The following is a 57671-nucleotide window of genomic DNA, read 5'->3' on the forward strand; positions in this document are numbered from 1 at the left end:
TACTGGCTACCGGAATGATGGTTGGATATGCTTATGCAATGGAATTCTTTATTGCATGGTACAGCGGTAATCAGACTGAAGCTTTTGTATTTGTTAACAGAGCTTTTGGACCATACGCCTGGGCTTACTGGATTATGGTGAGCTGCAATGTAATATTCCCGCAGTTTTTCTGGGTTAGAAAACTCAGGAGATCAATTCCTGTCATGTTTATAATAGTAATTTTTGTAAATGTTGGTATGTGGTTCGAGCGTTTTGTAATTACGGTTACCTCGTTGCACAGAGATTTTCTCCCATCAAGCTGGGGTTATTATACTCCGACCATGTATGACTTTGGAATTCTGTTAGGCAGTTTCGGTCTTTTCTTTACACTTGTAATTTTATTTACGAAGGCACTTCCGGTTGTATCGATTGCAGAAATTAAAGCGGTTGCTGATGATGCACAACCAAGCCATCACGGAGATCATTAATGGAACGAACTAATAAATTATTCGCGGTTACTGCGTTATTTAATACTCCAAATGAAATCATTTCAGCAGCAGCTAAAACTGCTGAAAAAGGTTACACTAAGTTTGATGTTCATACACCATATCCGGTACACGGAATGGACAGAGCTATGCAATTAGAACCATCAAAATTAGGATTTATAACACTTGCATTCGGTTTATCAGGTACTGGTCTTGCATTAATGCTGGCATATTGGACCATGAATGTGGATTATCCAATGAATATTGGAGGAAAGCCGCTTTTTGCGTTTCCGGCTTATGTGCCTGTTTTATTTGAAGTTACGGTTCTTCTTGCTACGCTTGCCACCGTAATTGGCATGCTTACATTCTTCTTTAAGTTTCCGTCAAACTCGCATCCAGTTCATGATACTGACTTTATGAAGGCAGTCTCACTGGATAAGTTTGGTGTAATTATCGAAAGTGAAGATCCTCTTTTTAACGAAGAAGATGCTGTTTCATTTTTGTCCAGTATCGGCGGAACGCACATTGAGAGAATTTATTATCCTGTAAAAGAAACATATCCTGTTCTCGATAAAAAGTTTATCGGACTTCAGTTTACCATCGCTTTAGTGGTTTCCGGATTAACATATGTGACACTTAATAAGGTTGTATATCTTGAACCATTTACCTGGATGAGTGCACAGTTTAAGAGTAATGTTCAGTCTTCAAGCACGTTTTTTGCCGATGGCAGGACAATGAGAACTCCTGTAAGCGGAACAGTAGCACGCGGGTATATGCCCTATGAATTTGCTGGATTAACGACCCAGCCTGAGAATCCACTCAGCAATCCTTTTTCACCCTCAAAAGCTTTTTTGGAAAAGGGGAAGAAGAAATATGAAACATTCTGCTCTCCATGCCATGGTAATTATGGAGACGGTGACAGCCGTCTGAGAGAGCAGTTCCCGAATCCTCCAAGTCTGCATTCTGAAAAAATACGCACTTGGAAAGACGGAAATATCTACCATGTGATAGTGAATGGCCAGAATGTTATGCCATCCTATTCTGCACAATTAAATGACGAGGAACGCTGGGCCATTACATCATACATCCGTGTTCTGCAGAAAGCTAAAAATTCAACTGAAGATGATGTAAAACTGGTAAGAAAGGAGATCTCCTCTAATGTCGCACAATGATCATATGTGGGTGAAAAAAGATTTACCAGTCCGGGTACAGAATCTAGGGTTTATTCTGTTTGGAGTAGGCCTGGCAGCAGGAATTGCCGGTTTGCTTATTGATTCACATAGATTCATGATGAGCTATGTTATTGGTTTTATGCTGCTGTTGAGTATTGGAGCAGGAAGTTTATTCATGGTTGCTCTTGAGTATATAGCAGGAGCTGACTGGAGCGTTCCAATCAGAAGAATAAATGAATTTTATGCTGCTTCTGTTTTGTTTATTATCGTTCTTGCAGTTCCGGTACTTCTTAATTTGGAAAGTGTCTTTCACTGGGCACAGCCTGAAGCCGTAAATCAGGATAAAATTCTTAAGTGGAAAGCCCCATATCTCGATACTACTTTCTTCATTGTAAGAATTTTGGTGGCGGGCGGCCTATGGAGTTTATTTTATGGACTGTTAAGCAGGAATTCGAAAACTCAGGATCTTACGAAAGACCAAAATCTTACCCGTAAGAATATTGTTATCAGTGCGGTTTTTGTTCCTTTATTCGCAATAACCGTTTCGGTAGTTTCAATTGACTGGCTGATGAGTGTTGAGCCTCACTGGTTCTCAACAATTTTTGGTGTCTATTTCTTCTCCGGAAGTGTTCTGGCATCTCTTGCAATTGTGACTTACACAACGGTCTGGCTAAAGGAGCACGGCTATCTGCATCCCAAAATGACCAATGATCATCTATACTCACTTGGCGCTCTGTTGTTTGCCTTTATAAACTTTTGGGCTTACATTGCATTTTCACAATACCTTCTCATATGGTACGCCAATCTTCCGGAAGAAAATTTCTGGTTTATTCAGCGTTGGGAAGGCGGCTGGATGGTAATGTCGCTATTGCTGATTATCATTCATTTTCTGGTCCCTTATTCTGTTCTTTTATCGCAGCCGGCAAAGATGGATCCAAAACGTCTTAAATTTGCGAGTCTCTGGATTTTATTTGCACATGTCCTTGATTTATACTGGCTTGTAATGCCAAGCTATCATGGAGAGCAAAAAGCAGGTTTCCTGACTTATGCTCTTGAGTTTGGATTTCCATTAGCTGCATTGGGTCTGGTTATTCTGATTTTCTATTTTAAGACAAAGAAGAATAATCTTATACCAATCGGTGATCCAAAACTGGATAAAAGTCTCAACTTCAGATTATAAACATTAGTATTTAAGATGAATATTTTCAATAAGCTTTTTGAGAAACCGGTCGGTTTGATATCCGCTTTCTATCTGATTGTTTTCCTTTCTGTTCTGGGATTGGGTCTTTTTTACATATCCCACAATAATTCAGTCGTTCAAAATACGTTTCCGCCTAAGATGACAGATACACTGGGAGTCGTAAAAGAGCTGGATATTCTTGAGCCGATGATCAGCGCAGCTGTTGATATGAGCCTGATAAATAATGCAGATCAGGCAACTCTTGATAAAGGCAAGCAATTATATACTACAATCTGTGCTTCTTGTCATGGTAATGACGGCAAGGGAGACGGACCAGCGGGTGCTGCTCTGAATCCCAAGCCCAGAAATTTTCATGAAACCGAAGGCTGGAAAAACGGAAGAAAGTTTACGGAACTTTATAATACACTTCAGAAAGGTATCCTTACCAGCGGAATGCCTGCTTATGATTATATGCCTGCAATGGACAGGGTAGCTATCATTAGTTATGTTCAGACCTTTATGCCGGAGCCGCCGGTGGACACACCTGATGAACTGGCAAAACTGGATCAGACTTATGGACTCTCAGCAGGAACAAAGCAACCTGGTCAGATTCCGCTTGCTTCAGCAATCTCCCTGGTAGTAAATCAGAACTCTTCCGTTGAAACTAAAATTTTAAATGTACTCGATAAGGTTAGTGATCCGTCACTTGAGAGTCAGTTTACTTTATTCAAATCAGTCACTGATAACTATCGTACAGCGTTAACCTCGGTATTAAATACACCAGAGGCATTAGCAAGTGTTGATAGTTTTAAGTCGCTGATTTTTTCTAACGCAGGAAGAAACGGTTTTAGTGCTTCGGTACTCCGTCTTTCTAATAATGAAATAACATCACTTTACACGCTCTTAAAGACTGTGTTAGCATAATGAAAAGATATTTTTTTCTATTGGTTTTTCTCCTAAGTTCAGGTGTTCTTACGCCTGAGTCTATGGATGACTTTATAGGCATTAATGAACAGTTAGGCAAGAAGATTCCCCTTAATCTTACTTTTAAGGATGAGCAGGGAATAGATGTTTCACTTGCCAAACTTGTTGATAAGCCGACTATATTCATGTTCGTTTATTATGAGTGCCCCGGAATTTGCTCTCCTCTTATGTCAGAAGTTGCTGCAGAGATTGAGCAGGTTGATTTAGTGGCCGGTAAAGATTATCAGTTAGTGGCTATTTCCTTTGATCAAACCGAAGGTCCGGCACTTGCTTATGCAAAAAAAGTTAATTACATGGATATCTTCAAGAAGCCGATTCCTGAAGATGCCTGGAGGTTTCTGACCGGAGACAGTGCAAGCATAGCTGCTATTACCGGTTCGGTTGGCTTTGGTTTTAAGAAGGAAGGCGAAGATTTCGTCCATCCTGGCGGTCTGGTAATAGTCTCGAAGGATGGTATTATCACCAGATATTTACTCGGAACTGATTTTATGCCATTTGATTTAAAGATGGCTGTTATCGAAGCGTCTGAAGGAAGGGTAACACCAACCATCGCGAAGATGCTGAAATTTTGTTATAGTTATGACAGAGAAGGCAAGAGATATGCACTTAATATTACCCGTATTGCCGGTATAGTAACGCTGCTGGCTGTTGGAGTATTTGTATTAGTGTTCATCAGGAAGCCAAAGAAACAAACTACTGAAAAAGGATCTCAATAGTATGTCAACACACTCCTCAATGGTAGATAATTCAGTTAGCTATCTTGAGTATCAAGGTAAACACAAGGGATTGAAGTCCTGGATATTCTCGACCGATCATAAGAGAATAGGCCTGCTTTATCTCATTTCAATGATGTTCTTTTTCTCAATCGGAGTAACCTTCGGTTTTCTGATGAGGCTGGAACTGTTAACACCCGGCAAGACCATCATTGATCCGCAGACGTATAATTCATTTTTTACGCTGCATGGCATTATCATGATATTTCTTTTCATTATTCCCGGATTACCGGCAGTTTTTGGAAACTTTTTTCTGCCTATAATGATAGGAGCGAAAGACGTTTCCTTCCCGAGAATTAACCTGCTGAGCTGGTGGTTATTTGTCATCGGCGGTATTCTCGCGATTATATCTGTTATAATGCCGGGCGGTGCAGTTGACACAGGATGGACCTTTTATGTTCCATACAGCGTAAGAACCGGAACTAATGTGTGGCCTGCTCTTATGGCTGCTTTTATTCTTGGATTTTCTTCAATTCTGACAGGATTAAATTTCGTGACGACGGTTCACCGGCTTAAAGCCCCGGGAATGACCTGGTTCAGACTTCCGCTGTTTATCTGGTCACTGTATTCAACTGCATGGATTCAGATTCTTGCAACTCCGATTATCGGAATCACACTTTTGATGGTGTTCTTTGAAAGAGTTCTCGGCTTTGGTGTGTTTGATCCAACGCTGGGCGGTGACCCGGTACTGTATCAGCATCTTTTCTGGATATATTCACATCCTGCCGTATATATTATGATTCTTCCGGCAATGGGTGTAATCTCAGAAATTATTCCGGTCTTTTCACGCAGAACAATATTTGGTTATAAATTTATCGCATTTTCAAGCGTAGCGATTGCATTGTTCGGCTCACTCGTCTGGGCACATCATATGTTCACCGCCGGAATGAGCTCACCAGCAATGTTTATCTTCTCCTTTTTGACTTTTATCGTCGCAATACCGAGCGCTATAAAAGTTTTCAACTGGGTTTCCACATTGTATAAGGGTTCAATTCAGACAGATCCGCCTCTGTTGTATGCTCTTGCATTCATCTTTTTATTCTCAATCGGCGGTTTTACCGGACTGATTCAGGGTGCGCTTTCGGTGAATATGCACATTCATGATACTTCATTTATTGTTGCACATTTTCACTATGTAATGTTTGGCGGTACCGGTTTTGGAATTTTTGCTGCTTTGCATTATTGGTTCCCGAAAATGTTCGGAAGAAAATATAATATAAAAACGGCAAAAGCAGGTTTCTGGACTTTATTTGTCGGCTTCAATGTTCTTTATTTCCCGATGTTTATCATGGGCTGGCTTGGAATGCCCCGCAGATATTATGACTATCTGCCTGAGTTCCATATTTATCACAGCATATCTACCTATGGTTCCTGGATTCTGATAACCGGACTGATCATTATGTTTGGTAATCTCTATCTAGGATACAAGAGGGGAGAAGTAACTACGGAAGAGAACCCATGGGGAGGAGAAACTTTAGAGTGGCAGACTATGACACCTCCGCCTCTTGAGAATTTTGAGGTGATTCCAGAAGTGTCAGGTGATCCTTATGGATACAAACAGAATGATGAAAATGAACCAGTTAAACTAAAGGAGGCGCATTGAGTTCCACTGAACACACCGCTGCAGCAGCCCACGTACACCGTGATGATGAAGGTGCACGCCTTGGGATGTGGCTATTCCTTTTTACCGAATTACTCTTATTCGGAGGTTTGTTTCTTTTATATTCTGTATACCGGTACCTGAATCAGGATGCTTTTCATCTGGCTGCTAAAGAGTTAAACACTCTTTTCGGTACCTTTAATACGGTCATACTGCTTACGTCGAGTCTTACCATGGCTCTTGCAATAGCTGCAATTCAGAGAGGGAAGAAAACCCTGTCAATAATTCTGCAGTTTGCAACACTTTTTATGGCTCTGGGATTTCTTGTAAATAAGTATTTTGAATGGTCTGCTAAAATTCATCACGGCATTTTCCCTGGGTCGGAAATTCTTCTTGAAAAATCATCAGGAGAAATTCTCTTCTTTGGATTATACTATTCAATGACCGGACTTCACGGATTGCACGTTATCATAGGCATGGCTCTGATCGGTTACATGACCCGTCTTACGATGAACGGAGTAATCAACAAGGACAGTTTTGTAAAACTTGAATCAGCCGGCCTTTACTGGCATCTGGTAGATTTAATCTGGATTTTCCTTTTCCCGTTATTTTATTTAATAACCTGAGTTTATAATGAGTGGCGATCACAATTCACATCATCATGAAGAAAAGCACGTAACCAGCTATTCGACCTATTTTTTCGTCTGGTTCGCGCTACTTATGCTTACAGTAATTACTGTTGCGGTTGCTGGAATAAATTTTGGCAATCTGACTGTAGCAACCGCGCTTTTTGTTGCTTCAGTTAAGTCATATCTGGTGCTGACGATATTCATGCATCTTAAAGCAGAAAGCAAAATCTTTAAGGGTTTTGTGGGCGTTGCCATGTTCTTTCTGCTAATATCACTTATTCTTTTGTTTTCAGATTACTCTTTTTTATAAAAAGGCAAACAGCAGATGTTTTCAGCTAGTAATTATGTTGATAAAGTAGATTTTGCATTTTTCTTTATCACAGCAATATCTTTCGCATTGCTGATTTTAATAACCATTCTGATGATATACTTTGTATTTAAGTATAACAGAAAGAAGGGTGTAAAACCGGTTAATATACACGGCAATACGACTCTTGAAATTGTGTGGACGGCTATACCGGTTCTGCTGGTTATTCCAATGTTTTATTATGGCTGGGTCGGCTTCGTCGAGGGAAATAATCCTCCTAAGGATGCTATCCCGGTTAAAGCCACAGCACAGATGTGGAAATGGACCTTTGAATATCCTAACGGAGTTAAAACTGACACAATGTATGTGCCTCAGAACAGACCGGTTAAGGTAGATCTTGTTTCCATAGATGTAAATCACGCTTTTTTTGTACCGGCATTCAGAATTAAAAGAGACGTAGTTCCTAACAGGACAAATATGGTATGGTTCACTTCAGAAAATACCGGTTCTTTTGATGTAGCCTGCGCTGAATACTGCGGGTTGAACCATGCTTATATGTACACAAAGGTTGTGGTTCTTAAAGAATCCGATTACGCAGACTGGCTTAAAGTGCAGACTGATAAAATGAATGCCGCGGCAGTAACTCAATAGAAGCGACTGAATTGAAAAAGAAGATTTCAGCAATACTCGAATTATTCAAAATCCGGATAACCCTTTTTGTGGCTATTACGACCGGTTTTGGATATCTGCTCTTTAAAGGGAGCTTCGACAGCGGTATGGCTGTTTCTTCTATTGGTATTCTGCTTCTTGCATTCTCTTCTGCAGCCCTGAATCATATTCAGGAACGGAAGACAGATGCTCTGATGAATCGTACGAAATCGAGGCCCTTGCCGTCAGGGAGACTAAAGACCTGGGAAGCGCTGATATATTCATCAGCTGCATTTATCGCGGGTACGGTTTTGCTGCTGCTATATTTTAATCCGCTTGCGTATATAGCCGGGCTTACCTGTCTGATCTGGTATAATCTTATTTATACACCTATGAAAAAGTTAAATTCGCTGGCAATCATACCAGGGTCAGTTATTGGTGCTTTGCCGCCGGTGGCAGGCTGGCTTGCGGCAGGGGGCGGAATTCTTGATCCGCAGGTTCTGCTGATCGCATTTTTCTTTTTCATCTGGCAGATTCCTCATTTCTGGCTTCTGCTGCTGATTTTTAATAATGATTATGAACAGGCTGGATTTCCAACACTTATAGGAATGTTTAATGATAAACAGCTTGCCAGAATTACATTTATCTGGACAGCAGTTACTGCATTGACCCTGTTGTTGTTTCCAGTCTTTAAGGTTACGGCAATTTCATTTTTTTCATTCACACTGCCTGCACTCGCCATCTGGCTTTTGGTTAGTGCAAGTGCCTTGCTGAAGAATGATCTGAGCCGTCTTTCCTTTAATCTGATTTTCCGGAGAATAAATTATTTTGCTCTTCTGGCAATCGTATTTATTTCTATAGATAAAATTTTATTAAGTTAATTTGAACAGAGGATAGTCGTAAATGAATTTTTTCGACAATTTAGTATTACCGCAGTCAACAGAGCATATCATACTTCTGCATTATCTGGCGATTATGCTTCAGTTTTTATTCCTCCCATTCTTCAGTCTTTTGATTGCTGGTACAGTTCTTTCAATTTATCATAAGAACAAGGCCCGTAAAACAGGAGATGCACGGTATCTCCGTTTTGCCTCTGAAATAATTGAAATTGCAGCAATGAATAAAAGTATGGGTATTATTCTCGGAATAGTACCTGTTGCCGCATTAATCATGATCTATGCTCAGCTGCTTCATACAATGGAGGTTGGCACTGTTACATACCTGCTCATTTCTCTGGTTTTTCTGACCTGTGCAGTGATTGCGATTTACTCATATCGTTACGCATTCAAGTACTCAAATCTCTTTGCAAAGCTTTCTGAATCAGGTGTAAGCGGTGAAGCATCTGATAAACTGAAGGAAGCTGACAGTAATGTAAAAAAACTTAACTCTCAGGCAGGCAAATGGGGTGTGCTCCTGCTTTTGGCTGGAACTTATTTCCTTACAGCAGCTTTATACATCGCTGGTCATCCTGACTACTGGAATGAAAACAGTAACTGGGTAGCAATTATTTCTTCAACCGGAATTTATCTGAAATGGCTGCAGCTTTTAAGTTTTGCTTTTACCATAACTGCAGCTGTCATGTTGTTTGTCTATTTCTTTTGGGAGGGAGGAAGACTTAAGAATGATGCTGAATATGGTGATTTTGTAAAAGGGAAGCTTTTCAGAATTCTTTTTATCTCCGGCATTTTACAGCCTTTGTTTATTACCGGTGTTTTTGTTTCATATCCCGCAAGCGCTCTTTCTAATCTTGTATTTCTGTTTGTGATAATAATGCTTTTTGCATTTTTTGCCGCGTTTCATCTTCTTTACGATATGTATAAGAACGGACATCTGAAACATACCGTTTCCCTGATGGCTCTGCTCTTTGTATCGCTCTATTCAGGAGCAATTGCTGAACAGTTCTCAGTAAAAAATTCTACCGTAAAAAACTCAGTTCTGATGAATGTTGTGTTTGAAGAATCAGTAAAAAATCTTGAAAAGCTTACTGCTTCGGCAGCAGGACTGACAGGTGAAGAGATTTTTACGCAAAAATGCAGCGCCTGCCACAAGTACGATCAGAAAGTAGTGGGACCGGCATATAATGATGTACTGCCAAAATATGAGGGAAAAATGGCAGAACTGGTTGAATTTGTAAAGAACCCGGTTAAGGTTGACCCTGCGTATCCGCCAATGCCCAACCAGGGTTTGAAGCCGCAGGAGGCAAAAGCCATAGCCAAATACATCATGGAAAATTATAAAAAGTAATCAAAAAGCCGTCGAAAGACGGCTTTTTTGCAGCTGCTTATGGAGAAAATGTTGGGAGAATCTTGATAAAATCCCCCGGATTAGGTATATTTAAAGTCTTAAATTTTCAGCTAACGGAGAGATGGGTGAGTGGCTGAAACCAACGGTTTGCTAAACCGTCGTAGGGTGTAAAGCTCTACCGAGGGTTCGAATCCCTCTCTCTCCGCACAAATTAACCCTGCCTGATCGGCAGGGTTTTTTGTTTTAAATTAATGAACTGACGGCCTAAAAATAAAGTCTGTATATAAATTTAAGATTAACACCACTCTCCGGTAAAATTACTTTAATTCTTGAGAGGTGATTTCTGTACTCTTTATTGAAGATGTTTTCGACATTCAGACTTACATTATGAATAAAATATTCCGAAATCAACGAGTATTGGGTAAAAACATTATGCACACCATAGCCTGCAGTCGGTTGTTCAAAATTGTCAGTTCTCTTCTGCGCGGTACCAAATTCACTCTGCCATCCGAGAGTAAAATTATTAATTGAGTAATTGACACTCGTTATATTTCTTAACGGGGGAATAGCCGGTAATGGCGAACCATCAGAAAATTCACCACGGGTATAACTGAAAGAAGAAGAGATCCTTATGTTCTCACTTATATCCAAATCAATTTCAGATTCAATTCCGGTTAATAGTGCTTTGGCTCCAGTAGTTTCATAGACGGGAAGGAGAGTTGCAAAATTTAATCTTCCGCTGTTCCGGGGAATGATAAAGTTATCATAAGGATTGTAAAAGAGATTCAGACTGAATGAAAATCCGGATAATTTCAGGATTCCAAATAATTCTGCTCCATAACCTAATTCAGCAGTGAGAGCCGGATTTCCGGTTTCGTAGGAATACGCAGCCAGATGAGGGCCTGCTGAATAAAGTTCTTCAGTTGAAGGGAGACGGGTTGTGCGGCTGAGATTTACACCGAGAGAAACTTTATTTGTTAATTCTCTTAATAACGAAACTGAAAAACTATATAGATTGAAATTACGGTTTACAATATACCGGTTGTTAAAACTTTGTGTTGATTTTCTTGGGAAAAAATCACCATAGGTATATCTTAATGATGCCTCTAAGAAATACTTTCCAAAATCCTTACTTTGATAAAAATACAAAGCAGCATTCCGGGAAACGGTGTGCGGAGTAAATACAAACCCACCGATATTAAAGTCTCTGTACTCAAACGATATTCCGGCAGATCCATTATCAAAAAAAGAAAAATGATTCATAAGCAGATCAAGAGAACCTGTATAATGAAATATGCCAAATTCTGCTCCGGTTAGACCATTTGACTCTTTTTCTGTCTGTGAAAAGTAGTTTCTGCTCAGGCGGAGGGTCACTGAAGGGAAATGATGTGACGGGAGATCTACATGCAAGAGTCCGGTGTATTCTCTCTTGAACATTCTGATATTTACGCCGTTAGGATGTGCCCCTGTGAAACCACCTGGTACACCATAATCAAGTGAAAAATTTCTTACGGCAGCACCTGTATATCCATTAGAAAAACGGTAGGAGAGCGAGCCGCTGAGATTTGATAGTCCCAGTCCGGAATTCTTAAGAACTCCCGTTCGGGTAGAAACGTCACTTGAACTTCTTCTTCCAAACTCGAAGCGCCCTAGAAAATTGCCATAGGGAATCTTCAAAACTCCGGCTCCTAAAGCTCCATTATTTACGGTTTCATAATACGATCCCAGAAGACCGCTGATGCTGGAAGGGAAATTATCAGTGATTTCATTCCTGACGGCATTAACCACTCCTCCGGTTGCTGATGAACTATGAATTAATACAGATGGTCCTCTTGTTACTTCAATCCTGTCCACAGTAAACGGATCAAGTGATACCGCATGATCAGCTGAAGTTGCTGAAAGGTCGATCGTGGAAAAGCCGTCAGCTTTGATTACCACTCTGTCACCGCCAAGCCCTCTGATAACCGGACGGGAAGGAGCAGGACCCATAGAACGCATTGAAAGTCCCGTTTCATTTTTTAGCGTTGATGCTATGGTTGAACCCATCATTCTTTCTAGCTCTTTGCCTCGCAAGACTTCAGAGAATGAATGTAGGTCTTCATGAGTTGAATTTTTATGCTGACCGGATACAATAATCGTTTCTGTGTTAAAGGCTGCGGGTGTCAGATGAATAATTACATTCTTCCTGATACTGTCCGAATGAGCGAAATGCATTTTAACAGGTTTATAACCAATGTGATATACTTCAAACTCACATCCCGGACTGGGGAAAACAACTATTGAAAAATGACCATTTTTGTCAGATGTGGTATAAGAATCAGTTGCACTTGCTTTAACGATTGCGTAGGGCACCGGGTAATCATTCGTTATATCAAGAATGATTCCGTTTATGGTATCTCTCTGCACCTCAGCCGGGTGCAGAGAGTAAACCGAAATAATTAAGAGACAAAAGAGGAACAATTAGTTGACCACAGTCACGGGTAAAGCAGGTGATATATATTCTTCTTCCGAGCCTACGAGTACTTTAAGCCTGAACGAAGTTGCTCCGGCATTTTTTCCGCGGATTTTTATAACCCATGGCTCACCAGCTTCGGGAAGTACTTCTATTATGTTCCCATCAGTTACGCTTATTCCTAATGTATGTAATGGATGCTCCGGCTGAAAATACCTTCCGTTTTCATCAACAAATTCAATTTTTATATGTTCGGAAAGAGAATCCTTTCTTATCTCAAACGAACCTGTAACAGCAGCACCTGATGCTGAGAAAATGATGCCTGATCCATCCTCATAAGAAAGCCTGAGGCCGACCGGTTCTCCATGAGCAGATGTATCCTCAACAACTACAACAGGAATTTTGGGAGTTTTAACATCAGCATGATTACTGTGCACTACCTGAAGTTCAACGGTAGTAGCGCTGAGTTTTTTACCCTTCAGGTGAAAGGCCCAGTCTGTAGGAGAATCCTTAACATAACCGGCAACAGAGGTATCAGTTATCACAACTCCTAAAGAATAACCTGTGCCGGACGGCTGATTGATAATCTCCTTATTAGCATTAAGGAATTTTACGGAATAGTGATCTGACAATGCATTGAGAGGAGCTTTAAATATTGTATCTACAGCTGTTCCGTTCCAGGTACTCTGTATTACACCCTGAAAAACTACCAGAACCGGTTTAAGTGTTGCGTCTCTTATCAGCCATCCTTCCGGCTCAAAATGCTCTTCAGGAGGAGTGACAGGGTTGGTTTCATCTGAACATCCATTAAACAGTGCTGCACTTAATAACAGAAAGAGTAATATAAATTTATTGAATTTCATAAGGTGACTTTCCTAAAATTATAAATAATATTAATAGTATTATTTGCCGGACGGTTTAGCCGCTGGCAAAAGTAAATAATAATTAAATGATTTTAAGAAAGAGCAGGGGGAGCCCGGAGTGAGACGGACGTTAGATTCGGAAATAAAAATGTCTGTGACGGATATTCAAAAACCTGATTTTCTGCTGGGAAAAGAGGAGCAACCGGAATACCCTGACTGGAATAATATACTGACAGATTCTGGCTGACACGGGGCAGCTGACAATTGCTTAAATCAGAATATGAACCATGACTGCCTGATTCATTTTTTTCATAAAACGCCGCAGTAGCATGAATATTAATGCTGTGAAAATGGAGCGCACTAAAGGAAAGCAGAAGTGCATGTCCAATCAGCAGAATATAAATGACCGGGGTTTTACTCAGTTTTTGAAAATTCATCCCGCAAATATCGGTAAGCGCAGTAAACCTGACAAGGTAAAATAAAAAATCCTGTTTCACCCCCGTTATCGTCGTTTTACCCCCTGCTTACCGGTTGTTTATCAGTCCCCAGAATGATAAGTTTGGAGATTAAAATTTTTGGAGCTTGAATGCAGAATTATACGGGTGTTGATTATTTCAACATGGATGAGTTACTTTCAGAAGATGAAATTATGGTCAGAGATTCGGTCAGGGATTTTGTTTCTGCCGAGGTTATCCCCATCATTGAAGAATACAACAGAGAATCAAAATTTCCGCACCACCTTATCCCCAAAATGGCCGAATTAGGTCTCTTTGGTATTACACTGCCACAGAAATACGGCTGTGCAGGTATGAACAGTGTAGTCTACGGACTTGCTATGCAGGAACTGGAAAGAGGGGATAGCGGCATCAGAAGTTTTGTATCGGTACAAAGTTCTTTAGTAATGTATCCGATCTATACCTTCGGCAGCGAGGAACAGAAGGATTTCTGGCTTCCGAAACTGGCTACCGGTGAGAAAATCGGCTGTTTTGGGCTTACCGAGCCGGATTTTGGCTCAAACCCTGGCGGAATGATAACCAAAGCTGAAAAAGTTGACGGCGGCTATCTGTTAAACGGCGCCAAAATGTGGATTACCAACGGTACTATTGCCGATGTTGCCGTTGTCTGGGCAAAACTTGACGGCAAAGTTAAAGGATTCCTTGTCGAAAAAGGGACAAAGGGATTTACCGCCCCTGAGATGAAAGGTAAACACTCCCTTCGCGCTTCTGTAACCTCAGAATTGATTTTTGATAATGTTTTTATCCCTGAAAGCAACCTGCTTCCGAATAGTGACGGACTTAAAAGCCCCCTCATGTGCCTGAACCAGGCGCGTTACGGCATTGCATGGGGTGTGGTTGGTTCTATGATGGCTTGTTATGACTCAGCCCTGAACTACGCAAAAAGCCGGGTTCAGTTCGGTAAACCGATTGCCGGATTCCAGATGACCCAGGAAAAACTGGTATTCTTCCTTACTGAAATCACCAAAGCACAGCTTCTTAACCTTCAGTTAGGACGGCTGAAAGACAGCGGAAAACTGAGATTCCAGCATGTGAGTATGGCAAAAAGAAATAACTGTGAAATGGCTTTAACCATCGCAAGAATGTCCCGTGAAATACTTGGTGCAAACGGAATTCTTGATGAGTATCCGGTAATGAGACATGCGGCTAATCTTGAGTCAGTAAAAACCTACGAAGGTACTCATGAGATGCATACGCTCATCATCGGAGAAGATATAACCGGAATGCCGGCTTTTAACTGATAAGAAAGATTAATTTCCGTGAAAAGCAAAAAGCAAGACAAAATACTTTACGAAGGTATAACCTTTGATGATATACTACTACTGCCGGGCAAGTCATCCGTGCTCCCGAGGGAAACGGATATATCAACCCGCTTTTCACGGAATATCCGGATAAACTCACCATTTATCTCTGCTGCCATGGATACGGTAACTGAATCCTCGATGGCGATTGCAATGGCGCGTGAAGGCGGTATTGGTATTCTTCATAAAAACATGAGCATAGAAAATCAGCGCTCTGAGGTTGATAAGGTTAAACGTTCTGAAAGCGGAATGATACTTAACCCGGTCACGCTAAAAGGTGATGATACAATAGGTTATGCACTTGAGCTTATGAGGAAATATACCATTTCTGGCATTCCTGTTATTGATGATCAGAATACACTGATTGGTATTCTTACCAACAGAGACCTCAGATTCAAACCGGATTTGAGCAGAAAAGTTTATGAGTTAATGACTTCTCAAAATCTTATTACTGCTCCGGTTGGTACTACCCTGGAGGGAGCAGAAGAGATATTACAGGAGCACAAAATTGAAAAGCTCCCTGTTGTTGACCGTAACTTAAAACTTAAAGGGTTAATCACTTTTAAAGATATACAAAAAAAGAAGCGGTTCCCTTATGCATCAAAGGATGGCCACGGTCGTCTGAGAGTGGGAGCAGCAGTGGGTATTACTGCTGATACTGTTGACCGTGTAAATGCATTGGTTGAAGTAGGTGTTGATGCAATTGTGGTGGACACTGCTCACGGACACAGTGAGGGCGTTCTTAAAATGGTAAAACACCTGCGCAAAAAGTTTAAGGATATAGACCTGATTGCAGGAAATATCGCAACCTACGAGGCAGCGGTTGACCTCATTAAATGTGGGGTTGATGCGGTAAAAGTTGGTATTGGCCCTGGTTCGATTTGCACCACCAGAATCATTGCAGGAATTGGCGTTCCGCAGATTTCAGCAATCATGGAAGTAAGAAAAGCCACTGAAAAAAAGGATATACCGCTCATTGCAGACGGCGGAATTAAATTCACCGGTGATGTTGCTAAAGCCATTGCCGCCGGTGCCGACTCAGTTATGATTGGCGGCCTCTTTGCCGGAGTAGATGAAAGTCCGGGTGAGAAAATTCTCTATGAAGGACGCAGCTTTAAACTCTACCGCGGCATGGGCTCCATGGAAGCAATGAAAAGCGGAAGCAAAGACCGCTATTTTCAGGACGCGGAAGATGACATAGCAAAACTGGTTCCTGAAGGCGTTGAAGGAAGAGTGCCTTATAAAGGACCACTTTCAGAAACCATATATCAACTGCAGGGAGGTCTGCGTGCCGCAATGGGATACTGCGGCGCAAAAAATATAAAAGAGCTTCAGACAAAAACATCTTTTGTTAAGATTACAGCAGCAGGACTTAAAGAGTCTCACCCGCATGATGTTTTTATAACCAAAGAAGCTCCCAACTATCATCTCTGATGAACGCTGAATATTTTCTTGACAGGGGAAAGGAATTAGTACGCCTGCTTAAAAGCAGAAAAGTGCATTCTTTTCTCTCAAAAAACCCTTCATTAATTTTTCACCTTACCGGTCTGCATGAAACCCCTGGCTATCTGCTTGTATTAAATGGTGAAGTAAGGTTCGTAACTGATCGCAGATTCCAGAAGGAAGCTGCGGAAATTAAACATTTTATTTCTTCTGACATATTCACCAATTCAATAGTTACCTATCTGAAGCCGCTCAGAAAGGAATTTAAACAGCCAGCTATCGAATACGGAAGAGTAACTCATGCTGAGTATCTCAGTTTATCTGAAAGTTTAAAATGCACGTTTACTGATGCGGGGGATGCGGTTAATCAATTCCTCTCTGTAACTGACGGACTTCAGCTTGATTCATTTATACGCGCGGCAGATGTAACAAGTGAGTTGTTCAATTATTGCAAGAAGGTATTTGATGAAAACCTGGCAATTACTGAAAAAGAACTTGCCTATGAGCTACAAAGCATACTTGTCAGGAATGCCGCGCAAAAATATTCATTTGAGCCGATTATAGCTGCTGATGAAAATTCTGCAAAGCCGCATCATACTCCTTCTGACAGAAATATACAAGACTGCAAAGTGCTTCTTGTTGATCTCGGTGTGATTTATTCCGGTATATGTTCAGATGTAACCAGAACGTATATAAGAAACCATCCTAAAGCCGGACGAATAGAAAAAATAGTTCACAACGGCTTTAAGCGTGTTTTGGGCAAAGTAAATGCAGGCGTTAAGGTAAGTGAACTTGCACAGATGTGGAAAGCAGAACTTGAGAAAGTGAATATGACACATAACTTTACCCATGCCCTGGGGCACGGTCTTGGATATGAAGTTCACCAGATTCCACGAATCAGTGAATATTCTAAAGAAACTTTAAAAGAAAACCAGATCATTACCCTTGAACCCGCGTTGTATTTCGAAAATGAATTCGGCTACCGCTATGAGTGTGATATTCTGGTTACAAAAGATTCAGGGATAAATTTAACAGTATTCTGATGTTTAATGTATTAGTACTAGCATATTATTTTCCGCCGCTTGGTTTAAGCGGGGTTCAAAGAACTCTCAAGTTCGTGAAATATCTTCCGGTAAATGGCTGGAAACCGACAGTGGTAACCTGCGAACCGGGAGCTTATTATGCGTTTGATGAGACCCTGCTTGATGATCTTAAAGAGAAGGATGTGGAAATCCACAGGGTAAAAGGGAAAGAGATAAATTCCCGTATGAGAAAAAAGGGGGTGGTAGAAATGCCTCCTGAATTTATCAGAAAGACCCTCAAGTTTATCAGCAGTATATTTTATGTGACTGATAATAAAAAATCCTGGTCGGTGCAGGCATATCAATACTGCCGTAAAATGATGTCAGAGTATAAATATGACCTGATATTCATCAGCGGTCCGCCGTTTTCCATGTTTGAGTATGCCGCTCTGCTTAAAACCGAGTTTGATGTTCCGCTGATCATTGATTACCGTGACCTCTGGCTTGGCAACCACTTTGCTATATATCCAACTCCGCTTCATAAATCGCTTAACAGGAAAAAGGAATATGAAGTGTTGAAATCAGCGGATAAGATTATTGTGACGAACAGAAAAATAAAAGAACGGCTGATGGAATACTATCAGTTTCTTAAGTTTCCTGATGTTACCATATTGCCTCACGGTTATGATCCTGAGGATTTTAATAATAACCCGCAGAATATAACTCTTGAAAAAGGGTATTTCCATCTGACATATTCCGGCATATTTTACGAACATATCACGCCGAAATATTTTCTTGAAGCATTCCGGATGATTGCGGATGAAAAACCGGAAGCAGCTAAAAAAATGAAGCTTCATTTCGCCGGAATACTCCGTAAAGAAAACCGCAAATTGATAACCAGACTTGGCCTGAGTGAATATGTTGTTGAGCATGGCTATCTGAACCATACTGACGCAGTCGGGATTCTTAAATCAAGTTCAGCACTCTGGTTCATGGTTGGGGAAGGCAAAAACAGTGATACTATTTCAAGCGGAAAAATGTTTGAATATATCGGTTCCGGAAAACCAATTCTTGCATGTCTGGCTGATGGTGCATTAAAATCAACGTTACAGGAGTATAATGCTGCTGTGATCGTACCGCCGGCTGATGTGCTGGCTATTAAAAATGCAATTCTATCATTGTACGCTGATTTCCAGAAATCATCGCTGTCTGAGGGAAGCACAGAGTTCCGTGATAAGTTTCGAAGAGATTACCTCACTGATATATTAGCAAAGGAGTTTAATGCAGCATTACGAGTCTGAAAGCGCAATACTCATCATTGGCTCTGGAGCGCGTGAGCATGCATTAGCCAGAAGGATTAAAGAGGGTAAGCCGGAAAGAATAATCTATTTCCTCCCCGGTAACGGCGGTACTGAAGACACAGGCACCAATTTAACCAGCATCTCTTCCTCTGATTTTAACGCAATTCATCAGTTCATCATTGATAAAAAGATTGAACTTGTTGTAATAGGACCTGAAAAGCCGCTGGTGGACGGGCTTTCAGACTTTCTCCGTGAAAAAGGAATTCCCGTTTTTGGTCCTTCAAAAGAAGCCGCAAAAATAGAATCTGATAAAAGTTTTGCTAAAAAACTGATGATACGGGCCGGTGTTCCGACTGCTTTCTTCAGAGAGTTCACCCGGTCTGAATGGAAAGAAGCAGAGGAATATATAGGACAACATTCCATGCCTGTGGTGATCAAGGCATCAGGTCTTGCAGCAGGCAAGGGTGTAATTATTGCAGAAACAACAGCAGAAGCAAATGCGGCTATTAAAGATATATTTGAGAAGAACATCTTTGGTAAGGCCGGTGATACGATTGTTATCGAAGAGTTTATGGAGGGGGAAGAAGCATCAGTTTTCGCTATTACTGATGGTCAGTCATTTGTATTACTCCCGCCCGCTCAGGATCATAAAAGAATCGGGGATAATGATACCGGTAAAAATACCGGCGGTATGGGTGCTTATGCTCCGGCACCGCTCGTTAATGATTCAATGATGCAGATTATTGGTGAAAAAATTATCAAACCCGTGCTGTATCAGATGCTTATTGAAGGTTATCCTTTCAGCGGTTGTCTTTATGCTGGTCTGATGCTTACGGAGAGCGGTCCCAAAGTTGTTGAATTTAACTGTCGTTTTGGTGACCCTGAAACCCAGGCGGTAATGGAAGTTATAGAAGGGGATTTTCTTAAACTCCTGAGTGATTCAGCCAAGGGTAAGGTTGAGCAAGAAACCGTCCGGCATAACGGAAAATGTGCGGTGACGGTTGTAACTGGCTCTGCAGGATATCCTGACTCATTTGAAACTGGTTTTGAAATCTCGGGGCTGAACGAAATTCCTGACAAAGTATCAATATATCACGCCGGTACGAAATCTGCTGATGGTAAAATTATCACCAGCGGAGGCAGAGTCTTAAGCGTGACCGGAGTTTCTGAAAAGGGCTCTCTGGCCGAAGCTATATACACAGCATATTCAGCAGTTCAGAAAATATCCTATCAAAACATCTATTATCGTAAGGATATCGGGGGAAAAGGATTGAAATACAGCGGGGATTAAATGATACCGCTCAGGATACACACCCACCACTCTCTGCTGCGCTCCGCGGTAGCAGTAAAATCACTTGTTGAAAAGGCAGCGGAATATAAACTTTCCGCGCTTGCAATTACTGATTATAATTCCATGGCCGGCTTTGTTCAGTTGGCCAAGGCCTGCAAAGAAAACAACATCAAGCCGATTTACGGAGTATATCTTGATGACCCGCAGAAACCGGAGCAGTATATCTGCCTGCTTGCCAAAAACAGGGAAGGGTATAATGATATATGCCGCCTGATTACCTCCAGAAAACTGCAGACAGATTTTTCACTTGGTGCATCAATCAGGGGGCTCTCTTCTAACCTTTTTGCGTTCAGTGCTTCTCCTGAAATAGTTGAAAGCCAGAATAATAATCCCTTTTTTTTTGTTGAGCTGATTGATTCTGTCTATTATAAAAAGCAGAACAAAATTCTGTTTGATTATTGCGAAAAACATCAGCTCAGATATATTGTTTCACCTTCAGTATATTTTTTGCGGAAAGATGATTTTATTCTCTACCAGGTTCTTAATGCAATGCGCATCAAAGGTACGGTTGAAAATCTTGAACCGGAATATCAGCATAATGATCTCTGGCTGAAAAATCCTTCTGATGTTGAGAAACGGTGGCAGAAGATAACAGGTGCATCTGAAAATACTGAACTGATAGCAGAGCAGTGTTCTGTTGATATAGAACTGGGGAAATATAAATTCCCGGAATTTCAGCTTCCCGATGGGGAAGATGCCTATTCAAAACTTTATGGCATTTGTTCAGCCGGACTGAGCAAAAGAAAAACCATTGACCGCCAGAAGGCAAATGAACGGCTGCTTTATGAACTGAGTGTAATAAAAGACCTGAAATTTCTTGATTATTTTCTTGTTGTTTGGGATATCATTGAGTCGGCCAAAAAGCGCGGAATGTATTTTATTGGCCGTGGTTCTGCGGCTAACAGTATCGTTTCTTATGCTATGGGGCTTACAGGAGTTGACCCTCTTGAGCATGATCTTTATTTTGAAAGGTTTCTTAATAGGGGTCGGCTCTCTCCGCCTGATATAGATATTGATTTTTCCTGGAAGGAGCGGGATGAAATCATAAAGTATGTATTTAAGAAGTACGGGTACGAAAAAACCGCGATGATCTGCACTACGGTTACATTCCGCGGCCGTTCAGCATTCCGTGAAGTTGCAAAGGTATATGGATTTTCTGACAGGGAAATCTCAAAATTCAGTAAATTTATACCCTGGACTTCAGCCGCTAATTTACCAGAGATTCATAACTTGTATCCCGAATCAAGAAATCTTCCATTTGACAAAGAACCCTGGAAATCAATCGTTCTGCTTGCCTCGCAGCTTGGCGGTTACCCGAGGCATTTAAGCATACATCCGGGGGGTATTGTTATTGCGCCTGACAGAATTACCAATCATGTTGCGCTCGACTACGCACAGAATAAAGGACTGGGGCTTGTTGTTACGCAGACTGATATGTACAGCATTGAAGATCTCGGACTGGTAAAAATTGACCTTCTCAGCCAGCGCTCACTCGGCGTGCTTAAAACAACACTGACTATGCTTAACGAAGAATAACGCTGAATGATATTTCATCTTGACCTTGATGCGTTTTTTGTTTCCGTTGAAAGGATACTTGACCCATCACTTAATGACAAACCGGTGATCGTGGGCGGAGACCCTCACGGCCGGGGAGTGGTTGCCGCCTGTTCGTATGAAGCACGGAAGTTCGGACTCCACTCTGCCATGCCAATCCGCCAGGCCTACAGGTTATGCCCTCAGGGGATATATATCCACGGGCATCACGAAGAATACAGCAGGTATTCCGGTCTGGTTAAGGAAATTCTTCAGAGATATGCACCCATACTTGAACAGGCATCTGTGGATGAGTTTTATATGGATTTCAGCGGCTGCGGAAAAATCTATGGCTCCCTTTTTAAACTGGCTACTGAACTTCAGGCCGTCATAAAAAAAGAAACCGGTTTGCCTTGTTCCATTGGAATAGGAGCAAATAAAACCATTGCAAAAATTGCCTCTGATTTTAATAAACCTGCCGGAATTACTTTTGTGATTAAAGGAAGAGAAAAAGAATTTCTTCATCCGCTTCCTGTTGAGGTAATACCGGGTGTCGGCAAAAAATTCCTGGCACAGCTTAACGCAAGAGCGATATATAAGATTGGCGATGTGCTTAAACTTCCGCTTGATTTTATTACCTCTTCATTCGGTAAAGCGGGGATGGATTTATGGGAAAAAGCACAGGGTAGGGGGAATACCATACTCACCGTTGAGCGTGAGCAAAAAAGTATTTCAAAAGAAGTTACCTTATCAAATGATTCATCGGACAAAAAAGAACTGATAAAAGTGCTGTTTATGCTGACCGGAAGAGTCTGCCAGACGCTGCGTGATCAGTATTCGCTTGCATCAACCATCTCAGTAAAGATCAGGTATTCAGATTTTGAAACGGTACTCCGCTCCCACACCATAAAATCAACTGACGATGATCAGACGGTATTTGAAACCGCAAAAGAGTTGTTTGAAAATGCGTATCAGAGAAGAGTTGCGCTGCGCCTGATTGGAATAAAATTATCCAACTTTACTTCCTCAGGCCGTCAGGAGCAGTTATTTGAAGAAGTGCAGGAAAAGCGGGATAAACTCATTGAAGCAGTGAATGTCCTGCGGGAAAAATACGGCTATTCCGCCCTGAAACTGGGAATTACGACAGATTCTGAGATAACGAAAAGATTTAACAAGGATTGAATGGGGAGATAAATCTCAGCTAAACAACAGCGATAGTATTTTTAAGAAGGAAAGTGAGGGGAAATGTATTGCAGATTATATTTGTGATTTATCTCACACCTCTGCTCCTGAGAACAGAATTTTCTTGTACTAATTTTCTGACTTTGCTAATTTAGAGCAAATAATCATCAAAACAGGCGGAAACTTCCAATGCTTAAAAGAATTATCCAATGAAGAACGAACTCCCACTTGCATATCTTCTTGTTTACCCTCTCTCTATTGGTAATAAACTGAGTAATGATGATAATATGGGGTATTATGAGGCGAACTACTCCACCGACAGCCGGGGCAACATAACCGCAGACGAATACCGTTCAACTTCTAACATTACCTATGACAACAGGAATTTGCCCTTGCAGTTCAGCGCAAACGGAACAACGGTCAAGTATTCATACGATGACAACGGCAACCGTATATATAAAGAATTTGGTACAACTAAGGAGTTTTACCTTCGTGATCATACTGGTCAGGAACTTGCAATATTCAAAGTTAGCGGGAGTTCAGATACGCTCATGTTTTATAACATTTACGGTCTTGGCTTGGAAGGCAGAGCAGAGCAAACCTGGAGTTGGAACTATGAAACCGAACCACCGCAGATTGAACGGAGTGAGGAGCCGATATTTTATATCAAAGACCATCTGGGCACCATACGGGTGACCATAAATAAACAAGGCACCATTCTATTTGCAGCAGACTACTGGCCTTACGGCGAAAAAATGGCAGAATATAACTCAGGAACCGGAACCGTACAGAGGTATATATTTACCGAAAAGGAACGCGATACCGAAACCGGCTACGATTATTTTGGAGCGCGGTTTTATGACAGTGACCTGGGCAGATGGATGACGGTTGACCCGCTGATGGATAAATACCCCGGCTGGAGCCCTTATAATTATGTGATGGGGAACCCGCTGAGGTTGGTGGATCCGGATGGGATGAAGGTGAACGATGGCGATGAAGATAAAAAGGATAAAGAGAAAAAAAATATAAATCTGTTGCAGGCTTTGTCAGATGCATGGTATGAACTTCAAATAACATTTACAGGTAGTGTTGTGAATCCAAGCGGAGGGAGTGAAATATCAAATCAAGCCGAGATAAGAAAGATCGTTTCAAGTGGAACAAAAGCAAAAGCAGTTAAGAAAAAAGTTGAAGAATCTGCCTATAAAGGATTGGAAGAAGTGGAAAATTATTCTGCCGAAACCTCAAGAATTGCAGGAGGAATTGCTTTATTTACGGTCTGGGCTCCACCAGTATCGGGTACATTTTTTACTATCTCAAATATTTCAGGGAATATTAGTATGACAGCGGGAGTATTAAAGGCAGGTATATCACAATCATCATCTGATGGAATTAATGCAAGTGTAGATGCGGGAGTCTATTTCTTTGGGGCATTTATCGATCGAAAGATAGGAGCATCAAAAATTCTCTCCGATCAAGAAATAAAATTGACCAAGAATGTTTTTGGGAGTAGTTATAATGTGATAACTAATTCTTTAGGATTTTGATATGTTGGTTGCAGATATAATTATTGGTTTTGTACTTTTAGGATCGCTCTATCTGGAATTTAAGGATCCAACTGCTGGGGTTGACGAAAAAGATTCTAATACTGATCTTGTATCCCGCATGGCTCAGTTTTCCATTAGAATAAAAACTATAAGTTTAATAGTAATAGGAATTATATATTTTATTATGCGATTATATACAATTTGGTGATAACAACCTGATTCTAGATTTAATTAACTTATTATTACTGGGATTATGGATAATAGTTGCATATTATCTTGAACCTTTTAGAGAAGCAAAGCATTGGTCAGAGAAATTAAGATTCAGTTTAATTTGGTTTCAGATAGTAATGCTTTCTCTTAACTACATTGCTAAAGCCCTAAAATTGACAATACCAATGGATCAATAACAAAATAGTCAGTTTTATAAAAGAATGTAAAAAATAGTGATTAATATACCTAGATGTTAATAGAAATATTGAAAGCATTAGCAATGAAGAATTTTGAGAAGAAACTCTCAACTTTCAATTCTCAACTTTCAACTTGTTCCGGCGGCTACGATTATTTTGGAGCAAGGTTTTATGACTCTGACCTTGCCAGGTGGATGAGTGTTGATCCCATGGCAGATAAATACCCTGGCTGGAGCCCGTATAATTATGTGATGGGTAATCCGTTGAATAGTATTGATCCAGATGGCAAGGAGGTACGACTAAATAACAGAAAGGATGCTGAAAGATTAGCGAAAGAGATAAACAAAGTACTTGGGGGAGAACACGTCTTTATTGTAGAAATCAAAATTAATGATGGGGATAATAATCAACACTATTTTAGGATTGATGCAAATGAAAGTAGTTTAGATTGGGGAAAGGACAAATACTTATCCGCAGCTTATGATGTTTTTGCTTCTACAGAACACATTTACAATGTTGTGTTCTCAGAAACCGCTGATAATAGAGGCGGAGGGTATTATAGATCGGATGGTGAAAGCATAATTGGCCAAATCAACCGAAACGAGAATAATCATGATGTAGTGCTTTCAAAGAGTGAAGCCCAATACAAGAATGGGACAGTTGGGGTAGTATTTTTTCATGAAGCAGTTGGACACGGACACCCAGTTACAGGGAGTGAGTTTAATGGTAATGCAACCAAAATAAGTGAATATTTTGGGTATAACAAGCATTTGTTTCACAAAGGATATGTTAAGGAAACTGGGTGGAAAAGTAGTCAGTTGAATCTTTGGCGAAGGAAATGAAATGAAAGAGCAAATTCAGTATTTTTTCTTATCAGCCGTAGTAATTCTAATAATAGTTCTTAACTATATCTATTTTAAAATTAGTCCTTCCGGAGAAATAGTTCATTTAGTAGATGGATATTCAACATTCTTCGGAACAAGTAATGGTCTTGGAATTGATGGAATGTTTACTAAAGACTATGCAATATTTGGATTCTCTCCTTCAATACTATTTATTATAGTTACAACAATATTTTTACAGAATAGCAAACTTCAGGAGAAAATAAGCAAATCAAATAGTGAGAATATTCAATTAAGCTCAATACTTGTAATTTCTTTAACTATTTTAACGATCTCGATACTTTGTAGCCCATATTTTGTAAGTATGAGATTTTTTGAAAATCCTTATTATTTTATCGTTATTGGAGTATTCTTCTGTTTTGTACTTACAAATATATTTAATATGAAAGATATTCTTGAGGGAGATGGTAATAGAATTATAAAGATTGGAATCACGAGTTTTTTAATTGGGTGTTCATTAGCTATTGAAACTTCAAATTATTTTGATTTTTTTCATAATGAAGGAACAAATATTCACCGTGATATCAATGGTGCAATCATTGTACCTTATAATTTTATGTCTCATTTAAATTTACCTGGATATTTTTTATGGCGTGGATTATTATATTTTAATATTATAACCTTATTCTACCAATTATGCAGGATGTATAGCAAACGTTAAGGAATATATAAACTTGAAATATAACGATTAAGGATAAAAATATTTTTTACGATGTGCTGCGATAAAACCCGGATAGATTCTATTTTGATCGAGCGGAGTGATGAACCATATTACTACATCAAAGACCATCTGGGTACCATACGAGTTACTTTGAATAAGCAGGGTACGGTGGTGTTTGCCGCAGATTACTGGCCGTACGGAGAAAAAATGGCAGAGTATGTTTCCGGAGGTACCGCCGCGCAGAAATATGTGTTTACAGAAAAAGAAAGAGATATTGAAACCGGTTACGATTATTTTGGCGCAAGGTATTATGACTCAGATCTGGGCAGGTGGATGACCGTTGACCCTTTGGCTGATAAATACCCCGGCTGGAGCCCGTATAATTATGTGATGGGCAATCCGCTGAATAGTTATGACCCGGATGGACGGGATGTTATTGTATTGCTTGCGCCAAAAGGGGCTAATAGAGCCGGGCACTCTGCAATACTTATCGGGAATAGTAAAACAGGTTGGACTTATATATCCAAAAACGGTACACTGGAGGGAGAAAAAGATTTATATGGGAAGTCAGATTTTACTTATTTAGTACAAGAAGAAGGAGAAACTTTTAATCAATTCCTTGCAGAAGTTGAGGACAGGGATAGGCAAGATTATGAGGTGGGTTATTGGATGATTTCCGATACAGACGAAGATAGAAAAATGATTAATGCAGCCTTAACAAATGCTAAGGAACTTTATAAATTGCTCACAAACAACTGCATGGATGTTGTTACAAAAGCTCTTGAGTCTATAGCATTACACGGTGGCCATGTCAACATGCCCATGAATGGGAATGGAATTAGTAGTGGTGTTACCTATAAAGACTATAATGCGATACCAAATATTCGATATGAAATTATAAAAGCTAATAATGTGGGATTTGAGTTAATCTTATCAAATGATACGGTTTATAAGAGAAAAAAAGCCGAAGCAGGGTTAGAATAATATAAAATGCATATTTTACATGAAGTTAAAATCTTATTTGTTGGGCACGTTTATTTTTGCCGTAATACTTATAACTATTTATGTAATTGTGAATATTTATACTTCTTATTTTGACTATGGTGGAGCAGGTTTATCAGATGATATTGAATTTTCAAAACGGCTCGGTGTATTTAGTTATGAGTATGTTGTTGAACCTGAAATATTAAAAATTGACAGCACTTTCACTCTTCGATTCGGAGAGGCATGGGCTGAAAAAAGTTGGGTTCACGGCAACTATTTTAAACCTGTAAAGGAACCTTCACGTGATGAATGGAAGGGGTACACACTGTACATCGAAATAATAGAAACCGTGGACTTTTCAATAGAATTCTATAAAAAATATTCAGTGCATACGATAGACAATGACTCTACAAAAAATAGTTTTGCCATGACATATGTAGGCGGCGAAAAAAGTTTTCTGAGAAGCTCTTTTCGGAAACTTGATAAAAATGAAATTATCATTCATATAAAAGAAAGAAAGACGGACAGCACTAAAGCCGATAGGCGAACTGCTTTTTTCACCATACGAAAAAAATAACTATATTATTATATAATGGATCACTTTGGTACGATACGGGTAACTCTGAATAAGCAGGGGACGCTTGTGTTCGCAGCAGACTACTGGCCTTACGGTGAGAAGATAGCCGAGTATTAGATAGTTTAGAATTGAGAATTGAGAATTGAGAACTGATAATTTTAAGCGGAATTAAAATCCATGATTGAATCCATTATTAGAGAAAAATCGTTTAATTTTGCGGTAAGAATAATAAAATTATCTCAGTACTTACAAAAACAAGGCGAGTTTATTCTTGCTCGTCAATTGCTGCGATCTGGTACTTCGATTGGTGCAAATGTCCGGGAAGCGAAACACGCTGAGTCAAGAGCTGACTTTATTCACAAAATGAACATAGCTTTAAAAGAGTCAGAGGAAACCGGATATTGGCTTGATTTATTATTAGCTGGTGGGATTTTAAAAACTGAAGAACATCAATCAATAAAGCAAGACGCAGATGAGTTGACTAAAATATTGCATTCCATTGTGAAAACATCAAAAAAGAAGAAATTTGAATAATAAATTCTCAACTTTCAATTTTCAACTCTCAACTAATTCCCTCATCCCGGGGGCCAGTTCATTTTTCTGCCGCCAAGCAGGTGCAGGTGAAGGTGATATACTTCCTGTCCGCCGTTTTTGTCGCAGTTTATTACTAATCTGAATCCGTCTTCTTTTATGCCTTCCTGTTCTGCAATGGTGTTTGCTGCAGCAATAAGCTCACCCAGCAATGTGGTGTGGTCAGGCAGCCGGATTTCGCGTATGGTGGGTATTTCTAATTTAGGAATTATCAGTATATGTACCGGTGCCTGCGGGTTGATATCCCTGAAGGCAAGTACCGAATCTGTTTCATAAACGATATTTGCCGGGATTTCTTTTCTGATAATTTTTGAAAAAATTGTTTCTGCCATAGCACTATTCTCCTTTTTCTATGCCATATTTTTTCATTTTGTTGTAGAGGTGGCTCCGCTGAATCTCAAGCAGCTCTGCTGTTTTTGAAACATTCCATCCGTTTGCCTCAAGCTGCTTCAGGATAAATGCTTTTTCGGCTTTTTCCTTAAAATCCTGGAACGAGTTGCTCTGGTCAATTAAATCATTGATGGACTGTTTTTCATAAGGGAGCAGACTTTCCAGGTCACTTTTCTGAATCACCGGTTTGTCAATAATGATGATGATCCGCTCAACAATGTTTCTCAATTCACGGATGTTTCCTTTCCAGGGGAGCTGCTTCATCAGCTCGATGGCATCGTTTGAAAAATGTTTGGTTTTCTTTTTATACTTTTCTGAAATTCTTTCCGTGAAAGCTTTTACCAGAATGGGTATATCCTCAGTCCTTTCCCTGAGCGGGGGGATTACGATGGGGATTACATTCAGCCGGTGGAATAAATCTTCCCTGAAGTTGCCTTTTTCAATTTCTTCTTTCAGATTTTTATTCGTTGCGCTTATGATCCTCACATCAACTTCGGTTTTTTTATTTCCCCCTACTTTTTCAACTTTTCCTTCTTCTATGATGCGTAAAACCTTTGCCTGTGCCTGAAGTGACATATCTCCAATTTCATCAAGGAATAGCGTGCCTTTATGGGCAAGTTCAAATTTACCGGTTTTATTTTGTATTGCACCGGTGAAGGCGCCTTTTTCGTGCCCAAAAAGTTCTGACTCAATCAGCTCATTTGGTATGGCTGCACAATTAATGTCAACATAGGGGGAGTTTTTCCTCTGGCTCATTTCATGAATTGCCTTGGCAACCAGCTCCTTGCCGGTACCATTTTCGCCGGTAATAAATACTCGCACATCGGTTTCGGCAACTTTGGCTATAAGGTCTAATACCTTTTTTATGGCAGAGCTTTCCCCCAGGATTTTTGTGTCAGAAAGAGATTCAATCCTAAGACGTTCATTTTCCCGCGCCAGATTAATCTGAGAAAGAGCATTGCGGACCGTTATAAGAAGTTTGTCGCGGTCAATCGGTTTTTCGAGGAAGTCAAAAGCCCCAAGCCGGGTTGCCTGCACTGCATTCTGAATATTTCCGTATGCTGAGATCATTACCACCGGCAGGGCAGGGTGAACTGCTTTAATCTGCTGCAGGATTTCAAATCCGTTTGAGTTGCCCATCTGGATATCCAGCAGCACCATATCGTAAGCTTCTTCACTCAGAACTGAAGGCGCCAGATTGCCGTCATTGATATATCCGGCGGTGTAATCTTCAAATTCAAGAATCAGCTTTATGCTTTCGCAGATTTCTTTTTCGTCGTCAACTATCAGGATTCGGTTCATAGATAAAAAAACAGATGATAAATATTATAACCGGTTATAAATACCGAGGGCACGGTCTTTTGTGAGAGCAGATGCCAGCCATAACGCACGCCAAGTTCGTTTATGTTTACATCACGCAAATCAATATCGGCTTCGGTATTAAAGTTTTTTTCGAATAACTCTACAAAGTTACCAAAAAAGCGTACAACGCTGTTACTTCGCATCCGGTAAGCAGCCGAAGCATTTCCAAAAAAATGGGCTAATTTGTCAGCATCTCCAAAATGATCGGCGGGGGAGTCAAAAAGAAATCGCCGGGGGATGTTTCTGTTTTTTGCGTCATACGTGGTCAGATCAGCAGCAGGAAGCGGATAACGGAGGGTACCCAGCCCGAAGGGAAGCTCCATGGGAACCTCCCGGTAGGGTATAAGTGTAAAACAGAGAACCAGGAGCGCTTCAGCGGCGTCATCAGGATACATAGTATCCGCTTTTATAAAGAGGGAGTCAATAAGTTCAAGTTCGGTCAGGCCCGGGTTACTCACCGTGTCAACTCCTGCCAGATATTCTGAAAGCCGGTCTATGCTAAGACCAAGCTGGCTTCTGTTTTGCGGTTCTGCCGTGTCCTGTAAAAGCAGGAGAAGCTGGCAGAAAATAAAAAAGGTGAGTGACCTTATGTTTGAATCACTCCGGTCCTGAAGGAATCAAACTCCGGATTATTATCCGCTATCTGAATACACCTGCTGACAAATTCACGGGTCTGAGCCGGGTCAATAATCTCATCAATCCACAATCTTGCCGCTGCGTAAAGAGGAGTGCTGTGCTTCTCATAAAGATGCAGTATTTCCGTTTTAAGCTTGTTTTTGTCTTCATCAGAGAGCACTTTACCGGTTTTTTCAAGCTGTTTCACTTTAATATCCGTCAGCACAGATGATGCCTGGTTGCCTCCCATAACGGAGATCTTAGCCGAAGGGTATGCTGCAATAAAACGCGGGTCATAAGCTTTGCCGCACATTGCATAGTTGCCAGCACCAAAGCTGTTTCCGGTGATGATGGTGATTTTTGGTACAACTGAGTTTGCAACTGCATTCACCATTTTAGCGCCATCCTTGATAATGCCGCCGTGCTCCGCCCGTTTGCCCACCATAAATCCGGTAACATCCTGAAGAAAAAGCAGCGGAATTTTTTTCTGATTGCAATTCAGAATGAATCGTGTTGCTTTATCCGCGCTGTCAGAATAGATAACGCCCCCCACCTGCATCTCGCCGGCAGCGCTTTTAATAACCTCTCTCTGGTTTGCCACAATGCCCACCGACCAACCCTCAATGCGGGCGTAAGCAGTTATTAAACTTTTTCCGTATCCGGCTTTGTATTCATCTATTTCAGAATTATCGGTAATGCGCGCAATCAGTTCGTAGGTGTCGTATGGCTTTATAATTTCATCAGGAAGAACGCCATAAATCTCTTTATTGCTGAACTTAGGGGGTTTCGGCTGAATACGGTTGAAACCGGCTTTGTCTCCTGTTTTAATTTTTGAGATAAGATTTCTTAAGAGCTGCAAACACTCAGCATCATTCTCTGCGATATAATCAGTCACGCCTGATATATTGGACTGCACCTGTGCTCCTCCCAAAGACTCATTATCAATCACTTCACCGATTGCGGCTTTCACCAGATGCGACCCGGCAAGAAAAACTGAGCCCTGGTTTCTCACGATAATCGTTTCATCACTCATGATAGGGAGATATGCTCCGCCGGCAACACATGCTCCCATAATTGCGGCCAATTGCGGAATACCCTTTGCTGAAAGCCGTGCGTTATTGCGGAAGATTCTGCCGAAGTGTTCTTTATCAGGAAAAATTTCTTCCTGCAAAGGGAGAAACACTCCCGCACTGTCAACCAGATATATGATAGGTATGTTATTCTCTAAGGCAATCTCCTGAGCGCGGAGATTCTTTTTGCAGGTAATGGGGAACCAGGCACCAGCTTTCACGGAAGCATCATTTGAAACGATGACGCACTCCTGGTTATAAATTTTGCCAATGCCGAAGATGGTACCGGAAGAAGGGGCTCCGCCATACTCCATATACATATCGTATGCGGCAAAAGTATTCAGTTCAAAGAATTGGGTTCCGGGATCAAGCAGACCGGCAATTCTTTCACGTGCGGTTAGCCGGCCTTTTGCACGGTGTTTTTCGAGTGCATCCTTGCCTCCGCCGAGTTTAACCTTTTCACGCTCCGCTTCAATTTTACGGAGTTTCTCCTTATTTGCATCCTCACGGATGTGAAAATCAGGAAGCTGTTCAGCCGGTTTTCCAATTAATCCCATAAGCATCACTCCTGCAGAAATTTTCTGGCTATTACTAATCTTTGTACCTCGCTTGTGCCTTCACCAATGGTAAGCAGTTTCACATCACGGTAAAACTTTTCAACCGGGTAGTCTTTGGTAAATCCATAACCGCCGAATATCTGCACTGCCTCAATCGCACATTTTTCCGCCGTTTCAGAGGAGAAAAGTTTTGCGATTGCTGCATCATGCATGATTGGTTTCTGGTTATCCTTAAGCCATGCTGCTTTATAGGTAAGCAATCTGGATGCTTCAATCCCGACAGCCATATCAGCAAGTTTAAACTGAATCGCCTGAAAACTATTTATTGGCTTTCCGAACTGCTGGCGTTCACCTGAGTATTTCACTGAATTAAGCAATGCACCTTCAGCAAGCCCGACACTAAGAGCAGCGATTGAAATTCTGCCCCCTTCAAGTATTTTCATCGTCTGTATGAAACCTTCACCTTCTGTGCCGATAAGGTTTTCTGCGGGAACTGAGCAATTATCAAAAATCAATTGTGCTGTGTCTGATGCTCTCATTCCCAGTTTGTTTTCTTTTTTTCCTGTGCTGAATCCGGACATTCCTTTTTCAAGGATAAAAGCGGAAATTCCTTTTTTTCCTTTCGAAGCATCAGAGACTGCCATTACCACAGCAGTCTGGCCGACTGAAGCATGGGTGATAAAATTTTTGCTTCCGTTCAGTATATACTTGTCTGCTTCTTTTTTGGCAGTGGTTCTCATTGCAGCAGCGTCACTGCCGGAGAATGATTCAGTAAGCCCCCACATCCCGATTTTTTTTCCGGTTGCAAGATCCGGCAGATATTTTTTCTTTTGTGCTTCACTTCCGTTTACGAGTATATGATTTGTGCACAGGCCGTTATGAGCAGCAACGGAAAGGGCAAGTGAAGGGTCAACTTTCGCCAGTTCTTCAACCACAATCACAAATTCCGTATATCCGAGTCCTGAGCCGCCATATTCCTGAGGAACAAGGATGCCCAGATATCCCATCTCGCCAAGCTCTCTCATTAAGTCGTGCTGGAACTCCTGTTTTTCATCAAACTCCATTACAACCGGCTGCACTTTTTGTTCAGCAAAGTCACGGATATTTTCCTGAATCATTAATTGTTCCTCTGTAAAAGACAGCAGGAAGTTTCCTGAAGAACTGCTCATGTGTTTTCCTCTTTTGTGAAATTATCTTTGAACTCCTGCAGAAGCAACTCTGCTATATGATAAGGGGAGTCTGATTTGCTTTTTTCCGAAGCTGAAGCTGCAACGGTGTCAATGGAGTGGTTACCCCATAAGTAAGAAAGTATTCTTGTTTCTACAATGCCTTTTATCCGGTCGTTTCTGCGTTCCATCCGTTTTTTCAGGAAACTGCCTGATTCATCCAGATATTTGTGGTGTCTTGCTATTTCTTCCGCAATTTCTTTAGTGCCTTTATTTTCAGAAGCAACTGCTTTAATGATATCAGGCATCCATGAGTGTTCGTCATGGTCTCTCAGCCCCAGTATTGTTCTGATTGCTGAAACTGCCTGCTCAGAGCCGGGGCGGTCAGATTTATTAACTATATATGAGTCAGCAATTTCCATCAGTCCGGCTTTCATTGCCTGAACTGCATCACCAGACTCCGGCACGAGCACTACGAGCGTGGTATCTGCTGCTTTTACGATATCAAGTTCAGACTGTCCTACGCCAACCGTTTCGAACAATATATAATCATAACCTGCTGCATCAAGCACGTCTGCTGCATCAATTGCTTTTTTACTTAAGCCGCCTAAGCTCCCTCTGGTTGCCATACTCCGTATGAAGATGCCGTCAAGATTACCTGTTTCAGCCATACGGACACGGTCACCAAGCAGCGCACCGCCTGAGAAGGGGGAAGTAGGATCAACAGCAATAATACCGACTTTTTTACCCTGACTAAGATAAAACTTTGCAAGCTGATTGGTCAGAGTGCTTTTACCTGCGCCGGGAGGTCCGGTAATTCCGATTCGGTATGCACTGCCGGTGTGTTTATATAACATGGCAATAAGTTCTTCTGAAAGGGGAGACTCTGATTCAATCAGGGAAATAACCCGCGCGACAGCCCGTTTTTCATTACGGATAACCCGTTCAAATAACGTTTCGGTATGATTCTGACTCATAGATACAAATTGTTCGTTTTTATATATTCCTCAACCGCAGGGGGGATGAGAAATGAAACAGGCAGGTGGTTCTGAATTCTCTCTCTGATAAACGTGCTGCTTATTTCAATAAAGGGGGTATTAATCTGAATTACCTTTCCGGTTGAGTGATATTCAGAGTATTCCGTATCAATAAAACTTCTTTTGAGTACCACCACATCGCAGGTATTTAATATACCTTCCGGATCCTTAAATGAATGAAAACCGGCAAAAGTATCCTGACCGAGAATTAATTCGATATTGCCGTATTCTTCCCTGAAGTATTTAACGGTATCAATGGTGTAGGATACACCTCCGCGGGAAACTTCATAATCTGACACGGAAAAAAGCGGGAAATCCTTTACCGCCAGTTTTGTCATATTCATTCTGTGTTCAGTTGAAGGAACATCCACTCCGACCTTAAAAGGGGAGATACTGTTCGGCACGAATACAACTCTTTCATATTTACGCGCTTCCGCTGCAAACATGAGTGGAATAAGATGACCGTAATGAATGGGATTAAAGGTGCCTCCAAAAATCCCGGTTTTTTTTCGTTTCAAACCAGTTTTGCCGGAAAAATATTAATCAGAAAATTTTACTTAGGAATTCAACTTTTAAGAAATTGATTATTAAAGAATTGAATATTGTTCAAAATTAAAACTATTTATTTTTGAAATATACAACATGTGAATCATAGTGCCGATTTTTCTTCCTTCAGCCCGGCGCTCTCCTCAGGAGGGAAAGTTTCTAAAAACCACTTCCTCAGATCTCCTATTTCAGCCAGTTGTTGTTCGGCTGCTTTACCCTGTGAAAATTTTATCTGCTCTTTCCTGAACGCAAGCTTTACGCCATTCTGTTTCAGGCCTTTGGCAGTCTCCGCATCAAGGGAAAAATACGAAGCCGGTTTTTCCAGCAGGACTACGGGGAGTAAAAAGGCAGGGAAGTACCCAAGTGCTGATTCTTCCTGAAGCTCACGGTTGATCAGCTTATACTCCTGATTAATTGAGTACCGGAATAGCGCCCTGAACAGGTATACTGACCCGATCATGAAAAGTGGTCCAAGCCATACGGATTCTTCCACAACCACCGCTGAGTTCCAGGTAAAATGAATAAGGATAGCAAGAAGATACCCGGTCATGGCCAGAGTGTATTTAAGCGAACTGCCCTTAAATTTTGATATTCCCAGGAATGCACCAAAAACCGCTGTGCTGATAAAATGCATTACGCACGAAAAAAGGGTACGGGTAATAACCAGGAAGACCCATTCCGCACCGCTTGAGGCCCCTAAAAAATAGAGGAAATTTTCTGTCATCCCGAATCCCAGACCTATGGCACCCCCATAAACCAGTCCGTCGGTCATATTATCAAAATCACGTTTACCAATAGTCGAAAAGAGAAAAACTCCTTTCATGAATTCTTCCACTACCGGAGCCACAAAAACGGTATCAGCCAGATCGGAAACCGCTTCACTGGCTATAAAACCGGAGAGAAAAGAACTGACCAGCGCACTGCCAATGAGGGTGAAAAATACCGCTCCGAGAGAACCCCAGGCAAAATTCTTCAGGTAGAGCCGGACAGGTTCTTTATCGTATTTGTCGGCTTTTCTTAACCAGATCAGGTAGAGCGAAACGGGTATAACCGCCGCAAGTAATGAAATAATAACCATTAAGTAATATAATGCCCCCGGCTTTCCGCAGGACAATCAGGGGAGGCCGGCAGGGTAATTTTAATAATGTTCTATAAAATTATGATGATTTTTCGTAAATTTAGCGTTTGCTTAGCAGAAATTGTAGAAAATTGCAGTTTCGACGTATGAGTTAACTGATGCAGGATTTGGCAATGAGTATGATTATAAAACTGAATACCTTATCTGCCGGTAAAAATCAGCTTGAATTTCCGTTCAAATTATCAGAGGCCGGACTTCAGGAGCCGTTCACCGGAGAAGGTTTTGCAAAGTTTACGTTTGAGAAGACTCACCACCAGCTTTTAATGCATTGTGAACTCACTACTGAAATTCAGACAGTCTGTGACCGGTGTAGTTCACCGATTCAGAGGAAACTTCAGAACAATTTTGATTTTGTCTATCTGTTTGAGGTTCCTGAGGAGGAAGATGACAGTTTTAACGTCCGTTACCTCGCTCCTGAAACTGACCGGGTTGATATAACTCAGGAAATATTTGATTATGCAAATCTCAGCATTCCGCTGAAGATTTTATGTGATGAAGAATGCAAAGGGCTCTGCCCGCACTGCGGATGCAACCTGAACGAAACATCATGTTCCTGTGCTGATTCCCAGAAGGGAACGCTTTATGATAAGCTGCAGGATATTAAGAAGAAATTAGAAAACAAATAATAAATAAAGGTTAGATCATGCCAAATCCAAAACGTAAAATGTCGAAGACCAGACGCGATAAAAGGCGTACACATTATAAAGCTACCGCTTCAACTCTGGGTAAATGCAGCAATTGTAACGAACTGAAACTTGCCCATCATGCATGCCCCTCATGCGGCTATTATGACGGAAAATCAGTACTTCTTCCCGGTAAATAATTAAGAAAGCTCAAATGGGTTCAGCTAACCCGTCTAAGTATAGGATTGTTCTTGATGCGATGGGAGGGGATTTTTCGCCTGTCAATGAGGTAATCGCTGCAGGTGAAATTGTCAAAAATCATCCGGAAATTGATTTAATCCTGACCGGGGATAAACAGGCAATTCAAAAGGTTATGGCTGAGAAGGGAATATCATTTCCCGAGGCAAATATTATACATGCTTCGCAAAAAATTGATATGTCCGACTCACCGGTGGCAGCTCTTAAAAAGAAGCCTGATTCTTCAATCTCAGTTGGCTGTAAATATGTCGCTGAGGGGAATGCTCAGGCGTTCGTGAGTGCCGGTAATACCGGCGCGGTTGTTACTGCCTCAACCTTTATTCTTGGAAGGATTAGCGGAATAGAGCGCCCCACCATGGGTACCTTCTTTCCTAATGAAGCCGGTGTAAGCACAATATTTGACGTTGGGGCTTTTGTTGATTCAAAGCCCCAGCATCTGCTTGGTTATGCCAGAATGAGCACTATTTATGTCAGGGAAATCTATAACATGCCTGCTCCCAAAATCGGGCTGCTCACCGTAGGTGAGGAATCCGAAAAAGGGGGAAAAACCATTAAAGAAACACACGGACTGCTTAAAGACTCAGGACTTAACTTTTTTGGAAACATCGAAGGAAGAGATATCCTTAAAGGAACAGTGAATATCGTCCTTTGTGACGGATTTGTCGGAAATATCGTCCTTAAATTTGGCGAAAGTGTGCCCAAGTTCCTCAAAACTCTCCTGAAGGATTACGCTTCAAAAAGTATCTGGAATAAACTGAAAGTACTGATCGTTAGAAATGTACTCCGCGAGGCACTTAAGCCGTTGGATTATCAGTATTACGGAGGAGTTTTATTACTGGGTGTAAAAAGTGTAAGCATCATCGGACATGGTTCAAGCACTCCGCTCGCTATTACCAATATGGTGCTCCGCGCTAAGGATTGTATTGAAAAAGAGGTTGTGAAAAAAATAGAAGCTGCTATAGCTGAATCACCTATGAAGGAAACTGAATGAGAAAAAGATTGAATGCCCAGATTACCGGTGTTGGAATGTACGTTCCTGATGAAGTGCTGGACAATAAATTTTTTGAGAATATTTTAGAAACTAATGACGAATGGATCCGGACGCGTACCGGAATTCAGGAGAGAAGAAGATTACAGAAAGGTGCAACCAGTGATTTGGCCGCAGAAGCAGCAAAGGATCTCATGGAAAAGCACAAGTTAAACCCTGAAGAAATTGATGCTATTATTGTTGCGACGGTAACACCGGATATGTTTTTCCCGGCTACCGCCTGCCTTGTTCAGGAAAAAATCGGCGCCAAAAACGCATGGGGATATGATCTTTCGGCTGCCTGTTCAGGATTTCTCTTTGCACTGCAGTCCGGCGCCTCACTCATTGAAAGCGGAAACTATAAAAAAGTGCTGGTAATCGGCGCTGATAAAATGAGCGCCATCGTTGATTATTCTGACCGCAATACAGCTATTCTTTTTGGAGATGGTGCATCAGCGGTCCTGCTCGAACCCACCGAAGATGAATCGCTGGGTATGCAGGATTCTATCCTCCGTACAGACGGAAGCGGAAAAGAATTTTTATACATGAAAGGGGGAGGAAGTCTTAACCCCCCGACACATCAGACTATTGACGATAAAATGCATGTACTGTATCAGGACGGCAAGGCAGTATTTAAGGTTGCTGTAAAAGGCATGGCAGACGTTTCTTATGAACTTATGCAGAAAAATAACCTCAAATCTGAGGATATAGCGTATCTGGTGCCTCATCAGGCAAATTTAAGAATAATTGATGCCACCGCAGACCGTATGGGTGTAACCCGTGATAAGGTGATGATAAACATCAATAAATATGGAAATACAACCGCTGCGACTATTCCGCTCTGTCTGACAGAATACTACCGCGAGGGTAAGATTAAAAAAGGGGATAAACTGATTCTGGCTGCTTTTGGTGCAGGTTTTACCTGGGGAGCATCATATCTGGTGTGGAGTCTTGACTGATGGGTAAAAGAGCATTTTTATTTCCCGGTCAGGGTTCTCAGTATGTAGGAATGGCCAAGGATCTGTATGAGAATTCTGTTGAAGCTAGGGAAATGGTTAAAACAGCCGATGGTGTTTTAGGTATTCCTCTTTCCTATATCATGTTTAACGGGCCTGAAGAAGAGCTCAAACAGACTGAAATTACGCAGCCGGCCATTTTTCTGCACAGTGTTATTGTCGCATCACTGATCAGAACACTGGATAAAGACGCCACTGCCGGACACTCTCTCGGTGAATATTCAGCATTGGTAAGTGCCGGCGCTCTGCAGTTCTATGAAGCCATACAGCTTGTCCGTTTCCGTGGGCAGGGAATGCAGGTTTCTGGTGTGGAAAATCCCGGAACCATGGCAGCAGTCGTTGGTCTTGACGGTGAAACGCTTACAAAAGTTTGTGAAGAGTCATCAGCCGAAGGAATTGTACAGTGTGCAAATTTCAACTCTCCGGGCCAGATTGTGATCTCCGGAAGCGTTTCAGGAGTTAAAAAAGCCATGGAACTGGCAAAGGCCCATAAAGCTAAACTGGTTAAGGAACTGGTTGTAAGCGGAGCTTTCCACTCGCCGCTAATGCAGAGCGCTAAAGACAAACTGCAAGGGGAGCTTGATAAATACAATTTTTATGATTCACGGGTACCTGTTTATGTGAATGTTACCGGTGAACCAGTTGTCAGAAAAGAAGAATTTAAAGTAATGCTGCACCGTCAGGTGACCGAACCTGTTCTCTGGGAACAGACTATCAGAAGTATGGTCCGTGATGGGTTTGATGAGTTTTATGAAATCGGGCCGGGAAAAGTGCTTCAGGGACTGGTCAAGAGGATAAGTCCGGAATCAAAATGCTCCGGAATTGATACCTTTAAGGATTTGGAGCCGTTTCTTTGAGTACCCCTGAAACTCCAAAAAAAATGATCAAAGGTTTGTATATTGATCCTTTGATTTTCAGTTTCCCCTTCGGATGCCGGTGTTCAGGCGAATGCTGCCATTACGGAGTTTATATGGATAAGGCCGAGTATCTGAATACCCTTACCCTTAAAGATGAGCTGCTGGAAATTTTTGACGAATCCCAGACCAAGGATATTTCCAAATGGTTTGAGCCCGAGGAGGAAGATAAAGATTTTCCTTCCGGAATTGCAGTAGGAACTGAATTACATAACGGCAAATGTGTTTTCCTGGATAAAGAAGGACTTTGTTCAATACAAAAGCTTTCGATGATGAAGGGTGAACCCAAATGGAAGAACAAGCCGCTCTATTGTGTTCTCTTTCCTCTCACAATCTATGAGAACACTCTGACGATTGATACCGATCATATTGACCGTCTTAAAACCTGCAATAAGGATGGTGCTTCGATGAGTATATATGATGCATGCTCGGAGGAGATTTTGCATTTGTTTGGTTCTGATGGATTTGAAGAATTGAAGACGTATAAAAAAGAATTTGAGTCAGCAAATAAAACTGCATGAGTGATTTAATGATGAATGGAAAAACCGCACTCGTTACCGGAGGCAGCAGAGGGATTGGAAGAGCTATTCTCGACAGCCTGGCAAGAAATGGCTGTCAGGTTGTATTTACCTACCTCAGTTCACAGGAAACCGCCCAAAAGATAGAAGAAGAATATACCTCGCAGGGAATGAAAGTCTACGGGGTTAAAGCTGACGGTTCAAAAGCCGAAGAAGTTGAAGCATCTGTCAGGTTCGCTGTTGAAAAAACCGGGTCTGTTGATATACTTATTAATAACGCAGGAATTACAAAAGATACTCTGCTGATGCGTATGACAGCTCAGGATTTTGAAGCAGTTCTTTCTGCAAATCTTAACAGTGTGTTTTATTATACTAAAGCTGCTACTAAAATAATGATGCAGAAGCGGTGGGGGAGAATCATCAATATTACTTCAGTTGTGGGATTAATGGGGAATGCCGGCCAAAGCAACTATGCTGCTTCAAAAGCCGGTGTGATCGGGTTTACAAAGTCAATCGCCAAAGAACTTGCTTCCCGTAATATAACAGCAAACTGCATAGCCCCCGGATTTATTGAGACAGATATGACAGCAAAACTGAAAGACGAGCAGAAAGATGCTCTGCTGAATCTTATCCCTCTCAGGAAATTTGGCCAGGCAGATGATATCGCAAAAGTCACAGCGTTTCTGTGTTCTGATGCAGCCGGATATATAACCGGCCAGACCATTGCCGTTGACGGCGGAATGACAATGTAATTTTTCACTAACAACAAAAACAACTATAGGAGTACAACAATGGATGTCGAAGCAAGAGTAAAAGAAATCATCATGGATAAGTTAGGAGTTGAGGAGTCAGCAATTACCCCGACAGCATCTTTCCAGCATGATCTCGGTGCAGATTCCCTTGATACCGTAGAACTGATTATGGGTTTTGAAACCGCTTTCAACATTCAGATTCCGGATGATGAAGCTGAAAAAATCACCACAGTCGGTGATGCAGTTACTTATCTGAAATCAAAAGCAGCCAACTAACGATTACGTTTTAAAGTGGAAATCAGCAGGGGGTGAAAAAATACTTCATCCCTTGCTGAAAACTGCAGGAGGTTTCTGTGCGTAAAAGAGTAGTCGTTACAGGTCTTGGTACGGTCAATCCGGTTGGATTAGATACTAACGCTTTCTGGGAATCTCTTGTATCCGCCAGAAACGGAATCGGTCTAATCTCCCGTTTTGATACTTCGAAATTCGATACAAAGTTTGCCGCTGAAGTTAAGAATTTCGACCCTTCCCTTTACCTTGATAAAAAGGCAGTAAGACGTCTCGATCTTTTTTCGCAATTTGCCATTGCCTCTTCTGATCAGGCACTTAAAGATGCAGCCATTACCAAGAACGGCTTTGACCCCGATCGTATCGGAATAGTTTTTGGCAGCGGTATCGGTGGTGTTCAGACCATGCAGGAGCAGCACCGGGTATATTTCGATGGCCTTGACCCCTCAAAGATATCTCCTTTTTTTATAACCATGATGATAGCTGATATAGCCGCCGGACATATATCAATCCGTCATGGCTTTAAGGGACCTAACTATTCAACCACGTCTGCCTGCGCAACATCATCTCATTCCATTGCCGATGCTTTCATGATAATTCAGCGCGGCAGTGCTGATATTATGCTTTGCGGCGGGAGCGAAGCATCAATTACTGAAATTGCAATCGGCGGTTTTAACGCAATGCGGGCACTTTCGGTTGATAATGAAAATTATCAGACTGCCTCAAAACCATTTGATCTTAACCGCAGTGGTTTTGTTATGGGAGAAGGAGCAGGAACACTTGTCCTTGAAGAACTGGAACATGCACGTAAAAGAGGGGCAAGAATATACGCGGAACTTAAAGGAATCGGCCTGACCGCTGATGCCTACCATATGACTCAGCCTCATCCTGACGGTGATGGTGCGGTTCGTTCAATGAAACTTTCAATAAAAGATGCCGGGATATCTGAAGAGGAAATTGACTATATAAACGCACACGGTACGTCAACTCCGTTCAATGATGTCACTGAAACCAAAGCAATAAAAACCGTCTTTGGTCAGCATGCTTACAATCTCCATATCTCTTCCATTAAATCCATGACCGGACATCTCCTTGGCGCAGCCGGAGCGATAGAAGCGATTGCCACTGTTTTGGCAGTACACCATGATACCATCCCGCCAACAATAAATTATAAAACTCCCGATCCTGATTGTGATCTCAATTACACACCGAATAAAGCAGTTCAAAAGAAGGTCAGAAATGCGATAAGCAACACCTTCGGTTTTGGTGGTCACAATGCTTCACTTTTGTTCAGTAAATTTATCAACTGAGTATGATAGGGCTTTTAAGAAATTTTTTACGAAGATCCCGTAATAAAAAGATCCTGTCCAGAGACAGAATAAAAAAAATTGAAGCATTGACAGGAGAGGAAATAACTCAGCCTGAAATCTTTATGGAAGCACTGACACACCGCTCCCATCTTGATAATAAAAAATTTATCGTTTCCAACGAACGGCTTGAGTTTTTGGGAGATGCGCTTCTTGGATTTGTGGTAGCTGAGGTGTTATCATCACATTTTAATGATAAGGACGAAGGTTTCTTAACGCGTGTAAGAGCAAACTTTGTAAATAAGCAGACTCTTTTTTCCGTGGCTTATAAGATCGGTATTCATGACCTGCTTTTTATGAGTGATGAAATCAAACTTTCAGAGGGGAGTCCTGGTTTTCAAACCATTCTTGCGGATGCATTTGAGGCATTTATCGGGGCAATTTATATAAATCACGGTCTTCCCACAGCAAAAGAGTTTATTACTCAGAAACTTATCCGCCCCAATCTTGATTCCGGTCTGCATTTGGTAGATAATAATTACAAAAGCCGGCTTTTAGAGCTTATTCAGTCTCTAAAACTGGAAATTCCCAAGTACAGAGTAGTTAAAGAGGAAGGCCCCGAACATGACAGGGTTTTCACCGTTCAGGCTCTGGTAGGAGAAAGAGTACTCGGTCTTGGAGCCGGGAAGAATAAAAAGGCAGCTGAGCAGGAAGCCGCAAAAGTAGCTTACCTGAATCTGACGACCGCGAGTAATCTGACAGAGAACTGATTTTCATGCTTTACTGTTTATACGATTAAATCATCTTTATATTTGTTTATTATTTTTTTCATTCTATGCACTCACGATGAATAATTCCATTTTTGATACAGATATATTTAAGAACCGCCATAACGGACCCTCAGCAGATGAAACCACAGCCATGCTCAAAACGATTGGTGTGGATTCACTTGATACTCTGATAAATGAAACCGTACCTGAAAAAATAAGACTGAAACATGAGCTTAAGTTAGGCAGGGGAGTTTCTGAGTTTGAGTACCTTAATCATCTCAGAGAGCTTTCTGCCAGAAATAAGGTGAGTAACTCATTTATTGGAATGGGTTATTATCCTACAATCACTCCACCGGTCATTCAGCGTAACATATTTGAAAATCCGGGCTGGTACACACAGTATACACCCTATCAGGCAGAGATTGCCCAGGGGCGGCTTGAAGCTCTTGTGAATTATCAGACAATGGTGAGTGATCTGACCGGATTGCCCATTGCCAATGCCTCATTGCTTGATGAGGGAACTGCAGCTGCGGAGGCAATGCAGCTTCTTCACGCATATACACGTGCAGCCAAAAAGGACTGCCACAAGTTCTTTGTTGCGAGTGATATATTCCCGCAGACTAAAGATGTAATAATCACCCGTGCTGAGCCACTGGATATTGAAATAATTGAGGGAGAACCGGAAGACGCTCTTAAACATGAGGGATTATTCGGAGTTTTGTTCGGTTATCCTGACGGTTATGGAAAAGTACGCAATCTTGAACCTCTTATTCAGCAGTTAGCATCCGCTAAGATATACAGTGTTATTGCATCCGATCTTCTTGCTTTGGCATTGCTCAGACCTCCCGGTGAGTTTGGTGCTGATATCGTTATTGGTACCAGTCAGCGTTTCGGGGTCCCGATGGGATTTGGAGGTCCTCATGCAGCTTTCTTTGCAACAAAAGACGAATATAAAAGACTGATCCCAGGAAGAATTATCGGGGCATCCATAGACGCGGAAGGCAATAATGCTTACCGCATGGCTCTGCAAACCAGAGAGCAGCATATCCGCAGAGAGAAGGCGACAAGCAATATCTGTACGGCACAGGTTCTCCTTTCCGTTATGGCGGGAATGTATGCAGTATATCATGGTTCGCAGGGTATACGGCGGATTTCCGTTAAAGTGCATTCTCTTGCTTCAAAGTTTAATGAAATACTTGCACATGCCGGTTATAAGCAGGTAAACACTGATTTCTTTGATACACTGAGAATTCAGACTGGTGCCTCAACCAAGATGATTTATAACAAAGCAATTGATAAAGGATTTAATCTCAGATTAATTTCAGATAGTGAAATTGGCATCTCGATGCATGAAGCTGTCTCCGTCACGGATTTTAATGAACTGGCAAAGATCTTTACTGATGCGGCGAATAAACAATTTACTCTGTTTAGCGAAAAGGATTTTAGTTATTCACCTTCCTTTGATTCTGCTTTCATAAGAACATCTGAGTATCTCACTCATCCGGTATTTAACAGCTACTACTCAGAGCATGAATTTTTAAGGTATGTCAAAAAGCTTGAGAGTAAAGATTTATCGCTTACTTCTTCAATGATACCGCTTGGTTCATGCACCATGAAACTGAATGCTGCCGCAGAGATGTTGGGTGTAAGTTACCCGGGATTTTCATCCATTCATCCTTTTGTTCCTAAGGATCAGGTACCCGGATATATTGACCTTATTTCCGAACTTGAATCTGCGCTTAAAGAAATTACTGGTTTTGCCGGAGTTTCGCTTCAGCCAAATTCCGGTGCCCAGGGTGAATATGCAGGATTGATGGTAATCCGCAAATATCATCATGCACGCAAAGACTTTCAGAGGAAAGTGATCCTAATACCTTCTTCAGCACACGGAACCAATCCTGCAAGCGCGGTCATGGCTGGATTGCAGGTTGTGGTAGTTGAGTGCGATGATCGCGGCAATATTAATGTGGAAGACCTTGCCTCAAAAGCAAAGAAACATAACAATGAATTAGCCGGATTGATGGTAACGTATCCATCTACTCACGGTGTATTTGAGGAATCCATTACGGAGATTTGTGATATTATTCATAAGAACGGCGGACTCGTTTATATGGATGGCGCAAATATGAATGCTCAGGTTGGTCTGACCAGTCCTGCGGCTATCGGCGCTGACGTATGTCATCTGAATCTGCATAAGACCTTTGCAATACCGCACGGCGGCGGCGGGCCTGGCATGGGACCAATTTGTGTTGCGGCACATCTTGTTGATTATTTGCCCGGGCATACCGTAGTTGAAACCGGAGGCAAAGAAGGTATTTCAGCAGTCTCATCAGCACCGTACGGCAGTGCAAGCATTCTGGTAATCTCCTTGGGATATATTAAAATGCTTGGTGCAAGGGGTGTTACTGAAGCCACGAAGTATGCAATTCTGAACGCAAATTATATCAAGGCAAGACTCGAAAACTATTATAAAGTTCTGTATACGGGTACAAAAGGCCGTGCAGCGCATGAACTGATTTTCGACATGAGAGACTTTAAGAAAACCGCCGGCATAGAAGTTGAAGATATTGCAAAGAGACTGATGGATTATGGTTTCCATGCTCCGACGGTTTCTTTCCCGGTGGCGGGAACACTTATGGTTGAACCAACTGAAAGTGAATCAAAAGCTGAACTCGACCGTTTCTGTGACGCAATGATAAGTATACGGCAGGAAATTGCAGAAATTGAAACCGGACAGTTCAACCAGGCAGATAATGTTCTTAAAAACTCACCCCATACAATGAGTGCTGTTATGAGCAGTGATTGGCAGCGGCCCTATTCCCGTGAAAAAGCTGCTTTCCCTCTGCCGTATGTAAAAGATAAAAAATTCTGGCCGTCTTCAGCCAGAATCAATAATGCTTACGGCGACAGAAATCTGGTATGTACCTGTCTGCCTGTCAGCGAATATACGCATTAACCAATTTTTAGAGAAGCACACAAATACCATGTTAGCTGATTACTGCAAAATTTTGTCTGATGTTAAATCAATAGCCGTTGTTGGCATTTCTGACAAGCCTGAAAGAGACAGCGGTGCAATTGCAAAAATGCTTAAGGAAAAAGGATTTACGATCTACGGTGTTCATCCGGTACTTAAGGAAGTGTTTGGCATTCCTGTATATCCATCACTTGCGGAATTACCAGAAAAAGTTGACCTGGTTGATGTATTTCTTTCATCTGATAAAGTACCTGCCATTCTTAAAGGAGTTCAAAAATCAGGAGCTAGGTATCTCTGGCTCCAGCTGGGAGTATCAAGTAACGAAGCTGAACAGTTTTGTTCTTCTGAAAAAATAGGTTTCGTACAGAACCGTTGCATAGCGGTTGAATACAGAAACTGTAATGCACTCAAAGGACTTCTCTGATAAGAACCTTTGTACTCTTACTTTTCTTATTATGTTGCAGCTTTTCCCGGAGCAATGCAGACACTGTAGTTGAGAATAAAACTCCCCCGGCAGACTCTCTCAATTCCGGTTATACGGTTATTGATTCAATATTCATAAGCGGGAATGATATAACCATTGAAGAAATCATTCTTAAGGAACTTCCGTTTACTACAGGGGATACAATTCAGGTAAACCGGCTCTTCTTTTTTGAAGAAAGAGTTTTCAGTCTTGGTATATTCAATGACGTAAAAATGCGTCTCAAGAAATCAGAGACAAAGACCATTCTGCATATTCATGTTGATGAAAGCTGGTATATCTATCCTCTCCCTTTTGTTGATTTCAAGGAAAATGACTGGAGCAAGATTTCTTACGGAATGAATATTCTCATCAAAAACTTCCGGGGAAGAAACGAGGATTTATCATTTTCATTCGGACTTGGGTATGATCCGTTTTATTCCGCTACTTATATAAAACCCTATCTGGTACGCAGCCAGAATATCAGTCTTTATTTTTATTCGCAGTATGCAACCGTATCAAATAAAAGTCTGCAGGCTGAAGCTATTGCAGGTACTAAATTCGATAATACTGTTTTTACATTTGATATTGGTTTAGGTAAAAGGTTCGATATTTATAATAAACTTGAAGTTTTTACCAGTTACCGGATGATAAAATCACCATTTGCCATAAAAGGAATTACGGCATCGGGGAAAGAGACAGATATCGTGCCAGCCTTGGCGTTCCAGTATTCACACGATTCCCGCGATCTGAAGCAATTCCCTGACAGGGGATTGTTTTATTCCGTTTCTTCTTTCTACTATGGTTTCAACATTGATGATGTTAGTTATACTGCCTTTAACAGCGATTTCAGATACTACTTTCCGCTGATCTCCTCTTTTACTGGAAAAATAAGATTAGCTACCCGTCAGAGATATGGTAAAAATATTCCTTATTATAACTACGCTTTTATCGGACTGGATGATGAGGTCAGGGGACATATCACTGACAGAGCTGAAGGGAAAAAAAGCTATGTAGGGTCATTTGAAATAAAATACCCGATCATTCCGATGTTTGATTTGTTCCTGGATCTTCCGCTGATTCCCAGACAGCTTCAGCAGGCAAAAACTGCACTCTATCTTACGCTTTTTGCTGATGCCGGATTTGTCCAGAATGATGGTATTTCTGTAAACTGGGCCAGTGTTTATTCAGGTTATGGGGTAGGAATTGCCATTCCCGCGCTCCCATTTAATTTGGGCAGGATCGAATATGCAATCAATAAATTTGGAAAAGGAGAACTGATACTTGATCTCGGCATCTCCTTCTGATACAGGATTATTCTATTTCCCCGATTGTAGATTTGAAGAAGAGTGCCTGATTACTGAAGGGGAGGAAGAACTTAATCATCTGCTCCGGGTGATGAGAAAACAGGCAGGGGATCAGATATTTGTGACCGATGGAAAAGGACAATTAATCTTTGGGGAAATCGTCAGCATAGCAAAAAAAATACTGACATTAAAGATTATCCAAAAATCTCAGAAAATGAACCCTTATGGACGGTTCACGGTTTTTCTTCCGATCCTTAAAAATCCGGACAGGTTTGAATTTGCACTCGAAAAATCAGTCGAATTAGGGTTTACAGACTTCCTGGCAGTCAGATACCACCATTCCATTAAACCAAAAGTTAATCTGGAGAGACTTCAGCTCAAAGCAGTTTCGGCTATGAAGCAATCTCTCAGAACTTTTTTACCCTCCGTAGGGTATGTTGATTCTCTTGAATCAGGTCTGCAGAGGGGCATGGTTCCGCTTTGGTTTGACCAAAATGCAGAAAAAGGGCTGATAAAGGATTTTTTAGACACCGGAGGCAATTATTCGCTGGTTGTAGGTCCGGAGGGAGGATTTTCTGCACAGGAACTTGACCAGCTCAGGAATTGGGAATGTTTCAGGACGTCCGATGGAAGGCTCAGAGCTGAAACTGCTGTTATAACCGCTGCTTCTTTACTTGCATATAAGATAGAATTTCAATAAAATTGATAGTTAAAAAACACAATCTATCAACTTTTCCGGGAGGAATACATGGCCTTCAGTTTAAATAAAATTCAGCTTATTGGTAATCTTGGACAGGATGCTGAAACAAGAACTACTACAACACAGGTTGCAGTGACTAATTTCAGTGTAGCTACTGAAAATAGTTATAAAAACAAGGATGGCGAATGGGTTCGTGAAACCACATGGCATCGGGTGACCTATTTTAATGCATCAGATTTTCTCAGAGAGAATCTTCGAAAAGGTTCTAAGGTATATGTCGAAGGCCGTTACCGTTCAAGAGAGTATACTGATAAAGATAACATAAAGAAGACTGCATGGGAAGTAATCGCCGAGCAGATAATTCCTTTATCAGCCAGAGGAAATCGTCCGGAAGAACCTTCTGCCGAATATAATGCAGGTGGCGTTTCTTCTGCACCTCCTGCTGCGGACGCACCTCCTGCTGATGCAGACCTCCCGTTTTAATAAAAACATTGGACACTGAATTACTTTTACAGACCGGAGCACTCATACTTTTGTTTGGGTGCTCTGCTTTTTTTTCATCATCTGAGGTTGCTCTCTTTTCATTAAAAAAGAATAAGCTGTCAACAGTGTATTCCAGGCATCCGATGGCACTCAGATATATTGAATTTCTTCTTCAGTATCAGAAAAACCTGCTTGTAACTATTCTTGTAGGTAACACTGCCGTAAATGTTGCGGCATCAATTCTCTCGGTTTCCATCATTCTGGAACTTGCTGAGCAGTTCAGCATAGCACCTCATATTGCTCTTACTTTTGAAATAGTTGTCCTAACATTTCTGATATTAATCTTTGGTGAAATTCTTCCGAAGGTTGCTGCAAGAAAAAATCCTGAAAAGATTGCAAGGATTTTTTCATATCCTCTCTACTGGATAAATGCACTTCTTTTTCCGCTGGCTGAGTTTCTGACACAGTTGTTATCAGCCGTCTTTTCAAAATTGCGGATTTCTGATACTGTAGGTGTTTTGTCACAAAAGGATATCAAAAACATTACAGAACTTGGAAAAACAAAAGGCGGCCTGGTTGATGATGAACATGACCTGATTCAGAGTGTTTTGGAGTCCAGAGAACTTACAGTCGAAGAAATAATGACACCCAGAGTGGATGTTATTGCAGTTCAGGAAAACACGAATCTTCTGGAATTTGTATCACTCTCCCTTTCTTCATCGCATAGCAGGATTCCGGTATACCGGAACAGCATTGATACAATCATTGGTCTTGTTTATGGAAAAGACATCATACCTTTGATGGGGGATATTAAAAGTTTTGAACAATATTCAATCTCACGTTTTATAAGACCCGCGATCTTTGTTCCTGCACAGAAAAAAATACGTGAGATGTTCAGAGATTTTCAGGAAAAGAAAATTCATTTTGCTGTAGTAGTAGATGAATTCGGCGGCACTCTTGGGGTAATTACACTTGAGGATGTAATTCAGGTACTTATCGGAGAGGATGATGCAGAAGTAGAAAGAGGTGATACGCTCATTCTCAAACTGCGTGAAGGCGTCTACGAGGTTGATGCAAGGGCAAGACTTTCAGTAATTTTTGAGTATTTAAAAATTCCTTTTGTTGAATCAGAATACGAGGCCGATACCGTCGGAGGACTTATACTTGAAAGGGCAGGGAGAATTCCTCAAAAAGGGTTTTCAATCGAGTGCAGTAATTTCCGTCTGACTGTTCTTGAGAGGTCTCAAAATCGTCTTACAAAAATTCAATTTTATAAAACCAAATGAAAACAGGCTGTTTTCTTAAAGGATTTATCTTCGCAACTATTCTGCTTGCGGCTGCACTTTATATCCTGATGAATAAATTTGATGATTATATTGCAAAACCGGCAAAGGAATATCTTGTATCCGCGGCTAAGACTGAGTTTCTGGAGCAGCTTGACAGCATTACCATCGAGGTACCTAAGGATTCATTAGCTGCACTGCTTAATACTGCAGGTGAGACAATTATTGCCTTGCCCGGCTTTGGGAATGAAAAGATTACAGTTTTTGCAGATTCATTAAGCAGGTTTTTTACCGACAAGGTAATTTCACAAAAAGAGTTTAACAGTTTACAATATTTACTAAAAGAGATGAAAACCAATGAAAAATGACAGAAAGACAGAATTAAAGGTTGGGATTACTGTTACAGTTGCGATATTGTTCTTTTTGTGGGTTTTTGGATGGGCTAAAAATTATTCATTAGCTGATTCAAGAAAAGAAGTCTCGGTTCTATTTGATAATGTTGCCGGTCTTGAGATAGGTGATCAGGCAACGGTTAATGGAGTCAGAAAGGGCTTTGTTGAATCGGTAACGATTCATAATGACGGCGTGCATGTCATTCTTTCTTTTGATTCAGATACAAAACTGCAATCAGATGCTTCATTCTCAGTAACGATGCTTGATCTGATGGGAGGAAAGCGGGTTGAAGTTTATCCTGGTCTGGCTTCCAGTGAACTTGATTATACTAAAACTCATCAGGGGCAGTTTGTTGCAGATATCCCAAAGGTTATGGAATTGGTTGGGAATTTCAGCGGTTCCATTCCTTCCATAATGAATAAAGTTGATTCATCATTGACCGCACTGAACAATCTGGTTTCAGATATTCAGATGCAAAACAGTATAAAGAACTCAGTCAGCAATCTTGAAGATATTTCTGTTAAGCTGAATGCCATGATTAATGAAAACAGGAATGGCATAAAAACTCTTGTGCAAAATTCTGTTGACCTTACTAATGAAACAAAGGTTTTGATTGGTGACAATAAAGAGCTGATTAATTCAACACTTCGTGATGTAAATACTCTTCTGCAGACTACTGACAGAGTAGTAAAAGAAATTGAAGGACTGCTTACTGAAACTAAAAATAAGAATAATTCACTCGGCAAAGCCCTTTACGATGAAAAACTCATAAGCGATTTGCAGGAAACTCTTACCACTGTGAAAGAGTTAACAAAAGTACTGGTTGATCAGCTTAAAGGTGAAGGAGTGAACGTTAATGCTAAGATTGACTTATTCTAAATTTTTTCTTCTTCTACTTTTACTTGTAACCACTGCTTTTCCGCAGAACGGCCCGTTAATCCGTTCTGAAAACGGAATGGTTGTTTCAGCTGAGAAACTTGCTTCCAAAGTAGGGATTACCATATTAAGGCAGGGGGGAAATGCTATAGATGCAGCCGTTGCGGTTGGATTTGCTCTTTCTGTAACATATCCGGTCGCAGGCAATATCGGCGGCGGAGGATATATGGTTATTGTATTTCCTGACGGGAAAAGCACAACGATAGATTACAGAGAAACTGCGCCGTTTTTGGCGACAAGAGATATGTATCTGGATGAGAAAGGGGAATTTCTACCGAATCTTAGCCAGAAAGGTGCTCTTTCCGCTGGTGTTCCGGGGTCAGTTGCCGGTCTTATTTACGCACATCAAAAGTATGGAAAACTTCCATTTGCAAAAGTCATTCAGCCGGCCATAAATCTTGCATCAGACGGTTTTCCGCTCCCTTATGAAACTGCTGAGTCATTTCAGAATAATCAGAATTCATTCAAAGAGTTTTCTTCCACAATGAAAATTTTCAGCAGGGGAGGAGAACTATACAAGCGCGGTGATATTTTCAGACAACAGGAACTTGCAAAAACACTGACAAGAATAAAAGAAGCCGGCTTTTCTGGTTTTTATGAAGGTGAAACTGCCGATTTAATAGTTGCCTGCATGAAGAATAACGGCGGCATAATAACTCACGATGATTTGCGCCGTTATAAGCCTGTTGAACGCGAAGCTCTGCGGAGTACTTTTCATGATTATGAAATAATCTCCATGGGACCATCAAGTTCCGGTGGTGTTACTCTGATAAACATGCTAAATATTCTTGAGAATTTCAAGATTGAAAAAAATGAATGGGGAAGCAGTCGTTACATGCATTTATTAACCGAAACCATGAAACTGGCTTACGCAGACAGGGCAGAACATCTTGGTGATCCTGACTTTTTTCCTGTCCCGACCGGAGGATTAATTTCCAAAGAATATGCTCAATCCAGATCTAAACTCATTGGCGAAAATGCGGTTAGATCATCAGGTGTTACTTTTGGCAAACCGGAAAGTGAACAGACTACTCACTACTCTGTTCTTGATAAAAACGGAATTGCGGTAAGTGTGACAACAACAATTAATTCTGGTTACGGGTCCAAACTGGTTGTTGATGGTGCAGGATTTCTGCTGAATAATGAAATGGATGATTTTTCAGCAAAACCTGGTGTACCCAATCAGTTTGGGTTGGTCGGAAATGAAGCAAACTCTATCCAACCCTTCAAACGGATGCTCAGTTCAATGACTCCGACTGTTGTCTTGAAGAATAAAAGACCATTTTTGGTAATAGGCACACCCGGAGGTTCTACAATTATTACCGGGGTACTTCAGGTAGTAGTGAATGCTGCTGTATTTGGAATGGATCTGCGTCAGGCAATCGATATGCCAAGAATTCATCATCAATGGCTGCCAGACCAGATTTTGCATGAGAAATATGCACTCAGCCGGGATGTCCTTGAGAATTTAAAGAAACGGGGTCATTTGATTGGTCCGGAGCGTCAGCTGAATCTAATGGAAGGGATACTGATTGATCAGGAAAAAGGCATTATTTGGGGTTATAGCGATTCACGAGGCAGCGGTTCTGCCGAGGGTTATTAGTTGATCGTCGGAATCGGAACAGACGTTATTGAGATCGCCCGGATACGGGAGAGCATCGGGAAATTCGGGGATCGTTTTATCAGTAAAATCTTTACGGATGCCGAAATTGCTTATTGTAAGTCAAAAGCCGACCCTCCTCTTCACTATTCAGGAAGGTTTGCGGCAAAAGAGGCAGTAGTAAAGGCCTTGTCACACATTTATAAAGGGGCTTTTTCCTTTCCGGAAATTGAAATATTGAATGAAAGTGACGGAATACCGAAAGTATACCTTAGGGGAAGATTAGTCCATGTTTTGCCCCCAGATCTGGTTATTCACGTGTCTCTAAGCCATTCGATCACGGTTGCCTCAGGATTGGCAGTTATCAGCCGCGGCTGAACGCCAAACTCTCGCAAAAATACTTATAGCAGAAATTTGCCTTAGAATGGCACCTCCAATTTTAATATATTTAAAGTTTGGGTAGGCAAAAATATCCCAAAAATAGCTAAAAAACGTACAAACAGAGCACTGTAATAATCCGGCGATAACCATAAAAGTGAGGTGGTCTTCGAAGCAAGAGAAAAAAAATTCGGTTCGCTCAATGCTAAGGTTCTGGTTCTTAACCAGAGCTATGAGCCTCTTACGCTTTGTACGGTTAAAAAAGCAATTGTTTTGCTTCTGCTCGGTAAAGCTGAATATGTTATAAAAGACTCCCGCAAACAGATAAATTCTGTAAGCCGGGCTCTTGAATATCCGAGCGTGATAAGACTGAAGCGTTATATTCATATGCCTTATAAAAAGGTTGTACTTACAAGAAAAAACATACTTCGCCGTGATGGCTACCGATGCGGGTACTGCGGACGAGGTGATCTTCCTCTCACAGTTGATCACATTGTTCCGAAAGCCAGAAATGGTGCCGATTCATGGGAAAATCTGGTCTGTGCCTGTACCTCCTGTAACAATAGAAAAGGAGACCGTACACCGGCGGAGGCTAATATGAAGCTGCTCATTCGTCCTACTGTACCCAGTCACATATTGTTCATTAAAAACAGTATGGGAAGGATAGAAGATGCCTGGAAACCTTACTTATATTTAAGCTGAATTATTAATAGCACGATGAATAAAAAGAGAATCCTCAGCGGAATGCGTCCGACAGGAAAACTTCACCTTGGCCATTATGTCGGAGCCCTTGAGAACTGGATATCACTCCAAAACGAATATGATAATTTCCATTTGATTGCGGATTATCATGTTCTGACTACCCGTCTTGAAACAGAGGGAATTTATCAGGATTCCATTGACATGCTTATAGACTGGCTTGCAGCAGGACTTGATCCTGAAAAGAGCCCGATGTTCCGTCAGTCACAAATAAAGGAACACGCCGAACTCCACCTGATCTTTTCGATGCTCATCGCAGAAAGCAGATTAAAAAGAAATCCCTCTCTGAAAGATCAGATCAGGGATCTTCATATTGAAAATGTATCATATGGTCATCTTGGATATCCTGTTTTGCAGGCGGCTGATATTTTGCTGTATAAAGGTGATTTAGTACCGGTCGGTGAGGACCAGCTTCCGCATATTGAGATTACCCGCGAAATATCCCGTTCATTTAACAGGACATATGGGGAAGTATTTCCTGAACCTGAACCGAAATTGTCAGTATTTGCACGTCTCACGGGGCTTGATGGCAATGCAAAAATGAGTAAATCGCTTAATAACAGCATTTTACTTTCGGATGAACCTGCTGTTGTGGAAGCAAAAATAAAAAAAGCAGTTACTGATACTCAAAAAATAAGAAAAGGTGATCCGGGAAGACCTGAGATATGTACAATATTCTCGTATCACAAGAAATTCAATCCTGCTGAAGTACCGGATATAGACACCAATTGCAGGAGCGGCGCGCTGGGTTGTGTGGATTGCAAAAAGAAATGCATATCTTCAATAAATGGTTTTCTGGAACCATTTATCGCGAAAAGAAAAGAAATTGAGGCAAAACCCGATCATGTTCTCAATATCCTTCACGACGGAGAGACGAAGGCAAGAAAAGTGGCTTCTGATACCATGCAGCAGGTCCGTCAGGTAATGAGGATAGGCTGATTGTATAAAGTACGGTTGGACCTGTTTGAAGGTCCGCTCGATCTTCTTCTGTTTTTTATCAAGCGTGATGAGATTGATATATACGATATACCCATTGCCAGGATAACCGGTGAGTTTCTTGAATATGTAAATCTTATTCAAATGCTGGATCTTGAAACGGCAGGGGATTTTATCCTTATGGCTTCGATGCTGATGCATATTAAAGTAAGAATGCTTCTGCCAAGAGAGGTTAATGAGAAAGGGGAGGAGATAGATCCCCGTGCGGAACTGGTCGCGCGTCTGCTGGAATATAAAAGATATAAGGAAATGTCTGAAGATCTTGGTTTTATGGAATCAGCAGCCAGGAAAATTTCTTTCCGCGGCTATTATGATGAAGATGTAACAGAAACATTTGCAGATACGGAGAAATTCCTTAAAAATATCACGGTATTCGACCTGGCAAAAGCATTTAAACGTGTGATGGATCAGCAGAAACCTGAAGTCATTCATGAGATCAAAAAAGTCAGCGTAACTATTGATGAACAGATTGGTTATGTTAAATCAAAATTACAAGAGTACAAGGAACTCCATTTCCTGAGTCTGATAACAAGCATGAAAGAAAAAATCAGAATTGTAGTTACATTTATCGCATTGCTTGAATTAACCAAAATGGGGGAGATAGGGATTCGCGAATCCTCTGAATTTAATGATTTTGTGGTTTACAGTTTAAATTAATGGATAGTCTTTATAATAATATCGTTGAAGCTCTTATTTTTTCTTCGGATGAACCTATACCCCCGAAGCAAATTATTGAAGCTATAAAGGGAATTGATGGTGAGGATATTGAAATCTCTGAGGAGGATATTGAACTTTGTGTTGATGAGCTCAATAAAAAATATGAAGAATATAATCTTTCTTTCCGGGTTACAAGAATTGCCAGGGGGCTAACATTTGCAACTAAACCAGAGTTTGCAAAGTATCTGGGTTTTCTTTCCACAGAAAAAAGTAAGAGAAGACTAAGCCCGGCTGCATTAGAAACACTTGCCATTATAGCATATAAACAGCCGCTTACCAAGCCTGAACTTGAAGCGATCCGCGGGGTGAATTCAGATTATATTATGAATATGCTTCTTGAGAAATCACTTATCACTATAACCGGAAGAGCTGAACGAATCGGACGGCCTCTCCTGTATGGTACTACCGATGAATTCCTTAAGTATTTCGGACTTTACAAGATTTCTGATCTGCCAAAACCAAGGGAGATTGAAGAAATCATGCAGGATGAAGACTTCCAGGAGCAGCGAAGGAAAATTTATATGAACGCACTGGAGGAAGCGGCGGAAGCTTCTGAATCTGCAAACAGCAATCAGGAGTCAACACAAAGTGCAGTTGATGATATAGAAAATGAAATAGAAATGATACTTCCTGAAATAAATGAAACGGAATCAGATGATACGGCTCAATAACTTTATAGCAGCATCGGGGATTTGTTCCCG

General features: G+C 41.2%; 59 protein-coding genes and 1 tRNA gene (2 of these 60 cut by a window edge). 50 read left to right on the forward strand and 10 right to left on the reverse strand.

Going from position 1 to position 57671, the window contains the following annotated elements; translation table 11 throughout:
* The 12 genes from nrfD to HRU80_10045 all read left to right on the forward strand — a co-directional run.
* A protein-coding gene (gene nrfD, locus HRU80_09990) for a polysulfide reductase NrfD (GenBank protein QOJ29197.1) crosses the window boundary here: on the forward strand, positions 1-467 show its end. 901 nt of this gene lie to the left of the window's left edge; the window shows 467 of its 1368 coding nt (coding positions 902-1368); its start codon lies off the left edge, out of view; it ends in the stop codon at positions 465-467.
* Complete coding sequence (locus HRU80_09995; GenBank protein QOJ29198.1) at positions 467-1636, forward strand: DUF3341 domain-containing protein; 1170 nt, start codon at positions 467-469, stop codon at positions 1634-1636. Before nrfD ends, HRU80_09995 begins: the two co-directional genes overlap by 1 nt.
* A 115-nt stretch (positions 1637-1751) precedes the next feature.
* Complete coding sequence (locus HRU80_10000) at positions 1752-2816, forward strand: quinol:cytochrome C oxidoreductase (GenBank protein ID QOJ30511.1); 1065 nt, start codon at positions 1752-1754, stop codon at positions 2814-2816.
* A gap of 159 nt (positions 2817-2975) precedes the next feature.
* Positions 2976-3740 (forward strand): cytochrome c, encoded by a 765-nt coding sequence (locus HRU80_10005; GenBank protein ID QOJ29199.1) that lies wholly within the window; start codon positions 2976-2978, stop codon positions 3738-3740.
* Positions 3741-3802: 62 nt separating this feature from the next.
* Positions 3803-4516 carry an SCO family protein gene (locus HRU80_10010; GenBank protein QOJ29200.1) on the forward strand — a complete coding sequence of 238 codons (714 nt, stop codon included), beginning with the start codon at positions 3803-3805 and terminating at the stop codon, positions 4514-4516.
* A 1-nt stretch (position 4517) separates the two neighbouring features.
* Complete coding sequence (locus HRU80_10015) at positions 4518-6176, forward strand: cbb3-type cytochrome c oxidase subunit I (protein ID QOJ29201.1); 1659 nt, start codon at positions 4518-4520, stop codon at positions 6174-6176.
* Positions 6173-6799, forward strand: coding sequence for a cytochrome c oxidase subunit 3 (locus HRU80_10020; protein ID QOJ29202.1), 627 nt, complete (start codon positions 6173-6175; stop codon positions 6797-6799). Before HRU80_10015 ends, HRU80_10020 begins: the two co-directional genes overlap by 4 nt.
* Positions 6800-6806: 7 nt before the next feature.
* Positions 6807-7112: a cytochrome C oxidase subunit IV family protein gene (locus HRU80_10025; GenBank protein ID QOJ29203.1), complete on the forward strand. Its 306-nt coding sequence runs from the start codon at positions 6807-6809 to the stop codon at positions 7110-7112.
* A gap of 15 nt (positions 7113-7127) precedes the next feature.
* A complete protein-coding gene (gene coxB, locus HRU80_10030) occupies positions 7128-7760 on the forward strand; it encodes a cytochrome c oxidase subunit II (protein QOJ29204.1) in 633 nt (210 codons plus the stop codon).
* Between the two features lie 11 nt (positions 7761-7771).
* A complete protein-coding gene (locus HRU80_10035) occupies positions 7772-8638 on the forward strand; it encodes a protoheme IX farnesyltransferase (protein ID QOJ29205.1) in 867 nt (288 codons plus the stop codon).
* 22 nt (positions 8639-8660) lie between these two features.
* Positions 8661-10001 (forward strand): c-type cytochrome, encoded by a 1341-nt coding sequence (locus HRU80_10040; GenBank protein QOJ29206.1) that lies wholly within the window; start codon positions 8661-8663, stop codon positions 9999-10001.
* A 115-nt stretch (positions 10002-10116) separates the two neighbouring features.
* Positions 10117-10206, forward strand: a tRNA-Ser gene (locus HRU80_10045).
* Positions 10207-10265: 59 nt separating this feature from the next.
* Here the strand turns inward: HRU80_10045 and HRU80_10050 are convergent.
* On the reverse strand, positions 10266-12407 hold the full coding sequence (locus HRU80_10050) for a TonB-dependent receptor (protein QOJ29207.1): 2142 nt from the start codon (positions 12405-12407) through the stop codon (positions 10266-10268).
* A 54-nt stretch (positions 12408-12461) separates the two neighbouring features.
* On the reverse strand, positions 12462-13316 hold the full coding sequence (locus tag HRU80_10055) for a hypothetical protein (protein QOJ29208.1): 855 nt from the start codon (positions 13314-13316) through the stop codon (positions 12462-12464).
* 586 nt (positions 13317-13902) lie between these two features.
* Here HRU80_10055 and HRU80_10060 point away from each other — a divergent pair.
* The 13 genes from HRU80_10060 to HRU80_10120 all read left to right on the forward strand — a co-directional run bounded on the left by HRU80_10060 (position 13903) and on the right by HRU80_10120 (position 28573).
* Positions 13903-15072, forward strand: coding sequence for an acyl-CoA dehydrogenase family protein (locus HRU80_10060; protein QOJ29209.1), 1170 nt, complete (start codon positions 13903-13905; stop codon positions 15070-15072).
* Between the two features lie 18 nt (positions 15073-15090).
* Entirely contained in the window at positions 15091-16566 is a 1476-nt protein-coding gene (guaB, locus tag HRU80_10065; GenBank protein QOJ29210.1) for an IMP dehydrogenase, read from the forward strand.
* Positions 16566-17618 carry an aminopeptidase P family protein gene (locus tag HRU80_10070; GenBank protein ID QOJ29211.1) on the forward strand — a complete coding sequence of 351 codons (1053 nt, stop codon included), beginning with the start codon at positions 16566-16568 and terminating at the stop codon, positions 17616-17618. Before guaB ends, HRU80_10070 begins: the two co-directional genes overlap by 1 nt.
* Positions 17618-18898: a glycosyltransferase gene (locus tag HRU80_10075; protein QOJ29212.1), complete on the forward strand. Its 1281-nt coding sequence runs from the start codon at positions 17618-17620 to the stop codon at positions 18896-18898. The genes HRU80_10070 and HRU80_10075 overlap by 1 nt, the downstream gene beginning before the upstream one ends.
* Positions 18879-20189, forward strand: a complete 1311-nt coding sequence (gene purD / locus HRU80_10080; protein QOJ29213.1) for a phosphoribosylamine--glycine ligase — start codon at positions 18879-18881, stop codon at positions 20187-20189. The genes HRU80_10075 and purD overlap by 20 nt, the downstream gene beginning before the upstream one ends.
* On the forward strand, positions 20190-21785 hold the full coding sequence (locus HRU80_10085; GenBank protein ID QOJ29214.1) for a DNA polymerase III subunit alpha: 1596 nt from the start codon (positions 20190-20192) through the stop codon (positions 21783-21785).
* A 6-nt stretch (positions 21786-21791) separates the two neighbouring features.
* Positions 21792-22964 (forward strand): DNA polymerase IV, encoded by a 1173-nt coding sequence (dinB, locus tag HRU80_10090; GenBank protein QOJ29215.1) that lies wholly within the window; start codon positions 21792-21794, stop codon positions 22962-22964.
* Positions 22965-23173: 209 nt separating this feature from the next.
* Positions 23174-24508 carry an RHS repeat-associated core domain-containing protein gene (locus HRU80_10095; GenBank protein ID QOJ29216.1) on the forward strand — a complete coding sequence of 445 codons (1335 nt, stop codon included), beginning with the start codon at positions 23174-23176 and terminating at the stop codon, positions 24506-24508.
* Positions 24509-24968: 460 nt separating this feature from the next.
* Complete coding sequence (locus tag HRU80_10100; GenBank protein QOJ29217.1) at positions 24969-25757, forward strand: RHS repeat-associated core domain-containing protein; 789 nt, start codon at positions 24969-24971, stop codon at positions 25755-25757.
* A gap of 1 nt (position 25758) precedes the next feature.
* Positions 25759-26478 (forward strand): hypothetical protein, encoded by a 720-nt coding sequence (locus tag HRU80_10105; GenBank protein ID QOJ29218.1) that lies wholly within the window; start codon positions 25759-25761, stop codon positions 26476-26478.
* A 207-nt stretch (positions 26479-26685) separates the two neighbouring features.
* Positions 26686-27462 carry an RHS repeat-associated core domain-containing protein gene (locus tag HRU80_10110; protein QOJ29219.1) on the forward strand — a complete coding sequence of 259 codons (777 nt, stop codon included), beginning with the start codon at positions 26686-26688 and terminating at the stop codon, positions 27460-27462.
* A gap of 19 nt (positions 27463-27481) precedes the next feature.
* Positions 27482-28039 carry a hypothetical protein gene (locus HRU80_10115; GenBank protein QOJ29220.1) on the forward strand — a complete coding sequence of 186 codons (558 nt, stop codon included), beginning with the start codon at positions 27482-27484 and terminating at the stop codon, positions 28037-28039.
* Positions 28040-28216: 177 nt separating this feature from the next.
* Positions 28217-28573, forward strand: a complete 357-nt coding sequence (locus HRU80_10120; protein QOJ29221.1) for a four helix bundle protein — start codon at positions 28217-28219, stop codon at positions 28571-28573.
* 41 nt (positions 28574-28614) lie between these two features.
* Here HRU80_10120 and HRU80_10125 read toward each other — a convergent pair whose 3' ends face one another.
* From HRU80_10125 to HRU80_10160, 8 genes are all read right to left on the reverse strand, one after another.
* Entirely contained in the window at positions 28615-28962 is a 348-nt protein-coding gene (locus HRU80_10125; GenBank protein QOJ29222.1) for a histidine triad nucleotide-binding protein, read from the reverse strand.
* A gap of 4 nt (positions 28963-28966) precedes the next feature.
* Positions 28967-30322 (reverse strand): sigma-54-dependent Fis family transcriptional regulator, encoded by a 1356-nt coding sequence (locus HRU80_10130; GenBank protein ID QOJ29223.1) that lies wholly within the window; start codon positions 30320-30322, stop codon positions 28967-28969.
* A complete protein-coding gene (locus HRU80_10135; protein ID QOJ29224.1) occupies positions 30319-30840 on the reverse strand; it encodes a hypothetical protein in 522 nt (173 codons plus the stop codon). The genes HRU80_10130 and HRU80_10135 overlap by 4 nt, the downstream gene beginning before the upstream one ends.
* A gap of 128 nt (positions 30841-30968) precedes the next feature.
* Positions 30969-32624, reverse strand: coding sequence for an acyl-CoA carboxylase subunit beta (locus HRU80_10140; GenBank protein QOJ30512.1), 1656 nt, complete (start codon positions 32622-32624; stop codon positions 30969-30971).
* A gap of 5 nt (positions 32625-32629) precedes the next feature.
* Positions 32630-33793: an acyl-CoA dehydrogenase family protein gene (locus HRU80_10145; GenBank protein QOJ29225.1), complete on the reverse strand. Its 1164-nt coding sequence runs from the start codon at positions 33791-33793 to the stop codon at positions 32630-32632.
* Positions 33790-34767: a methylmalonyl Co-A mutase-associated GTPase MeaB gene (meaB, locus tag HRU80_10150; protein ID QOJ29226.1), complete on the reverse strand. Its 978-nt coding sequence runs from the start codon at positions 34765-34767 to the stop codon at positions 33790-33792. The genes HRU80_10145 and meaB overlap by 4 nt, the downstream gene beginning before the upstream one ends.
* Positions 34764-35345, reverse strand: coding sequence for a nicotinate (nicotinamide) nucleotide adenylyltransferase (nadD, locus tag HRU80_10155; protein QOJ29227.1), 582 nt, complete (start codon positions 35343-35345; stop codon positions 34764-34766). Before nadD ends, meaB begins: the two co-directional genes overlap by 4 nt.
* A 131-nt stretch (positions 35346-35476) precedes the next feature.
* Positions 35477-36451: a PrsW family intramembrane metalloprotease gene (locus HRU80_10160; protein ID QOJ29228.1), complete on the reverse strand. Its 975-nt coding sequence runs from the start codon at positions 36449-36451 to the stop codon at positions 35477-35479.
* A gap of 173 nt (positions 36452-36624) precedes the next feature.
* Between HRU80_10160 and HRU80_10165 the strand changes: the two genes are divergently transcribed.
* The 25 genes from HRU80_10165 to HRU80_10285 form a co-directional block, all read left to right on the forward strand.
* Positions 36625-37137, forward strand: coding sequence for a DUF177 domain-containing protein (locus tag HRU80_10165; protein QOJ29229.1), 513 nt, complete (start codon positions 36625-36627; stop codon positions 37135-37137).
* Positions 37138-37154: 17 nt separating this feature from the next.
* Positions 37155-37334 (forward strand): 50S ribosomal protein L32, encoded by a 180-nt coding sequence (rpmF, locus tag HRU80_10170; GenBank protein QOJ29230.1) that lies wholly within the window; start codon positions 37155-37157, stop codon positions 37332-37334.
* A 14-nt stretch (positions 37335-37348) separates the two neighbouring features.
* Positions 37349-38383, forward strand: coding sequence for a phosphate acyltransferase PlsX (gene plsX / locus HRU80_10175; GenBank protein ID QOJ29231.1), 1035 nt, complete (start codon positions 37349-37351; stop codon positions 38381-38383).
* Complete coding sequence (locus HRU80_10180; protein ID QOJ29232.1) at positions 38380-39378, forward strand: ketoacyl-ACP synthase III; 999 nt, start codon at positions 38380-38382, stop codon at positions 39376-39378. The genes plsX and HRU80_10180 overlap by 4 nt, the downstream gene beginning before the upstream one ends.
* Positions 39378-40292, forward strand: coding sequence for an ACP S-malonyltransferase (gene fabD, locus HRU80_10185; GenBank protein QOJ29233.1), 915 nt, complete (start codon positions 39378-39380; stop codon positions 40290-40292). Before HRU80_10180 ends, fabD begins: the two co-directional genes overlap by 1 nt.
* A gap of 23 nt (positions 40293-40315) precedes the next feature.
* Positions 40316-40870, forward strand: coding sequence for a DUF3109 family protein (locus HRU80_10190; protein ID QOJ29234.1), 555 nt, complete (start codon positions 40316-40318; stop codon positions 40868-40870).
* Positions 40871-40878: 8 nt separating this feature from the next.
* Positions 40879-41619, forward strand: coding sequence for a 3-oxoacyl-[acyl-carrier-protein] reductase (gene fabG, locus HRU80_10195; GenBank protein QOJ29235.1), 741 nt, complete (start codon positions 40879-40881; stop codon positions 41617-41619).
* A gap of 39 nt (positions 41620-41658) precedes the next feature.
* Entirely contained in the window at positions 41659-41895 is a 237-nt protein-coding gene (locus HRU80_10200) for an acyl carrier protein (GenBank protein ID QOJ29236.1), read from the forward strand.
* A 77-nt stretch (positions 41896-41972) separates the two neighbouring features.
* Positions 41973-43217: a beta-ketoacyl-ACP synthase II gene (gene fabF, locus HRU80_10205; GenBank protein ID QOJ29237.1), complete on the forward strand. Its 1245-nt coding sequence runs from the start codon at positions 41973-41975 to the stop codon at positions 43215-43217.
* A gap of 122 nt (positions 43218-43339) precedes the next feature.
* Positions 43340-43984 carry a ribonuclease III gene (rnc, locus tag HRU80_10210; GenBank protein QOJ29238.1) on the forward strand — a complete coding sequence of 215 codons (645 nt, stop codon included), beginning with the start codon at positions 43340-43342 and terminating at the stop codon, positions 43982-43984.
* A gap of 76 nt (positions 43985-44060) precedes the next feature.
* Positions 44061-46940, forward strand: coding sequence for an aminomethyl-transferring glycine dehydrogenase (gene gcvP, locus HRU80_10215; protein ID QOJ29239.1), 2880 nt, complete (start codon positions 44061-44063; stop codon positions 46938-46940).
* A gap of 52 nt (positions 46941-46992) precedes the next feature.
* A complete protein-coding gene (locus HRU80_10220) occupies positions 46993-47382 on the forward strand; it encodes a CoA-binding protein (GenBank protein QOJ29240.1) in 390 nt (129 codons plus the stop codon).
* The gene (locus HRU80_10225) at positions 47379-48725 is read left to right on the forward strand and encodes a hypothetical protein (protein QOJ30513.1); all 1347 of its coding nucleotides are present in this window, start codon (positions 47379-47381) and stop codon (positions 48723-48725) included. The genes HRU80_10220 and HRU80_10225 overlap by 4 nt, the downstream gene beginning before the upstream one ends.
* A complete protein-coding gene (locus tag HRU80_10230) occupies positions 48703-49425 on the forward strand; it encodes a 16S rRNA (uracil(1498)-N(3))-methyltransferase (GenBank protein ID QOJ29241.1) in 723 nt (240 codons plus the stop codon). The genes HRU80_10225 and HRU80_10230 overlap by 23 nt, the downstream gene beginning before the upstream one ends.
* A gap of 48 nt (positions 49426-49473) precedes the next feature.
* Complete coding sequence (locus tag HRU80_10235) at positions 49474-49908, forward strand: single-stranded DNA-binding protein (GenBank protein QOJ29242.1); 435 nt, start codon at positions 49474-49476, stop codon at positions 49906-49908.
* Between the two features lie 8 nt (positions 49909-49916).
* The gene (locus tag HRU80_10240; GenBank protein ID QOJ29243.1) at positions 49917-51194 is read left to right on the forward strand and encodes an HlyC/CorC family transporter; all 1278 of its coding nucleotides are present in this window, start codon (positions 49917-49919) and stop codon (positions 51192-51194) included.
* Positions 51191-51559, forward strand: coding sequence for a hypothetical protein (locus HRU80_10245; GenBank protein QOJ29244.1), 369 nt, complete (start codon positions 51191-51193; stop codon positions 51557-51559). Before HRU80_10240 ends, HRU80_10245 begins: the two co-directional genes overlap by 4 nt.
* Positions 51549-52463, forward strand: coding sequence for an MCE family protein (locus HRU80_10250; protein QOJ29245.1), 915 nt, complete (start codon positions 51549-51551; stop codon positions 52461-52463). Before HRU80_10245 ends, HRU80_10250 begins: the two co-directional genes overlap by 11 nt.
* Positions 52441-54123, forward strand: a complete 1683-nt coding sequence (ggt, locus tag HRU80_10255) for a gamma-glutamyltransferase (GenBank protein QOJ29246.1) — start codon at positions 52441-52443, stop codon at positions 54121-54123. Before HRU80_10250 ends, ggt begins: the two co-directional genes overlap by 23 nt.
* Positions 54124-54498 carry a holo-ACP synthase gene (gene acpS, locus HRU80_10260; protein QOJ29247.1) on the forward strand — a complete coding sequence of 125 codons (375 nt, stop codon included), beginning with the start codon at positions 54124-54126 and terminating at the stop codon, positions 54496-54498.
* A 162-nt stretch (positions 54499-54660) separates the two neighbouring features.
* Complete coding sequence (locus HRU80_10265) at positions 54661-55200, forward strand: HNH endonuclease (protein QOJ29248.1); 540 nt, start codon at positions 54661-54663, stop codon at positions 55198-55200.
* 15 nt (positions 55201-55215) lie between these two features.
* On the forward strand, positions 55216-56196 hold the full coding sequence (gene trpS, locus HRU80_10270; protein ID QOJ29249.1) for a tryptophan--tRNA ligase: 981 nt from the start codon (positions 55216-55218) through the stop codon (positions 56194-56196).
* Positions 56197-56910 (forward strand): segregation/condensation protein A, encoded by a 714-nt coding sequence (locus tag HRU80_10275; GenBank protein ID QOJ29250.1) that lies wholly within the window; start codon positions 56197-56199, stop codon positions 56908-56910.
* Positions 56910-57641: an SMC-Scp complex subunit ScpB gene (gene scpB, locus HRU80_10280; GenBank protein QOJ29251.1), complete on the forward strand. Its 732-nt coding sequence runs from the start codon at positions 56910-56912 to the stop codon at positions 57639-57641. Before HRU80_10275 ends, scpB begins: the two co-directional genes overlap by 1 nt.
* Positions 57628-57671 carry the 5' end (the start) of an rRNA pseudouridine synthase gene (locus HRU80_10285; protein ID QOJ30514.1) on the forward strand. It continues 664 nt past the right edge of the window, so the window shows 44 of its 708 coding nt (coding positions 1-44); its start codon is at positions 57628-57630; its stop codon lies beyond the right edge, outside the window. Before scpB ends, HRU80_10285 begins: the two co-directional genes overlap by 14 nt.

It is taken from the genome of Ignavibacteriales bacterium, from assembly GCA_015709675.1.
Classification (GTDB): Bacteria; Bacteroidota; Ignavibacteria; order Ignavibacteriales; family Ignavibacteriaceae; genus H2-BAC3.

Bases quoted from the DNA above. Each gene is read 5' to 3' on its own strand.
- HRU80_09995 (QOJ29198.1), top strand. From the start codon at position 467: ATGGAACGAACTAATAAATTATTCGCGGTTACTGCGTTATTTAATACT.
- HRU80_10000 (QOJ30511.1), top strand. From the start codon at position 1,752: ATGATGAGCTATGTTATTGGTTTTATGCTGCTGTTGAGTATTGGAGCA.
- HRU80_10005 (QOJ29199.1), top strand. From the start codon at position 2,976: ATGACAGATACACTGGGAGTCGTAAAAGAGCTGGATATTCTTGAGCCG.
- HRU80_10010 (QOJ29200.1), top strand. From the start codon at position 3,803: ATGGATGACTTTATAGGCATTAATGAACAGTTAGGCAAGAAGATTCCC.
- HRU80_10015 (QOJ29201.1), top strand. From the start codon at position 4,518: ATGTCAACACACTCCTCAATGGTAGATAATTCAGTTAGCTATCTTGAG.
- HRU80_10025 (QOJ29203.1), top strand. From the start codon at position 6,807: ATGAGTGGCGATCACAATTCACATCATCATGAAGAAAAGCACGTAACC.
- coxB (QOJ29204.1), top strand. From the start codon at position 7,128: ATGTTTTCAGCTAGTAATTATGTTGATAAAGTAGATTTTGCATTTTTC.
- HRU80_10040 (QOJ29206.1), top strand. From the start codon at position 8,661: ATGAATTTTTTCGACAATTTAGTATTACCGCAGTCAACAGAGCATATC.
- HRU80_10055 (QOJ29208.1), bottom strand. From the start codon at position 13,316: ATGAAATTCAATAAATTTATATTACTCTTTCTGTTATTAAGTGCAGCA.
- HRU80_10060 (QOJ29209.1), top strand. From the start codon at position 13,903: ATGCAGAATTATACGGGTGTTGATTATTTCAACATGGATGAGTTACTT.
- HRU80_10070 (QOJ29211.1), top strand. From the start codon at position 16,566: ATGAACGCTGAATATTTTCTTGACAGGGGAAAGGAATTAGTACGCCTG.
- HRU80_10075 (QOJ29212.1), top strand. From the start codon at position 17,618: ATGTTTAATGTATTAGTACTAGCATATTATTTTCCGCCGCTTGGTTTA.
- purD (QOJ29213.1), top strand. From the start codon at position 18,879: ATGCAGCATTACGAGTCTGAAAGCGCAATACTCATCATTGGCTCTGGA.
- HRU80_10085 (QOJ29214.1), top strand. From the start codon at position 20,190: ATGATACCGCTCAGGATACACACCCACCACTCTCTGCTGCGCTCCGCG.
- dinB (QOJ29215.1), top strand. From the start codon at position 21,792: ATGATATTTCATCTTGACCTTGATGCGTTTTTTGTTTCCGTTGAAAGG.
- HRU80_10095 (QOJ29216.1), top strand. From the start codon at position 23,174: ATGAAGAACGAACTCCCACTTGCATATCTTCTTGTTTACCCTCTCTCT.
- HRU80_10100 (QOJ29217.1), top strand. From the start codon at position 24,969: ATGTTAATAGAAATATTGAAAGCATTAGCAATGAAGAATTTTGAGAAG.
- HRU80_10105 (QOJ29218.1), top strand. From the start codon at position 25,759: ATGAAAGAGCAAATTCAGTATTTTTTCTTATCAGCCGTAGTAATTCTA.
- HRU80_10110 (QOJ29219.1), top strand. From the start codon at position 26,686: ATGGCAGAGTATGTTTCCGGAGGTACCGCCGCGCAGAAATATGTGTTT.
- HRU80_10115 (QOJ29220.1), top strand. From the start codon at position 27,482: ATGAAGTTAAAATCTTATTTGTTGGGCACGTTTATTTTTGCCGTAATA.
- HRU80_10120 (QOJ29221.1), top strand. From the start codon at position 28,217: ATGATTGAATCCATTATTAGAGAAAAATCGTTTAATTTTGCGGTAAGA.
- HRU80_10125 (QOJ29222.1), bottom strand. From the start codon at position 28,962: ATGGCAGAAACAATTTTTTCAAAAATTATCAGAAAAGAAATCCCGGCA.
- HRU80_10130 (QOJ29223.1), bottom strand. From the start codon at position 30,322: ATGAACCGAATCCTGATAGTTGACGACGAAAAAGAAATCTGCGAAAGC.
- HRU80_10140 (QOJ30512.1), bottom strand. From the start codon at position 32,624: ATGGGATTAATTGGAAAACCGGCTGAACAGCTTCCTGATTTTCACATC.
- HRU80_10145 (QOJ29225.1), bottom strand. From the start codon at position 33,793: ATGAGCAGTTCTTCAGGAAACTTCCTGCTGTCTTTTACAGAGGAACAA.
- meaB (QOJ29226.1), bottom strand. From the start codon at position 34,767: ATGAGTCAGAATCATACCGAAACGTTATTTGAACGGGTTATCCGTAAT.
- HRU80_10160 (QOJ29228.1), bottom strand. From the start codon at position 36,451: ATGGTTATTATTTCATTACTTGCGGCGGTTATACCCGTTTCGCTCTAC.
- HRU80_10165 (QOJ29229.1), top strand. From the start codon at position 36,625: ATGAGTATGATTATAAAACTGAATACCTTATCTGCCGGTAAAAATCAG.
- rpmF (QOJ29230.1), top strand. From the start codon at position 37,155: ATGCCAAATCCAAAACGTAAAATGTCGAAGACCAGACGCGATAAAAGG.
- plsX (QOJ29231.1), top strand. From the start codon at position 37,349: ATGGGTTCAGCTAACCCGTCTAAGTATAGGATTGTTCTTGATGCGATG.
- HRU80_10180 (QOJ29232.1), top strand. From the start codon at position 38,380: ATGAGAAAAAGATTGAATGCCCAGATTACCGGTGTTGGAATGTACGTT.
- fabD (QOJ29233.1), top strand. From the start codon at position 39,378: ATGGGTAAAAGAGCATTTTTATTTCCCGGTCAGGGTTCTCAGTATGTA.
- HRU80_10190 (QOJ29234.1), top strand. From the start codon at position 40,316: ATGATCAAAGGTTTGTATATTGATCCTTTGATTTTCAGTTTCCCCTTC.
- fabG (QOJ29235.1), top strand. From the start codon at position 40,879: ATGATGAATGGAAAAACCGCACTCGTTACCGGAGGCAGCAGAGGGATT.
- HRU80_10200 (QOJ29236.1), top strand. From the start codon at position 41,659: ATGGATGTCGAAGCAAGAGTAAAAGAAATCATCATGGATAAGTTAGGA.
- rnc (QOJ29238.1), top strand. From the start codon at position 43,340: ATGGAAGCACTGACACACCGCTCCCATCTTGATAATAAAAAATTTATC.
- gcvP (QOJ29239.1), top strand. From the start codon at position 44,061: ATGAATAATTCCATTTTTGATACAGATATATTTAAGAACCGCCATAAC.
- HRU80_10235 (QOJ29242.1), top strand. From the start codon at position 49,474: ATGGCCTTCAGTTTAAATAAAATTCAGCTTATTGGTAATCTTGGACAG.
- HRU80_10245 (QOJ29244.1), top strand. From the start codon at position 51,191: ATGAAAACAGGCTGTTTTCTTAAAGGATTTATCTTCGCAACTATTCTG.
- HRU80_10250 (QOJ29245.1), top strand. From the start codon at position 51,549: ATGAAAAATGACAGAAAGACAGAATTAAAGGTTGGGATTACTGTTACA.
- ggt (QOJ29246.1), top strand. From the start codon at position 52,441: ATGCTAAGATTGACTTATTCTAAATTTTTTCTTCTTCTACTTTTACTT.
- trpS (QOJ29249.1), top strand. From the start codon at position 55,216: ATGAATAAAAAGAGAATCCTCAGCGGAATGCGTCCGACAGGAAAACTT.
- scpB (QOJ29251.1), top strand. From the start codon at position 56,910: ATGGATAGTCTTTATAATAATATCGTTGAAGCTCTTATTTTTTCTTCG.